We start from the raw sequence: 57671 nt of genomic DNA, 5'->3' as shown, positions 1-57671 counted from the left end.
CGGCGGCGGGGGAGTCGTTCTCCCGCGCCGAGTACGAGGCGGTGTGCCGTCTCGTCGGGCGGTTCGCGAACATCCTGATCACCGACTCCGGGACCGGGCTGGTGCACTCGGCGATGGAGGGGACGCTGGCGCTGGCCGACTCGCTGGTCGTGGTCGGCAGCCCCACCGTCGACGGGGCGAACCGGGCGTCGAAGACCCTGGACTGGCTGCACGGGCACGGCTTCGCCGCCCTGGCCGAGCAGTCCGTGGTCGTCCTGAGCTGCGACCGGTGGAGCCGCGACGTCGACCGCGACCTCGTCCGCCGGCACTTCGAGTCGCGGACACGGGCCGTGGTCGAGCTGCCCTTCGACCCGCACCTGGCCTACGGCGGCCGGGTGCACCTCGGCGCACTGCGCCCGGAGACGATCGACGCCGTGCTGCTGCTCGGGGCCCGGATCGCGGACGGTTTCGACGGATGAGCGCCGGGAACCGGGTATGGGTGTAGCAGGGTCACACCGGGTCGTCACCGGTGAGGATGGCGGCGGCCAGCTCGATGCGGGAGCGGTGACCGGTGCGGGCGAACAGCCGTCCCAGCCGTCCCTCGACGCTCTTGTCACTGGTCCGCAGCGTGACCGCGATCTGCTTGTTGCTCAGACCCTCGGCCACCAGGAGCGCGAGGAGTCGTTCGTTCTCCTCCACGGTGACCCGGCGGCCCGGGATCGGGACCTCCGTGGCCGTCATCAGGGTGCGGGTCCAGGCCCGGAACAACAGTGCGTCCAGGTCCCCGAACGTCGCGTACGCCTCGGAGAGCAGGACCGGGTCGGCGACGCCGTGCGCCACCAGGCGCAGCTGTGTGGTCGCCAGCTCGAACGGGATCCCGCGCTCGCGTCCGATCCGCAGACCCTCCCGGGCCAGGGCGGGGTCCCGGTCGACGGCCGCCCGGGTGATCGTCGCGTACATGGCGCTGCGGCTGGTGCCCATGCGGTCGGCGACGCCCTCCAGCTCGACGGCCCGGCGCCGCGCGACGTCGAGGTCGCCGCGGTCCAGCGCGAACCCGGCGAGCTGGGCCAGCGTCACGTCGCTGCCGACCAGGAGCCCGCGACGCTTGCCGGTGTCCAGCGCGTCGGTCAGCCGGGCCTCGGCCCGCGCGACGTCGCCGAGGATGACGTCGATCTCGGCCTCGGGATCCTCCAGCAGGTGTTCCAGGGCCGGGGCGCCGGCCCTGGCCGAGGCGAGCAGGTCACGGGCCCCGCTCAACCGGCCCTGCGCGATCAGCAGGAAGGCCATGATCTGGCTCATCGGGGCGTGCACGGTGCCGGAGCCGCGTCCGGCGCTGCGGGCGACCGTCCGCCGGGCGTCGTCGAGCGAGGCCCCGGTGCGTCCGCGCATCAGCGACACGAGCACCTGGCCGGCCGGGGCGAGCGTCTCCGGGGCCTGGCCCTCGGCGTCGAGCAGGCGTTCGGCGCGGCGCAGCTCCCCGACGGTCAGCAGGGCCGAGACGAGGCCCTCGATGTGGCTCTCCCGCTCCCAGCCGCTGGCGACGTGCCGGCCCTGCTCGGCGGCGGCGAGCATCTCCTCGAACGGTCCGGGCTCGCCCGTGTAGAGGGCGGTGAACGCGCCGAACATCCGCCCCGGTGCCCGGGTGGCGGGGCTGCGGGACCAGACGTCCTCGGTGCTGTCGAGCAGCTCCCGCGACTCGACCCACCGGTCCAGGTGCACCAGGGCGATCGCCTGGCCGATCCGTCGGAGGGGCTCGTCGCCGAGGGTCTCCCGGGTCCCGGCGGCGATCTCCTCGAGGCTCTCGACGTCGCCGACGTTGTGCAGGGAGAACACCAGCAGGATCGCGACGATCTGCCGGGCCGGGACCGGTAGCCGCTCGGCGTCGTAGTGCAGGATCTCCCGGGCGAGGGCGACGGCGGTCGGGTAGTCGCCGCCGTCGAAGCTCGTCCGCAGGTGCATCCGGAGGATCTCGACCCGTTCCGTGCGGTCGGAGGCGAGCTCGACCGCGGCGGACAGCCACCGCGAGGCGCGCTCCGGGTCGGCGGGGACGGCCGCGCGGGCCTGGGCGCAGAGCAGGTCCAGCGCCCAGCGGGCCGGGGCCAGCCGTCCGGCGTCGGCGACCCGGTCGGTGAGGTAGGCCTCGTCGACGCCGGTCGCGGTGCCGTCCCGGACGGCCTCGACGACGATCATGGCCAGACGCCGCCGCTCGTAGGGCCCGATCCCCGAGACGAGGGCCTCGGCCAGCAGCGGGACGACGAACCTCCACGACCGGCCGCCGTGGTGCAGCACTCCGGCGTCGCGCAGGGCCGCGAGCCGGTCCGTCGCCTCGTCGGCGGGGACCCCCAGCGCGGTGACGAGCAGGTCCGGGAGCGCCGGGCCGACCGGGTGCAGCACCGCCGCCGCGGTCGCCGCGTCCGCGAGGCCGGGGGCGAGGCCCCGGACGCCGCGCAGCAGGTGGTGGCCCTCCATCCCGGTCCGCCGCACCGGCGGCACCAGGTGCGCGTGCCGGTCGACGACGTGCACGGCCCCGTCGGCACGCAGGCCGGCGACGAGGTCGGCGACCGCGGCCGGGATCCCGCGGGTGAGCCCGCGGACCCGGTCGACGAGCTCGGTGGACGGGACGGCCGCGACGGCGGTCCGCAGCTCGCGGACGATCCGCGCCTCGTCGAACAGGGGCAGCCGGATCGACACGACCAGATCGTCGCGGCGCAGCCGGCGCATCGTCGCCGCGGCACCGGCGGCGACGAGGTCCGTCGCGGGTGTCCGGACGGCACAGACCACCCGGACCGCACCGGCGCGCAGGCGCCGGACGAGGGACTCGAGCACGGCGAGGGAGTCCCGGTCCATCCACTGCGCGTCGTCGACGAGGACGACGGTGTTCCCACCCGCCAGCATCGGTGCCGCCGCGGCGGCACCCGCCCGCGCGGCCACCGCCGGGTCGGCGTGCGCACCCTCCACCGGCCCGAACGGCAGCCACGCCGAGGGGTGGGCCGCCCCGTACCGGGCCCCGAGCGCGCCCCGGCCGTCGGTCGTCGCCGACGGGACGGCCGGGGCGGCGCCGCCACCGGGGGAGAACCGCATCGACGCGACGGTGACCCCGCGGGCGAGCAGGGTCGTGCGCAGCCCCGCGAGCGCGGAGGTCCGGCCGGACCCGGTCGGCCCGGTCACGACGACCAGTGGCGGGCCGGAGCCGGGCGACGCCGCGTCGAGCAGCGCGTCGGTCGGACTGTTCTCGCGGTCGTCGATCGTCGGGCTCCCCTCGGGTGTGGCCGTCCCCGGACGCGAGTTCGGTTCGTCACAAAACATACCAACAGTCGATCTTGCTGTGCCGCCGCGCGGGGCGGATCCGGTCGGTCCACGACGGGCGGTGGCGCGGTGATCGGCGGCCCGGTCCCGATCGGGGCCACCTGTGGCCGTGATCGGGACCCGGTCTCCGATCGTGCAGGCAGTACGCGGTCACGACCGCCGGACCTGTCGCGATGATCGGCAGTCCGGTCCCGATGGTGGCCACGGACGGCTCTGATCGGTACCCGGCCGCCGATCACGCGGCGGTGGCGTGGGCCAGGGCGGCGCGGACGGTCCGGACGATCTCACCGGGCTCCTCGGCGAGGTTCGCCCAGGTGAAGCGCAGCACCGTCCAGCCGGCGCCGACCAGGGCGTTGCCCTTGCGCCGGTCGGTCGCGAACCGCTCGGAGTCGACGTGCCACGCCCACCCGTCGACCTCGATCGCCACCCGCGAGGCCGGGAACGCGACGTCGACGGTGAAGGGGCCGAAGGGATGGGCCCGCTCGAAGCCGGAGAACCCGGCCCCGGTCAGCAGGCGCAGCATCAGGCGCTCGGCAGCTGAGTCGGCCCGGTCGGCGCAGGCCACCAGCATCACCCCGGCCGGGCCCATCCCCCGGGAGCCTGCCGCCCGGCAGTACGCCTCGTGCAGCTCGGTGAAGGAGATGTGCCGCTGCAACGCCCGGTCGAGGAACTGCGCGCCGTTCGCGACCACGGGTGCGGTCTCCAGCACCGAGAGGGCGCGTCCGGTCACGACGACCCCGCGCTCCTCCGGCTCGAGATCGCGACGGCGGAGGAACACCCCGGGTGGCCGTCGACGGTGCGACGCCCGGGGCATCGTGAGGTCGATCCGGAAGCCGCGCCGGCCGAGCACGCCGTGCCAGAACGCGGCGGACGGGCCGCTGACCGTCGAACGCCCGCCACCCCACAGCCAGGCCGCCCGGACCCGGGCCTCGTCGGTGAAGCGGTGCCCGCCGACCAGGTAGACGCCGGGATGGATCGACGACCACGCCCCGGACGACCCCCTTCGCGTGATCGTCCTGGCCGCGACCCCATGGGCCAGGGCCTGGGTCCGGGTCAGCACACCGGCCTGGGCGAGCAGCAGCTCCTCCAGCGACATCCGGTCAGGATCGGGTCCGAGGTGGCCGTCCGGATGCCGAACGGCTGCCACCGTTCGCGTCCGTGACCGGGCCGGGCCACCGGCCCGCCCCGCCGTGCCCACCCGACTGGATCGATCCGGAGACCGGTCTGGCGACATTCGGCTCTTGGGCGGGGCCGGTGTCCGGCCCACACTGACCGGATGCCCAGGCGACGGTCTGTCGCCATCTCGTATCCGACCCGCCGGAGGTACCGCGATGCCCAGGTTCGTCTACGACTTCGCCGAGGGTGACCGCGACCAGAAGGACCTGCTCGGCGGCAAGGGCGCGAACCTGGCCGAGATGACGAACCTGGGCCTGCCGGTGCCGCCCGGGTTCATCATCACCACCGAGGCCTGCCGGGCCTACCTGAGCGGGGGCGCCGAACCGGACGGGATGGCCGACGAGGTCACCGAGCACCTGTCCACGCTGGAGTCGGCGATGGGCCGTCGACTCGGGGACCCGGAGGACCCGCTGCTGGTCTCGGTCCGGTCCGGGGCGAAGTTCTCGATGCCCGGGATGATGGAGACCGTCCTCAACGTCGGCCTCAACGACGCCTCGGTGCACGCACTGGCCCGGCGGGCCGGGGACGACCGCTTCGCCTGGGACTCCTACCGCCGCCTGGTGCAGATGTTCGGCGCGACCGTCCTGGGCATCTCCTCCGAGCACTTCTCGCACGCCGTCGACGAGGCGAAGGCGGCCAAGGGCACCCGCAACGACCTCGACCTCGACGCCGGCGACTTCGAGACCCTGGTGGAGACGTTCAAGGGTCTCGTGCGCACCCACGCCGGGCGCGACTTCCCGCAGGACCCGCGCGAGCAGCTCGACCTCGCCGTCCGCGCGGTGTTCGACTCCTGGAACTCGCCGCGGGCGCACCTCTACCGGCGTCAGGAACGCATCCCGGCCGACCTCGGCACCGCGGTCAGCGTGGTGTCGATGGTGTTCGGCAACCTCGGCATGGACTCCGGCACCGGCGTCGCGTTCACCCGCGACCCCGCCTCCGGCGCGCGCGGCGTCTACGGCGACTACCTGCAGAACGCCCAGGGCGAGGACGTCGTCGCCGGCATCCGCAACACCCGTCCGCTCGCCGAGCTGGAGACCATCGACAAGGTCTCCTACGACCGGCTCATGGACATCATGACCACGCTGGAGAACCACTACCGCGACCTCTGCGACATCGAGTTCACGATCGAACGCGGGCAGCTGTGGATGCTGCAGACCCGGGTCGGCAAGCGCACCGCCGCGGCCGCGTTCACGATCGCCACCCAGCTCGTCGACGAGGGCGTGATCGACCTCGACGAGGCCCTCGGGCGCGTCACCGGGGCCCAGCTGGCGAACCTGATGTTCCCGCGCTTCGACCGGGACGCGGAGAAGAAGCTGCTCACGACCGGGATGAACGCCTCCCCGGGCGCCGCGGTCGGGGCGGCGGTGTTCGACTCGGCGACGGCCGTCGCGAAGACGAGGGCGGGGGAGAAGGTCGTGCTGGTCCGGCGCGAGACGAACCCGGACGACCTGGACGGCATGATCGCCGCCGAGGGCATCCTGACCAGCCGCGGCGGGCGGACGTCGCACGCCGCGGTCGTCGCGCGCGGGATGGGCAAGACCGCGGTGTGCGGGGCGGACGACCTGGAGGTCGACGTCGCGGCGAAGCGGTTCACCACCGCCGACGGGGTCGAGGTCGGCGAGGGCGAGACGATCTCGATCGACGGCACGAACGGCGAGGTCTACCTGGGTGAGGTCCCGGTCGTCGCGAGCCCGGTGGTCTCCTGGTTCGAGGGGAGCATGCAGGAGGGTCAGGGCGACGATCTCGTCGACGCCGTCGCCCGCCTGATGCGCCACGCCGACGAGCGCCGGCGGCTGCGCGTGCGGGTCAACGCCGACACCGCCGACGACGCCGCCCGGGCCCGGCGCTTCGGCGCCGAGGGGATCGGGCTCTGCCGCACCGAGCACATGTTCCTCGGCGACCGCCGCGAGATGGTCGAGAAGCTGGTGCTCGCCGAGACCCGGGACCAGCGCGAGGAGCAGCTCGCCGCCCTACTGCCGATGCAGATCGAGGACTTCACCGCGCTGTACCGGGCGATGGACGGCCTACCGGTGACGATCCGGCTGCTGGACCCGCCGCTGCACGAGTTCCTGCCCGACCTCACCGAGCTCACCGTCGAGAGCGCGCTGGCCCACGAGCGCGGCGAGACCGACCCGGTGCGCGAGGAGCTGCTGGTCGCCGTGCGCCGGCTGCACGAGCAGAACCCGATGCTGGGGCTGCGTGGCGTCCGACTCGGTATCGCCGTACCGGGCCTGTTCGCGATGCAGGTCCGCGCCATCACCCGGGCCGCGGCGACGCTCGTCGCCGAGGGGGTCGCGGTGCACCCGGAGATCATGGTGCCGCTGGTCGGGACGGTGCAGGAGCTGCAGGCCGTGTCCGCGGAGATCGCCGAGGTCGTCGCCGAGCCGGAGTCGCACGTGGACGGCGCCCCGGTGCCGCACCAGGTCGGGACCATGATCGAGCTGCCGCGCGCGGCGATCGTGGCCGCGCAGATCGCCGAGACCGCCGAGTTCTTCTCCTTCGGCACGAACGACCTCACCCAGACGACGTGGGGCTTCTCCCGCGACGACGTCGAGAGCTCGTTCTTCTCCGACTACCTGGAGCAGGGGATCTTCGGGGTGTCGCCGTTCGAGTCGCTCGACGTCGAGGGTGTCGGGCACCTGGTCGAGCTCGGCGCACGGGAGGGCCGGCGGACCCGCCCGGACCTCAAGCTGGGGATCTGCGGCGAGCACGGCGGCGACCCGGACTCGGTGCACTTCTTCCACCGCGCCGGGCTCGACTACGTGTCCTGCTCGCCCTACCGCGTGCCGGTGGCCCGTCTGGAGGCCGGGCGGGCGACGCTGGGCTGAGGCGGGCGCGGCGCCGGGCGGCGCCGCGCGCACAATCGGCCCATGACCCGGGTCGTGATCCAGCCGTCCTACGGCCTGCCACGGTTCCGCCGGCACTGGACGCAGACCCTGGACCGGACCGTCGCGTTCACCGGCCTCGCCGACGCCCTGGACGGCCGCGAGCTCGCCGACCTCCGTGCCCTGCACCCGGCCGGGGAGGCGCACTTCTGGGGCGCGTCGGCCGCGCACGACCGGCGGATGGCGCAGCTCGGCACCGGCGACGTCGTGCTGCTGACCGGACGCAAGCAGGTCCTGGCCGTCGGCGAGGTCGGCCTGGTGCTGCGCAACCCGGCGTTCGCCCGGGCGCTGTGGAACCCCGCACCCGACGTCTGCAACTGGGACAACGTCTACAGCCTGTTGGCGCTGACGCAGACCCGGATCCCGTACGAGAGGGTCTGGGAGCTCCCCGGCTTCAACCCCGGCGACAACTTCATGGGCCTGCGCCTGCTCGACGACACCAAGGCCGCCGCGGTCCTGTCCGGCCTCGGGATCACCACGGCCACGTCGGGGACCGGGTTCGCCGTCGGCTGAGCGCTACTGCCCGGCGGCCTCGAGCAGCAGGTCCACCACGGCGTCCGGAGCGGTGACCATGGCGTCGTGACCGGTCGCCAGCTCCCGGATCGTCCACCCCGGCTGCCGCGCCGCGCGGGCGGCCGAGGCGGCGACGGGGGGATAGGCGGGGGCGGTGCAGGCGATGTAGGTGCACGGCAGGCCGGCGCCCCACGGGCCCGTCGTCGGCAGCGGCTCGGTGTAGGAGCGCACCGGGTGCGGGGTGACCCGGCGCTCGACCCACGCCCGGTCGGCGGGGTCGGTGAAGCCGAAGCCGTCCAGGTGCAGCGGGGGCATGGTCGGGGTGCCGTCCACCGCCCCGGCGGCCGCCAGCCGTGCGGCGGCGATCTCGGGGCCGAGCCCGTCCAGGACGCTCGCGCCCGGATCGGCCAGCACCCCGTCGAGCAGGACCAGGGCGGAGAGCCGGTCGGTGACGCGCTCGGCGACCCCGCAGGCCACGGTCGCCCCGAAGCTGTGCCCGACCAGCACCGCGTCCCGGCACTCCTCGGTCTCGATCTCGGCGACCACGTCGTCGATCATCGTGCCGAGCCCGACCTCGGGCGTGAGGTGGTGGGCGCGCGAGCCCAGCCCGGTCAGGGTCGGGGTCAGCACCCGGTGGCCGGCGGCACGCAACGGCCCGGCCACCCGCGGCCAGCACCATCCGCCGTGCGCGGCACCGTGGACCAGGACGAACTCGGTCATGGACACTCCTCGGGGACGCGAACGGGATGCGGGCATTCTGCTCGACGGGCGGCGCGGGCGGTGCGGACCGCCGCCGGTTCGTAGGGTCCCTCCATGACCGTCGTACTCGCGCGCAGCGCCGACCTCACCCCGGACGTCGTGCGACGGGTGTCGTGGCACGGCGAACAGGTCGTGCTGGCGCCGGACGCCGTGTCGTCGATCGGGCGACGGCGGGCGGAGTTCGTCGCGTTCGTCGACGCCCATCGGGGCCGCCACCTCTACGGCATCACCACCCGCCATCACCACGGCGCCAAGCAGGTCCTCGACGCCGACGCCCGCGCCGAGTACGCCCGCCGCCTGCCGTCCACCCCGGCGAGCACCGGGCCCGGCCTCCCGGAGCGGGTCGTGCGGGCCGTCGTCCTGGCCCGGCTCGCCGACGTCCTCAACGGGACGGCGGCCGTGCGCCCCGAGACCGCGACAGCCCTGGCCGCGATGCTCGACGGCCCGATGCCCCACGTCCCCGGCCGGGGCCACGGCGAGCCCGGCAACGTCATCGCGCTGGGCCACCTGTTCCGGGCGCGGTTCGACGGCACGCTGGAGATCGGCGAGGGGATGGCGCTGATCAACGGCGCCCCGGTCTCCGCCGCGGTCCTCGCCGACGCCGTGCTGGCCGGGCAGGGCCGGATCACCGTGGCCGAGGACGTGGCCGCCCTGGCCGCGATCGCCGTCCGGGCACCGGGCGCGCACTACGACGAGGAGCTGGCCCGCGTCTGGGGCGATGAGCACCAGGCGGCGACCCTGGAACGGATGCGGAAGCTGATGGCCGGAGCCGAGGGGCCGACGCTGCCGTACCAGGCGCCGGTGTCGTTCCGCAGCGCCCCGCGGATGCTCGGCTGGACGCGGCGGGCCCTGGCCCAGGCCGCCGACGGTGCGCGGATCTCGCTGCGTGCCTCGTCGAACAACCCGATCTTCGTCGGCCCCGGCACCCGCCCCCCGCTGGGCGAGGTGCTCTCCAACGGCGGGTACCACGACCCGCTGGCCGCGCCCGGCCTCGACGCGCTGGCCCGGAGCTGGGCCGACCTCGCGCAGCTGGTCACCGCCCAGGTGAGCCGCCTGGTCGAGCGGCCCGACGGGATCGTCGCGTCCGAGCCGGAGGCGCAGGTCAGCCTGCTGGACATGACGTCGGCGGGCTGGGCGGAGGAGGCCCGCGCCGCGGCCGGGACGTCGTTGATCGGCCTCGGGCCGGGTGGGCAGACCGACACCGGCACCGCCGAGGTGCTCGCGTGGCGCCGTGCCGGCGACGCCGGTGCCGCGCTCGACGCCGGCCTCGCCGTCCTCGCGGTGGTGGCGGCACACACGATCGGCCACCGGGGCGAGGTGGCGCCGCCCGCCCTGCGGCCCCTGGCCGACGCGGTCCTGTCCGCGTTCCCGCTCGGCACCGGAGCGGTCGGCTTCGGCCCCGGCCTGGGCGGCGTCGCGCGACATCTCGCGGAGCGGGTCTTCCCCGGACCGGCTACTGCGCCCTCTGCCGGGCCCGGTGGGCGGCCACGTTGACGCGGTTGCCGCACAGCCCCGGCATGCAGTAGCGGCGGGCGCCGTTGCGGCTGGTGTCGATGAACACACCCGCGCAGTCGGGGGAGGCACAGCTGCGGAACCGCTCCACGCCCAGCGCGTGCGTGACGCCCAGGACACCGACCCCGGTCAGCAGGCCCAGCTGGTCGGCCAGCGGCGCCTCGGGGGCCGTGATCGCCTGCCAGCGGGTCACGTCGTCGTCGACGGCCAGGCTCAGCGTGCCGACCGAACCGGTCAGCTCCGTGGCCCGCCGCACGATCTCCTGTGCGTCACCGGAGTCGATGAGCGTGCGCAGGGCGTCGCGCAGACCGTGGGTCGCGGCGAGGTCGTCGTCGGTCGGGACCGCGGCGTCGAGACCGGGCGCCCAGGACGCCGGGACGTGCGTGGTGACGAACGTCTCCAGCTCCGCGACATCGGAAAGCTTGTCCGTGCCGTTCCATACACAGGGAGCGGTGTTGACGAGCTCGGTCGCCACCCCCGCTGCCTGCGCGTAGTCGTCGAAAGGGACTTGCACGGCGAACTGCCTTCCCTCTACGGTAAGCGTCAATTCATCATTTTAACCCTTAGAGGCTCGCCCGGCCGGGCGGGGACCTCAGCTCCGTTCGAAGGTTTCACATGGTCGTTCCCCGTCTCGCCGCCGTGCTCGCCCGCCTCCCGGGCCGTCGCACCCCCGTGGACGACACCTGGAACGGTGGCTCGTTCCTGCACTGGGTCCAGGGCCGTGACGGTCTCCGCCTCGCCGGTGAGTTCATCCCGGACGCCGAGCCGCGGACCACCGACGCGCAGGGCGCCGCCGAGTCGCAGCGCACGGGCCGTCGCCGGGGACCGCGCCGCTCGAGCTGACGGCCGTCCCGCGCCGCAGTGCCGGCCGTGTGGTCGGTGATCCCGCTCCGTCCGTCGATCCCCTGGTCGTAGGGGGTGGACCGGCATTAGGGTTCCCCTCGTGGGGCAGCTGCCGGGCGGAACCCTCTTCCGCGGCCGGGACACCGAGCTGGAGCACCTGCACGCCGCGTTGCGCGCGGCCCGCACGACCGGTGCGACGGCCGTCCTGCTGGGCGGCGAGGCGGGCGTCGGCAAGAGCCGCCTGATCGCCGAGTTCACGACGGCCGCCGCCGGACAGGGCACGACCGTGCTGGCCGGGCGCGCGCTGGACCTCGGCGACGGGCCGTCGTTCTGGCCGGTCGTCTCGGCGCTGCGCGAGCACGTCCGGTCCGCCTCCGGGGCCCGGGTCGACGCGCTGTCCGCGGGCCTGGAACGGCTCGAGGGCCCGGCCGCGGCCGGATCGCGGGTCGAGATGCTCGAGATGCTGCGCCGGCTGATCGCCGACACCGCCGCCGGGGGACCGGTTGTCCTGGTCGTCGACGACCTGCACTGGGCCGACCGCTCCACCCGTGACCTGTTCGTCTACCTGGTCGCGAGCCTGGCCGCCGAGCCGGTGCTGCTGGTCGGCTCCTACCGCGAGGACGCCCACGGCGGGGTGCCCGGCCGGCTCAGCGCGATGGTCGCCGAGCTGCGGCGTCACCGGCAGGTCTCGTTCCACCGCGTCGAGCCGCTGTCCCGGGAGGCGCTCGCGGTCCTGCTCGCGGGCTGGGCCCCGCACCGGCCGGACCTCGAGCCGCTGGTGTGGAGCCACTCCGAGGGCAACGTCTTCCTCGCCGAGGAGACCGTGCGCGCGGTGCTCGCCGGCGACCCGCGGGGTCTGCCCACCACCGTGCGCGACCTGGTGCGGGCCGGGGTGGACGCCCTGTCGCCGAACGCCCGGCGGGTGGTGCGGGCCGTGGCCGCCGGTGTCGGGGACGTGCCGCACGCCCTGCTCGCCGAGGTGCTGGCGCGGCTGGGCGACGACCTCCCGGACGCCGTGCGCGAGGCCGTCGAGGGCGGGTTCGTCGTCGTCGACGCCCGGGGTGACGGTTACCGGCTGCGGCACGGTCTGATGGTCGAGGCCGTCGTCGCGGACCTGCTGCCCGGCGAGCGGACGGAGCTGCACGGCCGGTACGCCCGCGCGTTGTCCACCGGTCCGGACAGGGACCGGCCGGGGTCCGCGGCCCGTCTGGCGCACCACTGGGAACGGGCCGGTGCCCCGGAGCAGGCCCTGCCGGCGACGCTGGCCGCGGCGACGCAGGCGGAGCTGCTGCACGGCTACGCCGAGGCCTACCGGCACTGGTTGCGTGCCGCCGCGCTGACGGCCCGGGTCCCGGCCGCGTCGGTGACGATCGCCCGCGGCGCCTGCCTGGAACGCGCCGCCGACTCCGCCGACCTGGCCGGCGACCACGACGAGGCCGTCGCGCTGCTGGCCCAGCGTCTGTCCGACCCGGACGGCCCGGCCGGCCTGCACGCCGCCGTCCTGCGTGGACGGCTGGGGCGGTGCCTGGTGTCGGCCGGTCGCGCGGGGGAGGCGGAGCAGGCCTACCGGCGCGCGGTGGAGTCCCTGCCGTCCCTCGACGGGCCGGCTCCCCACGAGCCCGGCCCGGACGCCGTGACGGCCGCGGCCGCCGAGGTCCTCGCCGGGCACGCCGCGGTGCTGCAGCACGTCGCCGAGTTCGCCGCGGCACGCACAGTGGCCCGGGAGGCGCTCGGGCCGGCACGCCGGGCGGGCGACCCCCGGGTGCTCGCCCGCGTGCTGGCCACCTACGGGTTCAGCGCCGCCTACCTCGACGACGCCGAGGACGGCCTCGCGGCGCTCGCCGAGGCCGTCGAGGTGGCCGAACGCGACGGCGACCCCGCGACGCTGGGCGTGTGCCTGCTCCGCCAGGCCGAGCTGCTCTGCGGTCCGCTGAACGCGTTCACCGAGGGCGTCGAGGCCGCGCTGCGCGGGAGCGGGCGCATGCGCGAGCGGGGACTCGAGCGGACGTCGGGGGTGGCGCTGCTGGTGCTGGCCGCGAACGCGCTGTTCCGCCTCGGTCGCTGGGACGAGGCCGAGGAGCTCGTGGCGCGGGCCTGGAGCCTGGCCCCGTCCGGTGCGCAGGCGATCGAGGTGCGGCTGTCCCGGGTCCGGCTGCTGATGGGGCGCGGCGACCTCGACGGCTGCGAGGACGACCTGGAGGCGGTCGAGCTCGTCGCCGGCTCCGCCGTCGGGCCGCGGCTGCGTCTGCCGCTGCTGATCCTGCGGGCGGGGCTGGAGATGTGGCGCGGGAACCCGGTCGTGGCGTTCCGGCACGTCATGACGGGTCTGGACGTCGTCGAGTCGGGGATCGACGACTTCTGGTCGGTCGCGCCGCTGATCTGGCACGGGGCCCGGGCGCACGCCCAGGCCGTCGAGGCCGGTACGCCGCCCCCGCAGCCGGACCTGCGGCGCCTGCGCGGCTACTACACCGAGCTCACCGACCGCGCCGGTCGCGCGGTGCCTGCCGTGCGCGCGGTGCTGGAGGCGTTCTCGGCGATGTGCGCGGCCGAGGACGCCCGGGCCCACGAGCGGCCCGACCCTCTCGCCTGGGCCGGGGTCGCGGACCGGTGGGAGGCGCTGCACCAGCCCTACCCGGCGGCCTACGCCCGGCTGCGCGCGGCCGAGGCGCACCTCGCCGCCCGGACGCGGTCCGCCGACGGCGCCGCCGCGCTGGTCCGCGCGGAGCGGGCGGCGCGGACGCTGGGGGCCGGTCCGCTGCTCGCCGAGATCGAGGACCTGGCCGGACGGGCGCGGGTGACGTTCGCGCGGCCGTCGCCGGAGGACCCCGGACCGGAGGGCGACGGGGAGCCGTCCCACGGCTCCGGAGGTGACGGCGCCACGGGACCGCTGGCGTCGCTGACCGCGCGGGAGCTCGAGGTGCTCGCGGAGGTGGCGACCGGGCTGACCAACAAGGAGATCGCGGGCCGGTTGTTCATCAGCGAGAAGACCGTCGGGGTGCACCTCACCCGGATCTTCGCCAAGCTCGGCGTCCGCACCCGCGTCCAGGCGAGCAACACGTTCTCCTCGCAGCTCCGCACCCCCCTACGCCGGAGTGCGTCGCACCAGGATTAGGAGGTCGGGGGAGGGCCGCGTAAGACGTTCTCCCGACGACGCCGTACCCCCGTAGGTCGATGCTGGTCACCGACATCGGATCGACCGGCGGAGGCAACGGTGACCATGGTCGGCCACGACAGGCGCACGGTACCCACCTACGCCGGCGGGGTGCTCGAATGCCTGGCCACACCGCCCGAGGACGTCCGCGGTGTGCTGGACCGCCTGGACCGGCTGCAGGAGCTGACGGAGTCGGGCCCGCGCGGTGCCGACGACGGGCTGGCCTGCTTCAACCACCTCTACCGGCAGGTGACCCGGGAGGTTCTGGACCGGCTCGACGGCCAGGAGCTGTTCCGGGAGCCGGAGTTCGTGGCCCTCCTCGACGTCGAGTTCGCACGCCGGTACTTCGCCGTCGTGCGGGCCGACGCCTCCGGGCTGCCGGTCCCGCGCTCGTGGTCGGTGCTGCTCGAGCGCCGCGGCGATCCGGGGACCGGGCCCATGGAGCTCGCCGTCGCCGGGGTGAACGCGCACGTCGGCTACGACCTGGCGCCGGCCGTCGTGCAGACCTGCACGCTGCTCGGTCGCGGCGCCCTCGGGCCGACCGAGCTCGCCGACCACCATGCCCTCACGGCGATCTTCGCGCGGCACATGGTGGCGCTGCGGGCGGACTTCGAGACCTGGCTGGGGCGCGATCTCGACCCGGCCGTCCTCGACAAGATCATGGACGGCGCGGACACGCTCGGCGTCGTCCTGGCCGGGGACGCGGCCTGGCGCCGCGCGGAGCACCTGTGGTCGCTGCGCACCCGCCCGGCCGCCTACGAGCGTGAGTGCGACTGCATCGACTGGGGAGCGGCGATGGTCGGGCGGGCGGTGCTGCAGGTGGGGAGCACACCGTGACCGTGGCGGTGGTGGGCGCGGTGGCAGGTGCAGGACATGTCTCGGGGCGGGGGCTTGAAGAGTGGGCGGAACCGGTGACGAACGAACGCAACACCCCGTTGGAGTCCTCGACGATCCTCATCGTCGACGACCATGAGCTGGTCGGGACCTCCCTGGCCCTGAGCCTGCGCGCAGAGGGGGAGGACGCCGTCTACCGGCCGGCCCCCTCGGCCGCGGCGGTGCTGGACGCGGCCGTGCGGGCCGGGACCGGTCTGGTCGTGCTCGACCTCGACCTCGGCCGTGACGCGTCCGGGACGGTGATCGACGGCGTGCAGCTGATCCCCGCTCTGCGCGGGGCCGGCTGGCGGGTGCTGGTCCTGTCCGGGAGCTCCAACGCCTCCCGGATCGGGTCCGCGCTGGCCGCGGGCGGCTTCGTCTGGGTCTCGAAGAACGCGCCGTTCGCGGTGCTGCTCACCGCCATCCGGGAGGCCCGCGCCGGACGGTCGGCCATGCCGCCCGGGCAGCGGGAGCATCTCATCGAGCTCTTCCGCCGTCACGAGGCGGAGCGGGCGGAGATCAGGGCGAAGCTGGGGCGTCTGACCCCGCGCGAGCGCGAGGTCCTCGGTGAGCTGGCGGCGGGCAAACGGGCCCAGGCCATCGCGAACCAGTTCGTGGTGTCCCTGCCGACGGTGCGGACCCAGGTCCGCGCGGTGCTCGGGAAGCTCGAGGTGGGCTCCCAGCTCGAGGCCGTCGCGCTCTACCGCAGGATCGGCTGAGCGGCGCGGGTCGTCGCGTCCGGCCGTGCCGACGACCACGTGCGGGCCTCGCGCAGCAGCGCGGTCCCGAGGCACGCCACGGCGACGGCGGAGACCGCCGCAGCCACGCCCACCCAGAACACCAGTCGCAGCAGCACCCGCTCGAGGAACGTCATGCCCACTACATCGCGTCGTGTGCCGCCGTGTTTCGCACCGACCGGGTGACGTCCCGGTGCGCAGCGTCACTGCAACAGGTGTTCGGGTGCGGAACGGTGCGCCCCCGCTCCGGCGGCTCCCGCACGTCAATCCTCAGAATTGTTGATGCGCCCGGCCGGGACGCGCGTCCCGGTGCGCCCGTCCCTCCCGACCGGCGGTCGGACCTGCGACGGCGTCCCGGTGTCGTCACACCCGCCCGTTGTCCGTCACAGTTCCGTCGCGAGGGCGGACGCAGTTCTTTACAGGCGTGGATAACTGTGCGCGAAGATCGCACCGAAATGGACCTGCAAGCGCCGATCGGGCGACAGTTGTGCAGCCGATGAGTGCGCGTCCGATCGGACCGAGAAAACGGATTCGGACGCATACTGTGACGGCCCTGAGATGCGGAAACATCCGACTGAGCGTTCGAGTCGCTGCTGATCGCCAGCGGTCCTGGGCGGACTCGATACCCATTGGTCTCGAAATTCTTCGTCTTTCCGGTGAACCATGCCGTATCCGGCATGCGAATACCGCGTTGATGACCGTGAGGCGAACCGCGGGAGATCACCGAGGGGTGATTGCACGATGATGACGACACCGATCCGCGACGGGCGGGTGCTCGTCGTGGACGACCACGAGCTCGTCGGCACGTCCCTGGTCCTCGCGATGCGGGCCGAGGGCGAGGACGCGACCTACCACCGGCCGTCGTCGGTGGCCGACGTCGTGGCGGCGACCTCCGGAGCCGGGCCGGGGATGGTCGTGCTCGACCTGGACCTCGGTCGTGACCGCAACGGCGAGCCGATCGACGGTGCGGCGGCGGTGCCGGGGCTCGTCGATCTCGGCTGGCGGGTGCTCGTGCTGTCCGGTACCTCGGACGGGTCCCGGGTCGGTGCCGCGCTGGCGGCGGGCGGCTTCGGCTGGATGCACAAGAACGCCCCGTTCGCGGCGCTGCTGGCGACGATCCGGGAGGCGCGCGCCGGACGGCCGGTGATGCCGCCGGGCCGTCGCGAGCGCTTGATCGAGCTGCACGAGCGACGGCTGGAGGAGAACCGGGAGCTCGCCGGGAGGCTGGCCTTGCTCAGCCCGCGTGAGCTGGAGGTCCTCGGTCATCTGGCCTCCGGCAAGCGGGTGCAGACGATCGCCGAGCACTACGTCGTCTCGGTCGCCACCGTGCGCACCCAGGTCCGGGCCGTGCTGACCAAGCTGGCGGTCGGGTCGCAGCTGGAAGCCGTCGCCCTGTTCCAGCGGGTCAGGGAACGGGGGCGCCGCTGAGGCCCGCCCGTCACGGCGCGGACCGGGGATCCGGGGGATGATCGCCTCGAATCGGACGCGGGGAGGCCAGGAGTGGCGGATCGGCTGGGCGGCGGGCAGGCGGATCCTGTACCGGTGGTGACCGGCAGCGACGACTGGAACGTCGAGCAGCGCGACGAGATGCCGCTACGGCGGGCCGACCGCAACTTCGCCGAGCTCCTGCAGGAGCTGCGTGTCGTGCTGACCGGGGTGCAGATCCTCTTCGGGTTCCTGCTCACCGCGTCGTTCAGCGAGCGCTTCACACGGCTGGACACCCTGCAGGTGACGGTGTTCCTCGTGACGCTGCTGTGCGCGGCGACGTCGTCGGCCCTGCTGGTGGCGCCGGTGGCCGCGCACCGGATCGTGTTCCAGCGTGGCCGCAAGCCGGAGCTGGTGCGGTGGGCGCACCTGTCCGCACTGACCGGGATGGGCTTCCTCGGACTGACGATGTCGTCCGGGCTGCTGCTGGTGTTCGACCTCGCCGTCGGGCGGGTCCCGGCCTTCGTCGTCGCGGGTGTGTTCCTGGCCGCGGTGGTGGCGGTGTGGGCGGTCGTCCCCCTCTCGGCGCTGCGCTGATCCCGGCCTTGACCGGGGACCCGGTGCGGGCGGCACAGTGGGTCCCTCGGATCGGTGGGGTGGACGGGGGAGCGGATGCAGACGGTGTCGCAGCTGGGGATGACCCCGGTGAAGTCCGGTCAGCTGCTCTCGCCCCGCGAGGTCCGTGTCGACCGCCGCGGGATCGTCGGCGACCGGCGCTTCGTGATCGTCGACGACGGCGACGCGCAGCTGGGGCGGCCGGGCAAGGGCCTGTTCGTCGGAGTCCGGTTCGACCACGACGACGCGCACGCGACGTTGCGCGTCCGCACGCCCGGGGGTGACGACGTCTCCGGTGACGCGACGGCCCACGGCGACCCGTTCCCGGTCGACCACCTCGGCATCCGCACGCTGCGGTGCCGGGAGGTCGGCGGGCCCTGGGACGCGGCCCTGTCCGCGCACGCGGGCCGGCCGGTGCGACTGGTGCGGATCGACGACGGGGGCAACGGTGTCGACGTCCTGCCGATCACGCTGCTCGGGACCGGGTCGGTCCGGCGCCTGGAGCGGGAGACCGGCGCCGCGGTGGACCCGCGCCGCTTCCGCGCCGGTGTGCTCGTCGAGGCCGAGGAGCACGCCGAGGACGGTTGGGACGGCCGGCTGGTGCAGGTCGGGGAGGTCCGTCTCCGGGTGCGCAGCGGGGTCCCGCGGTGCGTGGTGACCTCGTTCGACCCGGTCACCGGGGTCCGTGACCTCAACGTCCTGAAGAGCCTGGCGGCCTACCGGCCCACGGCCGGTCTGCCGGACGGCCTGATGCCCGGGTTCGCGGCGATGACACTGTCGGTCTACGCCCAGGTGGAGACCGCGGGCCGGATCCGCGTCGGGGACGAGGTCACGGTTCTCGACGAGCCGTGAACGACCGGCACCGGCCTACGGCAGCAGGACGACCTTGCCCCCGGCGTGGCCCTCCTGCACGAACCGGACCGCGTCGGCGGCCTCGGCCAGCGGGTAGGTGCGGGCGACGACCACCGTCAGCGTGCCCTCGGCGGCGAGGCGGGCCAGCTCCGGACGTGCCGCGGCACGGATCTCGGTGCCCGGGTCGGCACCCGGCCCGCCACCGAGGGCCTTGATGCCGGCCTCGGCGGCCCGTCCGAACGCGGCGATCGTGGCGATCCGGTCGCGGTCGGCGACCAGGTCCAGCGACACGTCCACGGCCTCGTCGGTGCCGACGGTGTCGATCGCGGCCGAGATGCCGTCCGGCGCGGCCGCGCGGACCCGGTCGGCGAGCCCCTCGCCGTAGGCGACCGGCTCGATGCCGTAGCCGCGCAGGGCGTCGTGCCGGGCCGGGGCGGCCGTACCGATCACGCGGGCGCCGCGGTGGATCGCGAGCTGCGCGGCGACGAGCCCGACCGAGCCGGCGACCCCGTGGACCAGCACCACGTCGCCCTCGCCGACACCGGTCGCGACGAGCGTGTGCTCGGCCGTGCCCCCGACCAGCAGCAGGCCCGCGGCCTCCTCCCAGCCGAGCTCCGCCGGCTTGGCCGTCAGCGCGGTGTCGGCGACGGTGACCTCGGAGGCGTAGAGCCCGCCGGCACCCGGGCCCGCGACGATCACCTCGTCCCCGACGGCCACCGACGCACCCTCGCCGACGGCGGTGACGACCCCGGCACCCTCCAGCCCGACCCGCAGCGGCAGCGACGACCCGTCGGCGCCGAACGCCCCGCTGAAGATCTTGTGGTCGACCGGGTTGATCGCGGCCGCGCGGACCGCGACGGTCGCCTCGCCCGGGCCGGGTACCGGCACCTCGACGTCGACGAGGGAGAGGACTTCCGGGCCACCGAACGCGGTGGCGACGATCGCAGCAGCCATGTCGCCGACAACGGATCGGGGCACCCCGGGATTCCCGTCAGCTCTCCACCCTCGGGGGCGGTTGCCGCGCCGCGGCGGCGTGGAGCAGACGCCCCCGGCGCCGGACAACGGCTAGGATTTCACCATGCGGAAGTCCGATACCGACGCCGACGTCCCGCCCGAGGGCGCGGTCGTCCGCTCGGCCACGGTGCAGTCCGTCGAGCGTGCGATCGACCTGCTCGAGGCGATGGCCGAGGCCGGCGGGACGGCGGGCCTGTCCCACCTGGCCGCGACCTCCGGCCTGCCGTTGCCGACGATCCACCGGCTGGTCCGCACGCTGGCCGGGCGCGGCTACGTCCGGCAGGAGTCCTCCCGGGAGTACGCGCTCGGCCCCCGTCTGGTGCGCCTCGGCGACACCGCCGGACGCCTGGTCGGGGTGTGGGCGCGCCCGCAGCTGGCCTCGCTGGTGGACACGCTGGGGGAGAGCGCGAACCTGGCCCTGATGGAGGGCTCGCAGGTCGTCTACGTCGCCCAGGCGCCGGGCCGGCACTCGATGCGGATGTTCACCGAGGTCGGGCGGCGGGTGTCACCGCACTGCACCGCCGTCGGCAAGGCTCTGCTGTCCCGGATGTCGCCGGACCGGGTCGCGGAGATCCTGCGGCACACCGACATGGTCAGTCACACCGAGAACACGATCACCGACCGGGCCGCCTACGAGCGCGAGCTCGACCGGGTCCGTGCGGCCGGTTTCGCGATCGACGAGGGTGAGCAGGAGATCGGCGTCCGCTGCGTGGCGGTGGCCCTGGACGGGCCGCTGCCGGCCGCGGTCTCGATCTCCGGCCCGACCACCCGGATGACCGACGCCCTGGTCGAGTCCGCCGTGCCGCAGCTGCGGGCGGCGGCCGACGCCCTGGTCGCCGAGCTCGCCCGGCAGGACACCACGGCCGGCGCCTGACGACGCGCGCACGAAGAACCCGCCGGACGCGACGTCCGGCGGGTTCGGATGGGGCTCAGCTGTTCTCGATCACCGTGTGCTCGCGGGCCTCGAGCTCGTCCGGACGGCTGCGGTAGCGGTTGACCTTCTCGACCTTGCGCGGCAGCCGGTCGTTGGCGATCAGGACCGCCATCCAGGGCAGCGGGACCGAGGCGAGCAGCAGCGTCACCGCGACCCACGGCACCGAGATGAACACGACCGCGGCGATCATCAGCGGGATGCGCATCCCCATCATGAGCGCGTAGCGGCGCTTGCGGACCGCCAGCTCCTCCTCGTACGACATCGGTGCGTCGGTGATGAGCACCGGTGCGGTCGAGGGGCGGTGGGACAGGTGTTCGGTCATGGAAACGTTCACACTTCCCCGAGATTCGCCGGGACCTCACCCACCCGCGTGGACCGCGGCGTCGCGGACCCGACACTGTTCTCAACGCCCGCGCGCGGTACGCCCTTCCCGGCCGTGCGGTGCGCAACGACTCCCCGATTCGAGTTGCGCACGACGGATGCCTTGATCGCTGCGAACCCCGCCGAGATGCGCCTCGTCGATCACCGGACGACCGTGCGACACATCGTGACGGTGCCGCGGACCCCGGCCGGACCGCGACGGGGCGGAGATGAGCGGGCGGTCGCGGCCGGTTCGCGGCTACGGTGGGCCGGTGACGGCCGGACCGGCGGACGAGCGCCCGCTCAGCGAGGACGAGCTGCGCGCCCTGCACGGCATCGAGGCGCACGTCCGCGACTCCGACCCGGAGTTCCCGCAACGGCTCGGTTCGGCCCCGGGCCTGCGCCACCCGGCCCTGCGCGGGATCGGACGACGACCGCGCGGGTCGGAGATCGCGGCCGTCGTCCTCCTCGCGTCGCTCTACATCGTCGTGCTCCTGCACGTTCCGGAGCACCTCGTGCTGGTGACCGTCGTCGTCACCCAGGTCGTGATCGTCCCGGCGTGCTGCGTGCTGTGGGCGGTCCGCCGGGGACGCGGGTAGGGCGGGCCCGGCCGGCGGACCGCCCCGTCTCCGACGTCCGGGCGCGCGTCCGGTGACCGGCGTAGCGTCGGTCCGATGCTCGCCTTCCTCGGTGTCCTCCTCGTCATCTGGCTCGTCCTGGCCGTCCTCGGCTTCGTGATCAAGGGCCTGTTCTGGCTCGCGATCATCGGGATCGTGCTGTTCCTCGCCACCGCCGCCTACGGCGCGGTCAAGGGCCGGGCGAAGGTCCGCTAGACCCGCCCCGTCGGACACGTGCCCGGCACCCGTCCGGAGGACGTCGCGCCTGCCGGCAGGCACCCGACCCGGCACACGGCGTACCGTTCCCGCGGTCGGCGGGTCGACCACCGTGTCCTCCGCGGCCGACGTCCCGGACCGGTCGGCGGTCCGGACGTGCGCGCGGTGCGGCACCGTGCGGAGCGGGGCCGGGCGCCCCGTCGCGAACCACTGGTGGTGCAGGTGACCCGGCGCGACACGATCGTCGTCGGTGCCTCGGCGGGAGGCGTCGAGGCACTCTCCGTGCTGGTCTCCGGCCTGCCCGCGGACCTTCCCGCGGCCGTGCTGGTCGTCCTGCACCTGCCCGAGGCAGGGCGCAGCGCGCTGGCGTCGGTCCTGGACCGCTTCGGTCCGCTGCCGGTACAGGAGGCACTTCCGTCGGCGCCCCTGCGGCCCGGCACGGTGATCGTCGCCCCGCCGGGCCGTCACCTGCTCGTCGCCGGCGGAGACACGGTGCTCTCGTCCGGGCCCGCCGAGAACGGGCACCGCCCCGCCGTCGACGCGCTGTTCCGCTCCGCCGCCCGCACCCGCGGCTCCGCCGTGATCGGCGTGCAGCTCTCCGGCACCCTCGACGACGGCGCGGCCGGCATGGTCTCGATCGCCGCGGCCGGCGGGACGGTCGTCGTCCAGGAGCCCGCCGACGCCGCGTCCGCGGGGATGCCGGAGGCGGTGATGGGCCTGCTGCGGCCCGACCACGTGCTGCCGGCGTCGGAGATCGGGCCGCTGCTCGCCGCTCTCGCCGGGGGCGACGCCGCGCCCGCGCCCGCCGGGCCGGGGACGCCGGACCGGATCGCGGATGCGTTGGAACACCTCGGGCGCGACGGCGGACCGTTCGTCCCCCGCCAGCGGGAGAGTCCCGGCGAGCGCTACGAGCGGGCGTTGTGGACGGCGCACCGCGTGCTGCGGGAGAGGTCGGGACTCGCCCTGCGACTGGAGGGCGTGGCGCGGGACTCCGATCTCGACGAGATGCGCCGGCGCCACTCCGGCATCGCGGCCGAGCACGCCGACGCCGCCGCCGTGCTGCGCGAGCTGCTGCTGTGCGGCGTGCCGCAGGACCGGGTCACCCCCTGGTCGCCGGCCGGGGACGGGACGCCGGGGGACGGGACACCGGAGGACGGGACGGCGGCGGACCGGACGGCGGGAGACGGGGCGCCGGAGCGATGAGCGCGATGGTGGTGACCCAGCACCGGCACGGCCGGGCCGTCGTGGTGCGCCCGCACGGCCTGCTCGACCTGTCCACGTACGCGGCGTTGCGCGACGCCCTGCTCAAGTGCGCCGCCGACGACCCGTCGGGGATCGTGGTGGACCTCTCCGAGCTCGCGGCGGACCGCGTCAGCTCGTTGTCGGTGTTCCCGACCGTCGCCCTGAGGATCTCGCCGTGGCCGGGTGTCCCGCTCGTGCTGGCCGCCCCGGGCGGTGACCTGGCCGGGCTGCTGGCCGGCAGTGCCGTGGCCCGCTTCGTACCGGTGCACGACCGCGTCGACGTCGCGCTGGAGGCACTGAGCGGTCCCTGCCCGCGACGTCTGGCCCGCACGCGTTTCGTGACCGGGGCGTCGGCTCCGGGCGCGGTCCGCAGCTGGGTCCGCGAGATCTGCCTCCGCTGGTCGGTGACGCCGCTCGACGGACCGGTCCTGGTGGCCTCCGAGCTGGCCACGAACGTGGTCACGCACACCACGTCGGAGGAGCTGGTGGTGCGCCTGGAGATGCGCCCCGCCGGGCTGTCGGTCGCGGTCGCCGACGCCGACCCCCGTCCCCCCGCGCTCGGTCCGGGCGGCGTCGTCCCGACGGTCAGCGGGCTCGTCCTCGTGGACATGCTGTCGCGGGTGTGGGGGCACAGCCCGCGCTGGGACGGTGGCAAGGTCGTGTGGGCCGTGCTGGCCCTCCCCGGTGGCCCGGAGGGGCCGCTGATGCCGGCCGGACCCGAGAGCGCGCAGCTGCCGGCGCGCGAGCCGTTCGCCCGCGAGCCGTTCGACGGCCCGGGCGACCTGGGGCGGTAGCGTCGCGGGGTGGCCGAGAACCCGCCAGCCGACCCCGAGAACGACCCCGTCACCGACCCCGGGATCGACGACGGGTTCGAGGCGCTGCTGACCCACCTGCGCGAGACCCGCGGCTTCGATTTCACCGGCTACAAGCGCACCAGCCTGCGACGCCGGATCCAGCACCGGATGGACCAGGTCGGGATCGAGGGGTTCGCCGCCTACGTCGACCACCTCGAGGTCACCCCGGACGAGTTCGCGGCGCTGTTCAACACGATCCTGATCAACGTCACCGGGTTCTTCCGGGACCCCGACACCTGGTCCTACCTGCGCACCGACGTCCTGCCCGGGCTGCTGGAGGCCCGCCCCGCGGACACGGTGATCCGCGTCTGGTGCGCGGGTTGCGCGTCCGGTGAGGAGGCGTACACGATCGCGATCCTGCTCGCCGAGCTGCTCGGGCCCGAGGAGTTCGGGCGCCGGGTGAAGATCTACGCCACCGACGTCGACGAGGACGCGCTGGCCTACGCGCGCGCCGCCACCTACACCGAGCGCGAGCTGCAGGGGGTGCCCGCAGACCTGCGGGAACGGTGGTTCGAGCCGGTCGGGTCGCGCCACGCGTTCCGCAAGGACCTGCGCCGCAGCGTCATCTTCGGCCGCAACGACCTCGTCCAGGACGCGCCGATCTCCCGGATCGACCTGCTCTCCTGCCGCAACACGCTGATGTACTTCACCCCGCAGACCCAGGCCGGGATGATGTCGCGGTTCCGGTTCGCGCTCGCCCCGCACGGTGTGCTGGTCCTCGGGCGGGCGGAGATGCTGCTCAGCCACGGTCGGCTGTTCGAACCGATCGACCTCAAGTCCCGGGTGTTCCGCAAGAACCGGTCCGTGGCCGCCGGTGTGACGCCGATGTCGCCCGAGTTCGTCGCCGACCGCCGCGGTGCGGGCACCATGGACCGCCTGCGCGAGCACGCACTGGCAGCGGGACCGGTCCCGCAGATCGTGCTCACCGGGGACGACGTCGTGGCCCTGGCCAACCAGCGCGCGGAGGAGCTGCTCGGCGTCGGTGCCCGCGACGTCGGCCGTCCGCTGCGGGACCTGGAGGTCTCCTACCGGCCGGTCGAGCTGCGCTCGGTCGTCGAGCGGGTACGGATGAACCGCACCGCCGAACGGATCACCGAGGTCCGGCTCGAACGGGCGGGGGAGACGCGCTGGTTCGCCGTCGACGTCGCCCCGCTGGTCGCGGCCGACGGCGGCCGGCTCGGGGTGTCGGTCGCGTTCCACGACGTCAGCGCGGCGCACCGCCTGCAGGGCGAGCTGGAGCGGGCGAACGCCCAGCTGGAGTCGCTCTACGAGGAGCTGCAGTCGACCAGCGAGGAGCTGGAGACGACGAACGAGGAGCTGCAGTCCACCGTCGAGGAGCTGGAGACGACCAACGAGGAGCTCCAGTCCACGAACGAGGAGCTGGAGACCATGAACGAGGAGCTCCGGTCCTCCAACGACGAGCTCCAGAGCACCAACGACGAGGTCCGCGTCCGCAGCGGGCAGCTCGACGGCGTCAACGAGTTCCTGGAGTCGATCCTGTCCTCGCTGCGCTCCGGCGTGATCGTGCTGGACCGGCAGCTGCAGGTCACGGTCTGGAACGCCGTCGCCGAGGAGATGTGGGGCCTGCGCCGCGAGGAGGTCCTCGGCCAGCACGTGTTCAACCTGGACATGGGCCTGCCGACCGACGGCCTGCGGACCGCGGCGCGCAAGGTCCTCGCCGACCGCGACCACACCGACGTCCTCGAGGTCGACGCCGTGAACCGCCGCGGGCGCACCGTGACCGTCCGGATCGCGGTGAACCCGCTGCTCGGCACGGACGGCGCGGTGAGCGGCTGCGTGCTCCTGATGGACTGAGCCCGTCCAGGAACCCGGAGCGTCGTTGACCCTCCCGGAGGGGCCCTGGGAAGGTCGGCCGGTCAGCCGTCCCGACGCGGAGAGGGAGCGACATGGGCAGCTCGTTGCGCGAGAAGGTCGTCGTCGTGACCGGGGCCGGGGGCGGCCTCGGCCGGGCGGTGGCGCTGCGGATGGCGGCGGAGGGCGCGAGTGTCGTCGTCAACGACGTCGGTGCCGCGCTGGACGGGTCCGGATCCGACGCCGGGCCGGCGCAGAGCGTGGTCACCGAGATCGAGGCCGCCGGCGGGACGGCCGTCGCGAACACCGACAGCGTCGCCGGGTGGGACTCCGCGCGGTCGATCGTCGCCACCGCCGTCGACACGTTCGGCCGGATCGACGCCGTGGTCAACAACGCCGGGATCGTGCGCGACCGGATGTTCTTCACCATGACCGAGCAGGAGTGGCGCTCGGTGATCGACGTCCACCTGCACGGCTCGTTCTTCGTCTCCCGCGCGGCGTCGGAGCACTTCAAGGCCCAGCGCTCCGGGGCCTACGTGCACATGACGTCGACGTCCGGGCTGATCGGCAACATCGGGCAGGCCAACTACGCCGCGGCCAAGCTCGGCATCGTCGGCCTGTCGCGGATCATCGCCGGGGACATGGAGCGCTACGGCGTGCGCTCGAACTGCATCGCGCCGTTCGCGTGGAGCCGGATGACCGCGTCGATCCCGACCGACACCCCGGAACAGAAGGACCGGGTGGAGAAGCTCAAGCGGATGGAGCCGGAGAAGGTGGCGCCGCTGGCCGCCTACCTCGTCTCGCCGGTCTCGGACGTGACCGGGCAGATCTTCTCGGTGCGCGCCAACGAGGTCTACCTGATGAGCCAGCACCGGCCCGTCCGGACGATGCACCGCGACGGCGGCTGGGACGTCGAGGCGATCGCCGACGACCTCATCCCGGCCCTGCGCCCCAGCTTCACCCCGCTGCAGGTCACGACGGACGTGGTGTCCTGGGACCCGGTGTGAGCACCGCGGCGGGGCCGCGCGGCGATACCGCGGCGGAGCCGCGCGGCGATACCGCGCCGGTCGACGCGGCGCTGACCGATCTCGCGGCGGTCGTGGACCGGGTCGGCGCCGAGGGGACCGCCCGCACCCGTGCCGTGCGCGAGGCCGGTGGCCGGGTGGACCGCGCGATGTGGCGGCGCTTCGGTGATCTGGGGTGGCTCGGGCTCGGAGTGCCCGAGGAGCTCGGCGGGGCCGGCGCGGGGGAGCGGGCCGTGGCCGCGGTCGCGGAGCGTCTGGGCGCGGGTGCGTTCCCGGAGCCCTACGCGGCCTGCGGGGTCCGGGTCGCGACGCTACTGGCCGGTCCGGCGGTTGAGCCGGGGTCCGGGGCACCCGCGCTGCTCGACGACGTCGTCGCCGGCACGCGGGTCGTCACGCTCGCCCACGACCCCGGCGCCGCCCCACCCACGCTGACCGATGACGGCGACGGGTACGTCCTGAGCGGCAGGGTGCGCTGGGTCCCGGTACCCGCTGCCGACACCGTCCTGGTCGCGGCCGTGGTGGACGGGACGGACGTGGCCGGCCCGGACGTGCTCGTCGCCCTGCCGCGGGACGTCCCCGGACTGACCGTCACCACCATCCCGCTGGCCGACGGCGGGCACCTGGCCGACCTGCACCTCGACGGCGTCGCCGTCCCGGCCGGGGCCGTGCTCGGGCGCGGCCCGGCGGTGGCCCGGTCACTCGGCGAGGCGACCGACGCCGCACTCGTCGCGGTGGCGGCGGAGCTCACCGGCATCGCCGGTCACGTCCTCGGCATGACGTGCGACCACCTGCGCACCCGCGAGCAGTTCGGCCGCCCGATCGGGGCGTTCCAGACCCTCGCGCACCGCGCCGTCGACATGTGGGTCCAGGTCCGGCTGGCCCGCGCCGCCCTCGACGGTGCCCTCGACCGGCGCGAATTCCCCGGCGCGACCGCCGACGAGCGCTCGGCCGCCGCGAGCGGCACCCACGCCCGCGCCTGCGAGGCGGCGACCTGGGTGTGCCGGCAGGCGGTGCAGCTGCACGGTGCGCTCGGCTTCTCCGACGAGCACGACCTGGGCCTGTACCTCAACCGCGCGATCGTCCTCGCGAGCTCGCTCGGCGGCGCGGAGGCGCACCGGCGTCGCCACGACGCCCTGTCGCCCCGCGTAGCGGGAGCTCCGCTCGCACGTCCGGCTGCCGACCCGGCGGCCGTACGCGAGGTCCCCACGGCTGCGCCGCGGCGCGGACGGTCGGTGGCCCCCGAGTTCGGTGTGGCGCAGGAGCAGGACTGGAACGCCCTGTCCGACGAGGAGTTCCGCGCGATCGTCCGCGCCGAGTTCGAGGCCCACCACCCGACCGCGATCCGGTACCCGTCACGACGGCTGTACTGGTCCGAGCAGTCGGCCTGGTTCGAGCGGATGTCGGCCAAGGGCTGGATCGCGCCGAACTGGCCCACTCGCTACGGCGGGATGGGGCTGGGACCGTCGAAGCTGCTCGTCTTCGGAGAGGAGCAGGAGCGCTGGGGGATCGCCCGGTTCCAGGACCAGGGCGTGCGCATGATCGGCCCGGCGCTGTTCGAGCACGGCACGCCCGAGCAGCTGGCCCGCTTCCTGCCCGGCATCCTGAGCTGCGCCGACCGCTACTGCCAGGGCTACTCCGAACCCGGGGCAGGCTCCGACCTGGCGAGCCTGCGCACCCGGGCCCGCCTCGACGAGACCGGCGGGCACTACGTCGTCGACGGCAGCAAGATCTGGACGACGATGGCGCACGACGTCACGCACATGCTGCTGCTGGCCCGCACCGACCCCGACGCCCAGCGCCAGCGCGGGATCAGCTTCTTCCTGCTGGAGTTGAACGTCCCGGGCGTGACCGTGCGCCCGATCCGCGACATCGCCGGGCACTCCGAACTGTGCGAGGTGTTCTTCGACGGCGTCCGGATCCCGGCCGGGAACCGGATCGGTCCGGAGAACCAGGGCTGGACCGTCGGCAAGTCCGTGCTCTCCGCGGAGCGGATCCACATCGGCAGCCCGCAGATGCCCGCCTACGCGCTCGACCGGCTCGCCCGCGTCGCGCGGGCCCGCGGCGTGCAGGACGACCCGGTGTTCCGCAGCCGCGTCGCCGCACTCGCCCTCGACGTCGCCCACCTCTCCGACGCCTACGCCGGGTTCGCCGCGACGTTCGTGCGTGGGGAGCCGCTCGGCCCCGACGTGTCGCTGCTCAAGATCTGGGCGACGGAGACCACCCAGCGGATCGGGGAGCTGATCCGCGACACCGCGGGGCCGGCCGGCGCCGTCGTCGGTCCGGTCGGCCCGGGGCAGGACGGTGACGGCGACATCGACGTGCTGGACGTGTTCTACAAGGCCCTGCCGTCGACGATCTACGGCGGCAGCAACGAGATCCAGCGCTCGATCATCGCGAAGCAGGTGCTGGGGCTCCCGACGTAGTGGCTGTCGTCGGGGCCGTCAGGTACTTCTCCGCCACGGCGCCGTTGTAGCGGGTGAACATCTCGCCGAGCGTGCGCAGGTCGGCCTCGCTCCAGCCGTCGAGCAGCTCGGCGGTGTCGTGGCGGCGCCGGTCGCGCTCGGCCCGCATCCGCTCCAGACCCTCCTCGGTCGGAGAGATCACGCTGCGCCGCCGGTCGGACTCCGCCGGGGTGCGCCGGACCAGGTCCTTGCCGGCCAGCACCGTCACCTGGCGCCCCGCCGTCGACGGGTCCAGGCCCAGCGCGGCCGCGAGTGAGCAGATGTCCGACGGGCCCGCGGCGTCGAGGGTCCGCAGCAGCAGGTACTCCGAGCGGTCCAGGTCGCGGTCGCCGGTGCGCCGGCGCAGCAGCTCGAAGTTGCGCACGAGGACGGCCGAGGCCACCTCGATCACGTCGAGGGGTGCAGTCGCGCCGGTGTCCACCGGACGATCCTGTGATCCCATCGGCTCCTCCTGAACACCGGTACGATACCTGTTATCGTCGGTATCATACCGATAATCGGACACGACAGCTCGGAGCGGTGGCGGTGCCAGGTCGATGGCGTGAACTCTGGGATCGGTTGGTCGCCTCCGACCCCGGCCTCGGACGGCTGCGGATGGCGGTTTCCGGGGCGGTGGCGATGGCCACCGCGCTCGGCGTCGAGTACGGGTTCGCGACCCTGCTCGGGGCGGACGCGCAGGGTGTCCTGATCTCGATGCTGCTCGGCGCGATCGTCGCCATGATGGGCTCGCTGGCACTCACCGGCAGCGACGTGGGGGAGAAGGTCCGCACGGCCGTCTGGTTCCCGGTCGCGATCGGCGGCGGAATGGTCGCCGGGATCGCGGTGGCGGGCAGCACCGGGCTGATGCTGTCGGTGTTCGTCGTCGTGATGTTCCTGGCCGTGTTCGTGCGGCGCTGGGGCCCGGCGTTCTTCAACTACGGGTTCATGGCGTGGATGGGCTACTTCTTCGCCTCGTTCCTGCACCCGAGCTGGTCGATGATGCCGATGATCGTCGGGGCGACGGTCGTCGGGACGGCGTGGGTCCTGCTGCTGTCGATCACGCTGCTCAACACCCACGCCCCACGGACACTGCGCCGGGTCGTGCGGGCCTTCGACGCCCGGGCCCGCGCCGTCGCCCGCGCAGGGTCCGACCTGCTCACCCACGCCGACCGCCCGGACGTCGACGGCGGGCGGGCCCGCCGTCGCGCCCGGCGCGCTCTGGGCCGCCGGCAGACCCGTCTGGCCGAGGTCGCGCTGATGGTCGAGGCCTGGTCCGCCGAGCGCGGAGCACTGCCGGAGGGCTGGTCGGGACCGGCCCTGCGCCGTCGCCTGATCGACGCCCAGCAGGCCGTCGACGGGATCGTGGCCGGAGCCGACAGCCTCGCCGCCGGTGGTTCGCCGCTCGCCGGTCGAGCCGCCGTCCTGCTCGACCGGATGGCCCGTCGCGACGACGCCGGGGCCGAGCGCGCGGCACGGGAGCTGGCGGACGCGACCGGCGACGACACCGGTACCCCGCCCCCGGGCCGGCTCGCCGCCCGGCACCTGGCCGCGGCGGCGTCGGAGTTCGTCGCGCTGGCCCGCATCGCCGAGGCGCCGCCCGGGACCGCGGAGGTCGACGACTTCGAGCCCGCCGTCGGGCTCGCCATGGGCCATCTGCCCGGCTCGCCCGCCGTCGCACTCGACGTCCCCGTCCACGTGCGCTGGTGGAACCCGCTGGCGAAGCTGGACATGACGACCCGGCAGGCGATCCAGGTCGCTGTCGCCGGCACGCTGGCGATCCTCGTCGGCCGCGAGCTGTCCGACACCCGCTACTACTGGGCCGTGATCGCGGTGTTCGTGATGTTCACCGGCACCGGGACCCGGTCGGAGACGTTCCTCAAGGGCGTCAACCGCCTGGTCGGGACGTTGCTGGGGCTCTTCGCCTCGATCTGGCTCGCGGGGGTGACCGCGGGCAGCACGACGGCGGTCCTGGTCACGATCGTCGCCTGCATGTTCGTCGGCTTCTACATGTTCCGGATCTCCTACGGCTTCATGATCTTCTGCATCACGATCATGGTCGGGCAGCTCTACAGCGCCCTGCACGAGTTCTCGAACGCGCTGCTGGTGCTGCGCCTGGAGGAGACCGCGGTCGGCGCCCTGATCGGGTTCGCGGTGGCGGTGCTGGTGCTCCCGCTGGGGACCCGGCACACCGTCCGGACCGTGCGCGGCGCGCTGTTCACGGCGTTGTCGGAGCTGCTCGTGGCCGTCGCGCAGCGGCTGGAGACGGGGCGGATCGAGCCCGCCGAGGACGGCACTCCGCGGGACCTCGACGGTCTCGCGCGCGGCCTCGACGACCGGTTCCGACGCCTCGCCCTGGTCGCCCGCCCGCTGACGCGTCCGCTGGTGTGGGGGCACAGCCCGTCGCAGACCCGGCACCGGCTCGCGCTCCTCGCCGCCGCCGTCACGCACGCCCGCGCGCTGACCGTGGGCGTGCGGGGCGACCGTGAGGAGAACGACGCCGACGTCGCGACGGCGTGCCGCGCGCTCGCCGTCGCGTCCGACCGGCTCGCCGGGACGACGCCCGGCTACGCCCGCCCGGACGCCGCCGAGCCGCTGACGCGAGCCGATGTCGCGCTGTTCGGCGGTCGCGGCGACCCGCCCGGGACGTGGGTCACCGACCCGGTCCGGTCACCGCTGATCCACCTGCACGACCTGCTGGCCGAGCTCGCGCAGGTCGACGGACGGGCACGGGGCGAGGCGGGGGGTCCCGACGACCCGCGCACCCCGGACGTGGCCGCCGCGCTCGCCGTCGCGGCCGGTGCGCCGCGCCCGGACGGGGACCCGCAGCGGGCGTTCGCCGTCGCCTCGCTCACCCGTGCCCTGCGACGGCAGCTCGACGAGGTGACCGCGTCCGGGGGACCGGCACCCGACGGCTGGTGGTTCGCCGACGGGACGGCGGCGCAGCGGGCCGCCGTGCCGCCCGGCCGACACGCCGCCCGTGTCGCCCCGCGAGGCGACTGACGAGTCGGCCGAGATCCTGCCGAGCGCCCCGTCGTCGCAACTGGTTAGCTGGGGTCAACTACCACGCGGCGTCACGGAACGGAGCCCCAGGCGATGACAGCGCCCGAGCAGGACGTCGACCGGCTGGTCACCGACTTCGTCGAGCGGGTGCCGGGTGTCGCGCACGCGGTCGTCGTCGCGGCGGACGGCCTGCCCGCGGCCCGGTCCGCGGAGGTGCCGGACGGACGGGCGGAACAGATCGCGGCGATCACTTCGGGGCTGAGCGCCCTGACCGCCGGTGCGTCACGGGTGTTCCACGGCGGACAGGTCGGGCGGACCGTGGTGGAGATGCACCACGGCACCGTCATCGTGACCGCGATCGGCCACGGCGCGGCGCTGGCCGTGCTGACCGCGCCGCAGTACGACCGTGAGCTGGTGCGTGAGGAGTCCGCACGCCTCGGCGGGCGGGTCGGCCGGGGCATCACGGCGACCTCGCGACCGGCGGGGCCGGGCTCCCGGCGCACCGGCGTCGCCCTGACCGGCGTGCTCGCCCGCGCGCTGTCCGCCGAGGTCGAGAAGGGGGCCCGGCCCGGGGACGAGGCCCGGTGCTGGTTCGCCCGCCCCGGGCGTGCGGACGTCTACGGTCGGGACTCCGACACCGTGGAGGGCGACGTATGAACCACCCGCTGCAGCAGGAGTCCGACCTCCGGCGCGACCTGCGCGACACCGTCGACCGGATCTGCAAGGACTTCCCGGACGAGTACTGGCGCGACCTCGACCGCGACCGCCGGTACCCGGAGGAGTTCGTCGCCGCCCTGACCACGACCGGTTGCCTCGGCGCGCTGATCCCGGAGGAGTACGGCGGGCTGGGCCTCGGGCTCGGCGACGCGTCGGTGCTGCTGGAGCAGATGCACGCCAACGGCGCGAACGCCGCCCCGGTGCACGCGCAGCTCTACACGATGGGCGCGGTGCTGCGGCACGGCAGCGAGAGGCAGAAGCAGACCTGGCTGCCCGGCATCGCCTCCGGCGAGGTCCGGCTGCAGGCCTTCGCGGTGACCGAGCCGGGAGCCGGGACCGACACCACCAGCCTGTCGACGACGGCCGTGCGCGACGGCGAGGACTACGTCGTCAACGGGCAGAAGATCTGGACCTCGCGCGTCCAGCACTCCGACCTGATGCTGCTCCTGGCCCGCACCACGCCGAAGGATCGGGTCGAGAAGCGCTCGCAGGGCCTGTCGGTGTTCCTGATCGACCTGCGCGGCCTCGAGGGGATCACGGTCAAGCCGATCCGCACGATGGTCAACCACGAGACGAACGAGGTCTTCTTCGACGACGTCCGCATCCCCGCCGACTCGCTCGTCGGTACCGAGGGCGAGGGCCTGAAATACATCCTCGACGGGATGAACGCCGAGCGGGCCCTGATCGCCGCGGAGTGCATCGGCGACGGGAGGTGGTTCGTGAACCGGACGACGCGCTACGTCACCGAGCGCGAGGTGTTCGGCCGCCCGATCGGCTCCAACCAGGGCGTGCAGTTCCCGATCGCCCGCGCGCACGTGAACATCGAGGCCGCCGACCTGATGCGGTGGAAGGCCTGCGACCTGTTCGACGCCGGCCTGCCCTGCGGCGCCGAGGCGAACATGGCGAAACTGCTGGCGTCCGAGGCGTCCTGGGAGGCGGCGAACGCGGCCATCCAGTTCCACGGCGGCTACGGCATGGCCGAGGAGTACGACATCGAGCGCAAGTTCCGCGAGACCCGGCTCTATCAGATCGCCCCGATCTCGACGAACCTCATCCTGTCCTACGTCGGCCAGCACGTCCTGAAGATGCCGCGCTCCTTCTGATGAGGCGCGCGGGCGCCTCGGTGATTCCGTCGGCCGTGGACACGGCGGACCACGAGGTCGAGCGTCACGAAACAGCGGAGCGGACCGCCACATCGTGACTTCCGATCCGGCGTGGCCGAGCGAGCGTCACGATGTGGCGTTCCGGTCGGTCGGAACGTGACGCCCGATCGTCCGCGGGGGCGTCTCGACGGTCGCGTCTGCCCGGTGACCGGGGCGTCGTCGGGGGATCGGGCGGGCGATCGCGGTGCTGTTCGCGGCCGAGGGTGCGGTGGCGGTCTGCGCGGACCGGAGGACGACCCGCGGCGCAGTGCCTACGCCGGCGGTCGGACCCCGTTCCCGCGCCTCGGTGTCCCGGACGACATCGCGCACGCCGCCGGCGTTCCTCGCCTCGGACGAGGCGCGGTTCATCAGCGGCGAGAACCTGATGGTCGACGGCGGGTGGACCGCATCCTGAGCCCCGCGGGCCCGGCGGGGACGGCATACGGTGCCGGGATGAGTGATCGCCTCGTCGACGACGCCGCACTGCGCCCCGAAGGGACCGGCCTCCCGCACGGCGGCCCGGAGGAGCTGTTCGCGATCTCCACCGCGCCGGTCGAGGACGGGCTGACCGCGGGCTCGTTGCGGACCGGGTCCTGGCTGTGCGGCGACGACGGCCACCCGCTGTCCGGGGCGCTGGCCGTGCTGCTCGACGACGTGGTCGGCCAGGCCGCGTTCGCCTTCCGCCCGGCCGGCCACTGGGCGGTGACGACCGAGCTCTCGATCGACTTCCTGGCGCCGCTGCCGACCGACGGCACGCCGGTCACCGCGCGCGGCCGTCACCTGCTCGGCGACGACGCGGGTGGGGCGGCCGACGGCGACGTGACCGACGCGCACGGCGTCCGCTACGCCGTCGCGACCACCCGTACCTGCTACGTCCCCGGGGTCCCGCACGACGCGATCGACCCGCCACCGGTGCCGCCGATCGCCGACCGCGACCGGCCCCTGCCCGAGCTGCTGGGTCTCCCCGCCGACCCCGAGCCGGTCGTGCTGCGGCCGACGCAGCTCGTCGCGAACGTCAACGGCGTCGTCCACGGGGGCGTCGTCGCCTGCGTCGGGGAGATCGTGGCGCGCCGGGCGCTCGGCACCCCGTGGCTGCGAACGGCCTCGCTGCGCACCCTCTACCTGCGCCCCGCCGCCGGTGCGATCACGTTCGAGCCCGAGGTCGTGCACGCGGGCCGCTCGCTCGCCGTCGTCGTGGTGACGGCCCGCAACGAAGCGGGCAAACCGGTCGCGACGATCACCGTCGCCTGCCGGTCGACCGGCGCCGCCCCCGGTCGCGGCTGAGCGGTCACATGTGGTCTTGACCACACAACTTCCGGGATCGTACGGTCTTCCGCAAATGGTCAGACCACACCCGGAGGCCTCGATGGTCAGCGCCGAGATCAGCGGAGATCTCACCGTCTCCAGCCGCTACGACGACGAGTCGGTCCGCCGTTTCCGGGAGCTCGGGTACTGGCGTGACGGCTCGGCCGCGGCCCTGCTCGACCACTGGGCCGACACCACCCCGGACCGGCCCTACGTCTCCGACGGTGTCGCGGACCTGACCTACGGCGACACCCGCGACCGCGCCTACCGGCTCGGGGCCCGGCTGCTGGAGCTCGGGGTGCGCCCCGGTGACCGGGTCGTGGTGCAGCTGCCGAACTGGAGCGAGTTCATCGTCTCCTACCTGGCGTTGGGCCGGATCGGCGCCGTGATGGTGCCGATCATGATGGTCTACCGCGACGCCGAGGTGGAGCACGTCCTGGCCAACTCCGACGCCGTCGCCGCGATCACCACCGGCACGTTCCGCAGCTTCGACCACGCCGCGATGTTCCGTGGGCTGCAGAGCTCCTCGCCGTCGCTGCGGCACCTGGTGATCGCGCGGGCCGACCCGGCGCCGGGCGAGACGTCCTTCGACGAGGCGAGCGGCGCCGGTGCGGCGATCCCCGGCGCCGATGTCCTGGGCCCGTACCCGGACCCGGACCTCCCGCACGTGATCGTCTACACCTCGGGCACCGAGTCGACGGCCAAGGGCTGCGTGCACACCTGGAACACCCTGGACTTCAGCGGCCGCGGCCTGGCGACCGACGTGTTCGCGATGACCGACCGCGACGTCATGTTCATGCCGTCGCCGGTCGCGCACGCCACCGGCCTGGTCGTCGGTGTGCTCGTGCCGCTGACCGTCGGTGCGCCGACGCACCTGCTCGACGTGTGGGAGCCGACCGAGGCGCTGCGCCGTATCGAGCGCTACGGCTGCACCACCAGCGCGTCGGCGACGCCGTTCGTGCGGATGGCCCTGGACGCCGCCAGGTCCTCGTCGAGCGACATCTCGTCGATGCGGTTCTGGCTCTGCGCCGGAGCCCCGATCCCGCCGGCACTGGGCGCGGAGTTCTCCACGGCGTTCTCCGGTGGTCTGCTGATGCCGCTCTACGGGTGCTCGGAGATCATGGCCGGGACGTCGTGCCACCTGGAGGACCCGCCGGAGAAGCGGTCGACCTCGGACGGGTCCCCGGCGCTGGCCGGGGTCGAGATCACGCTGATGGGCCCGGACGGCGAGGACGCGGCCCCCGGCGAGGAGGGCGAGATCTGCTACTGGGGCCCGGGCGCGATCCTCGGCTACTGGCGCGAGCCCGAGCGCACCGCGGCGACGATCGACTCCCGCGGCCGGCACCACACCGGCGACCTCGGCCGCGCCGACGCCGACGGCTTCGTCCGCGTCACCGGGCGGCTCAAGGACATCATCATCCGCGGCGGCACCAACATCAGCGCCGGCGAGGTGGAGGGGCATCTGTCCGCGCACCCGTCGGTGGCCGGGGTCGCCGTCGTCGCCTACCCGGACGAGCGGATGGGCGAGCGCGCCTGCGCCGTCGTCGTCCCGGCCGACGGTGCGACGCCGACGCTGGAGGAGCTGACCGGGTTCCTGCGCACCGAGCGGAGGATCTCGCCGCAGAAGCTGCCGGAGAAGCTCGTGCTGGTCGATCAGATGCCGATGACCGCGACGGGCAAGGTGCAGAAGTTCCGCCTCCGCGAGCTGGCCGCCGGAGCGTGAGCGGCCCGGTCGTCCTCACCATCCGCGACGGCGTCGGACACGTCACGCTGGACCGCCCGGACCGCGGCAACCCGTTCGACGTGGAGTTCTGCACGGAGCTGAGCCGGGTCGCGACCACCTGCGACGAGAGCCGTGACGTCCGCGCGGTCCTGATCGACGCGGCCGGACCGTACTTCACCGTCGGCGCCGACCTGAAGACGATGACCCGCGACCGCGACGACCTGCCGGTGTTCATCAAGAACGCCACGGTCGGGTTGCACTCGGCGATCTCGCGGTTCGCGCGGATGGACGCGCCGGTGATCGTCGCGGTGCACGCGCTGGCCGTCGGCGGGGGAGTGGCGCTGAGTGCGGCGGCGGACTTCTGCCTGGCCGCGCGGTCGGCACGGTTCTACGCCGCCTACACCGGGATCGGCCTGCTCTGCGACGGCGGCGGGTCGACGTTCCTGCCCCGGCGGATCGGCGCGCGACGCACCGCGGAGTTCCTGATGCGCAACCAGACCTGGACGGCGGCGCAGGCCCACGAGCGCGGCCTGGTGTCCGACGTCGTCGACGACGGGGAGCTGCCCGGCGCGGCCCTGGCTCTGGCCGCCGAGCTCGCGCAGGGGCCGACGAGGTCGTTCGGCGAGATCAAGAACCTGCTGCTGTCCACCTGGGAGCAACCGATCGAGGCGCAGATGGAGCTGGAGGCCCGCGCGATGGCGCGGGCGTGCCGCACCGAGGACGCCTGGGCCGGTGTCACCGAGGTCGCCGCGCGCCGGGTGCCCCGGTTCCAGGGCAGATGAGGCCTGCTCGCTCGACATGATCGACGTCCGAGGTCACCCTCGGGCCACCGGTGGCTCGGACCCGACCACAGGTGTCGATCACGGTCGCTGCCCATGAGCGGCGCTGCCCGTGAGCGGCGCCGCCGGCGCTCAGGCTCGGTCTGCGGCGATCGCGGCGGAGTAGATGTCGAGGAGATGGCGCTCGGCCCGTCGCAGGTAGGCGTCCAGCTCGTCCGCCGCCTCGGTGAGCCGGCCCGACACGACCTGCTCGCCGAGCGCGAGGTTCGCCTCGACGTAGGGCTCGTGCAGCGCCCGGGGGTCGGACACCACGAGGAACGCCAGTCGCATCTCCGCGACCAGGGCGCGCATCGTCTCGTCGACGCGGGTGTTGCCGGCCAGTGCGGCGAGCGCGAGGTGGGTCTGGGCGTTCGCCGTGCCCGCGGCGCCCCAGTCGCCGGCGTCCGCGGCCCGTCGTCCCGACTCGGCGGCGGCCCGCACCGCGGCGGCGAGCTCGGGGTCGACCGCGTGAGCGGCGGCGTCGCGCACCGCGCCCACCTCGACGGCGCGTCGCAGCCCACACAGGTCGGACAGGTCGTCGCGGCCGAGGCGACGGACGAAGACCCCGCGGTGACGGTGGTGCTCGACGAGACGTTCCTGCGACAGCTTCTGCAGCGCCTCACGGACCGTGTTGCGCGACACGGCGAGTGCCTCCACCAGAGGCTCCTCTGCGAGCTGCATCCCGGGCCGGAGCTCGCCCTCGAGGACCTGTCCGCGGAGAAGGTCGGCCACCCGTTCCGCCGTCGATCCCACCTGGATCCTGCCGCGCTGCTGCGCGAGCGACGCCGTCCAGGTCGTCGTCAATGCCGTCACGCCGCCAGCATACGACAGGCCTCTTGTTGGATTGTTCAACGAAAAGTAGGTTCTGGTGGGGGAGAGGTGATCACCGATGACCGATCGTCCGACGCCGTGAGCCGGACGCTGCGCCCGTGTGGGGACCTGGGCCTGCTGGCCGAGGTCGACGACACCGCCGCCGTGACCGCGCTGCACGCCGCCCTGCGCGAGGAGATGACGGCCGGGCGGCTCGCCGGGGTGGCCGACCTGATCCGCGGCGCGCGCACCGTGCTGGTGCGGATGACTCCGAGAGCCGACGTGCGGGCGGTCGCGGCGGTCGTCGGCGAGATCGAGCCGGCGCCGCAGGCCGCTTCCGGGCCGGACCGGGTCCTCGACATCGGGGTGGTCTACGACGGGGACGACCTCGACGAAGTCGCCGCGCACACCGGGCTCACCGTGCCCGAGGTCGTCGCCGCCCACACCGGGCAGGTCTGGACGGTCGCCTTCGCCGGATTCGCCCCGGGCTTCGGGTACCTGCAGGGGACCGACGACCGCCTCGTCGTGCCCCGCCGCGACGAGTCCCGGATCAGCGTCCCGGCCGGTGCGGTCGCCCTCGCCGCACGGTTCAGCGGCGTGTACCCGCGACCGTCCCCGGGCGGCTGGCAGCTGATCGGGCAGACCGGCGAACGCATGTGGGACCTCGACCGCGACCCGCCGGCGCTGCTCACGCCCGGCACGCGGGTCCGCTTCCACGAGGAGGGCTGATCCGGCGTGCCGAATGACAGGACCGCTCTCGTGGTCGAGGCGACGGGACCGCAGGCCACCGTGCAGGACGCCGGACGGCCGGGGTACAGCGATCTCGGCGTGGGTGTGTCGGGCGCCGCGGACCGGGCTGCCGCCCGGCTCGGGAACCGGCTCGTCGGCAACCCCGAGGACGCCGCCGTCCTGGAGGCGACGTTCGGTGGCCTCGCCGTCCGGGTCCGCGGAGGGGCCACCGTCGCCGTCACCGGGGCGCCCTGCGAGGTGGTCGTCGACGGCCGTCCGGTCGGTCACCACTGCCGGGTGCGGGTGCCCGCCGGGGCCCGTCTGCGACTGGACGCCCCCGCGGCCGGGGTGCGGTCGTACCTGGCGGTGCGCGGCTCGATCGCGGTCGATCCGGTGCTCGGGAGCCGCTCGACCGACGTCCTGGCCGGGCTGGGGCCCGCGGCCCTGAGCGTCGGCGACGTCCTGCCCGTCGGCGCGGCGCGTGGCGTCCCCCCGGCCACGGATCTCGCGCCGGTCGCGTCGCCGCCCGCGGGGGACGTGTCGGTGCGGGTCGTGCTGGGCCCGCGTCACGACTGGTTCACCGCGGACGCGGTACAGGCGCTCCTGCGCACACCGTGGACGGTGAGCCGGGACAGCAACCGGGTCGGGATGCGGCTCGACGGCCCGGCCATGGAGCGCGCGGCCGGGTTCGCCGACGCGGAGCTGCCCAGTGAGGGCGTCGTCCGCGGGAGCCTGCAGATCGCCGCGTCCGGGCGTCCGACGGTGTTCCTCGCCGACCACCCGGTGACCGGCGGTTACCCGGTGGCCGCGGTCGTCCTGGACGCCGACACCGATCTCCTGGCCCAGGTCCGCGCCGGACAGCGACTCCGCTTCCGCGCGGTCGGGGTCTAACGGAAGATCGTCGGGAGCTGGGCCAGCGACAGCACCCCGGCCACGACGGTGAACAGCCATGCGGCGACGCCGATCCCGAGGAACCACGCCGGGCTGCGGAAGCCGCCGAGCAGGTCACGGCGGCGCCAGGCGATCCAGAGCATGAGGCCGAGCCCGAACGGTAGGATCAGCCCGTTGAACGCCCCCGCGAAGACCAGCAGTGCGGCCGGCGTCTGCCCCAGCACCAGGTAGAGGATCGTCGAGACGGCGATGAAGACGCTGACCGAGAGGTTGAACCGCTTCGCCACGAACGGCGAGAGCGTCTTGAGGAACGTTCCGGAGGTGAACGACGCACCGATCGTGCTCGTCATCCCGGCGGTCCAGAACACCAGCCCGAACAGGGCGATGCCGACGGGCCCGGCTGCGAACCCGAACGCCGAGCCGACCGGGTCGGACTTCGACATCTGCGCGCCGGCCGTGACCGCGCCGAGGATCCCCAGGAACAGCGCGACCCGCAGCACCAGCGTGACCAGGATGCCGTTGACCGACCCGCGGGTGATCGACGTCAGGTTCTCCCGTCCGGTGGTGCCCGCCTCCAGGAAGCGGTGCGCCCCGGCGTAGGTGATGTAGCCACCGACCGTGCCGCCGATCAGCGTCAGGACCGGCAGGAAGTCGAGCCCGACCGGGGCGACCGTGCGCAGCGCGGCCTCGCCGACCGGCGGGTTCGTCACGATCGCGAGGTAGAGGATGAGACCGATCTTGATCGCGCCGAGGACCAGCACGGCACGGTCGAGCGTCCCGTCCAGGGCCTTGTAGGTGAAGATCAGGATGCACAGGACGGCGCTGATCGACGCCCCGATGCGTGGGTCGAGGCCGAACAGGTTCTTCAGGCCCGCACCGGTGGCACTGATGTTGCCGATGCAGAACACGACGCCGCCGACGACGATCAGGCCGGCCAGCACGTAGCCCGAGCCCGGGATGACCTTGTTGGCCAAGTCCTGGGCGCGGAGCCCGGACACCCCGATCACCCGCCAGACGTTGAGCTGCACGGCGATGTCGATCAGCACGCTGGCCACGATCGCGGCGGCGAACGACGCCCCGTACTGGACCGTGAACGTGCCGGTCTGGGAGATGAAGCCGGGGCCGGCCGCGGACATGGCCATCAGGAACATGGCCCCGACCACCGCCAGGCTCCGCTTTGGGTTCACCGTGGGGCGGTCCGGACTCGCCGGTGCGGGCACCGGGTTCGAGGAACGGTCGTCGTCGGGCTGGGTCATCAGGGTCTCCTGACGTAGAGTCCATCGAACGTAAGGATTGTTCAACAATCCGTCAATACGACGACCGGATAGCTGTGATGTCGCCACCCCCGCTGCGTGCGCACCGAAGAGGTCGGCGCCGCCGCCGCTACGGGACGAGAGCCCCGCTCGCGCGAAGGAGGTGGTGGCCACGCTCCTCCGCCGCCGCTGGACGACAGCCCCTCTCGCGCGCCCGAGGTGGACGACAGCTCCGCTCGCGCACCCGGGTCTTGGGCGCAGAACACCCTGCGACTACGCGAGAGCTGCCGTCGTACACCCCAGTTGGACGAGAGCAGCTCTCGTCGGCCAGACGCTGGGTGAGAGCACCGCTCGTGCGCCACGGTTCATCAGGGCAATGCCTGCGCCGGCCGAGCGAGCGCTGCTGTCGTCCAGCCGCGTTGGACGAGAGCAGCTCTCGTCGGTCACGGGTTGGGCGAGGCGCACCCCTGGGGCGCGGGGCACCCTGCGGCTGAGCGAGAGCTGCTTCTGTACGCCCCTGTTGGACGAGAGCAGCTCTCGTCGGGCGGGGCGGGTGCTACTCCTCGTCGGGGAGGGCGATGGCGGTGCGGTCCTCGACGGCCAGGACGGCTTCGGCGTAGGCGTGGACGTGCCGGCCCATCCGGCGGACGGCGGCGTCCGGGTCGCGGTCGCGTACGGCGCGGGTGATGGAGCGGTGCGCGCGGACGGTGATGCCGCGGACCTCGTCGTCGACGAAGCCCTTCGTGGCGGTGGCGGCGAAGATCGCGCGCGAGAGCGCGGTCATCATCCCGGTGAGGATCTCGTTGTGCCCGGCCGCCGCGACCCCGACGTGCCAGTCCACGTTGGCCTGCAGGAACTCCTCCAGGCCGTCGGCGGCCACGATCGCGTCGTTGGCCGCATCCAGGACGGCGAGGTCGGCGTCGGTCCGGTGCAGTGCGGCGAGGCGGGCGCAGAACGGCTCGATCGCCTCGCGCGTCTCGTGGATCGAGGCCAGGCGCATCTGACGGCCGCGGATCAGCAGCTCGACGGTACTGGCCACCGACTCCTCGCCGGGGTGCTGGACGAACGCGCCGCCGTTGCGCCCGGCACGGATCCGGACCAGGCCCTGGACCTCCAGGATCCGCAGCGCCTCCCGCACGGTGGTGCGGCCCATCCGGGTCTGCACGACGAGCTCGCGCTCCGGTGGCAGCGGGGTGCCCTCGGCGTACTCACCGGACAGGATCCGCTCGCGCAGCTCGTTGGCCAGGACGTCGGAGGCCTTGGGGACCTCCATCGGGGAGAGCCGGATCGCCGGGGGAGCGTCCTCTGCGGTCATCGGTGCCCCCGGTGCTGGTACTGGCCTGGATCAAAGGTCTGACCTAATGTAGCAAGCGTGCTGGCACGCAGGGTGACGTCGAGACCGGCGGCGCGTCGATGATCGACCTGGCGCCGTACGTCCCGGCCGGCTCCGGTCTCTGGTGGGGCCAGGCCGCCGCCGAGTCCGGGCCCCTGGTGGACGCTCTGCTCGACCAGGTCACCGCGATCGGCCCGTGCCGGGCGTTCTGCGGGCTCACCTGGAACCGCCGCGTCACCCATGAGCTGCCGGAGGCGTTGTCGCTGACGTCCTACGGCGCGCTCGGGGACCTGCGGGCGTTGTCCCGCGAGGGCCGCCTCGACGTCGTCCCGGTCCACTACTCGGGCCTGCCGCGCCTGTTCGCCGAAGGACTGTTGCCGAGCGACGTCGGGCTGCTGCAGGTCTCTCCGCCCGGCCCGGACGGCCTGTGCTCGGTCGGCATCGGCGCCGACTACGCCGCCGACGCGCTGCTGCACACCCCGACGCTGATCGCGGAGGTCAACCACCGGATGCCGGTCACCCGCGGCACGCCCGGCATCCCGGTCGAGCGCTTCGCGGCGACGATCGAGACCGACCGTCCGCTCGTCGCCGCGCCCGAACGCGAACCGGACGCCGTCGACGAGGCCATCGCCGGGCACGTCGTCGACCTGGTGGCCGACGGCGACACGGTCCAGATGGGGGTCGGTCCGCTGCCGACCGCGATCCTCGACGGCCTCGCCGGGCACCGCGACCTCGGCTTCCACGCCGGGATGGCGACCGACGCCGTGCTGCGCCTGGTCGAGAAGGGCGCGCTCACCGGGGCCCGCAAGGAGATCGACCCCGGTGTCGTCGTCACCGGGACCGTGATCGGCAGTATCGAGCTCTACGAGGGGCTGGACCGGATGCCGGTCGAGTTCCGCCCGGCCAGCTACACCCACAGCCCGCGGGTGCTCTCGCAGCTGCGGAGCCTGGTGTCGATCAACTCGGCGATCGAGGTCGACCTGACCGGCCAGGTCGGCGCGGAGGTGCGGCGCGGGCGCTACATCGGCGGAATCGGCGGGCAGGCCGACTTCTCCGGCGCGGCCGCGCGCACCGGGTCCCGGTCGATCATCGCGCTGCGCAGCCGTTCCGGCGACGAGCCGACGATCGTCCCGGTGCTGCGCGGCGGCGTGGTGACGACCGCGCGCGCCGACGTCGACGTCGTCGTCACCGAGTACGGCGCCGCCCACCTGCGCGGCGCCACCCCGGACCAGGCCGCGCGACGTCTGATCGCGATCGCCGCCCCGGAGACCCGCGACGAGCTCGCCCGCTCCCTCACCACCTGACCCGCCGACCGGAAGGAACCCCGATGTCCGACAACCCCGCCGTGACCTGGGAGAAGGCCGGCGACGGCATCCTGGTCGTCACCCTCGTGCAGCCCCCGGCCAACCCTCTCGGTCCGCCGATCATCGACGGGCTCGCCGCGGCGCTGGACGAGGCCGACCGGACCGGCGGGATCCGGACGGTCGTGGTCACGTCGGGCCTGCCGCGGTTCTTCGTCGCCGGCGCGGACATCAAGTACATGGCCGGCATCGACGCGGCCGGCTTCTCCGCCTACGGCGACCACCTGCGCGGTGTCCTGGACCGCCTCGCCGGGTCCGAGCGGGTCACGATCGCGGCCGTCGAGGGGCTGGCGCTCGGCGGTGGGCTGGAGCTGGCGATGGCCTGCACGCTCCGCGTCGCCGGCGCGGACGCGCGGTTCGGGCTGCCCGAGGTCGGGCTCGGCCTGATCCCCGGCGCCGGCGGCACGCAGCGGCTGCCCCACCTGGTCGGGCGCGGGCGGGCGCTGGACGTCATGCTCACCGCGCGCCAGGTCCCGGCCGACGAGGCGAAGGCGATCGGCCTCGTCGACCGGCTCGTCGACGCCGGGGCGGCCCTCGACGCGGCACTGGAGCTGGCCGGTGTGCTCGGGACGAAGTCCGCGGCCGCGCTGGGTGCGGTCGTGCGCTCCGTCGACGCGGCGTTCGACCGCCCGGCCGAGGGCATGCGCGTCGAGGCCGACGAGGTCGAGGCGCTGTTCGCCTCCGGCGAGGCCGCGGAGGGACTGGCCGCGTTCGTCGAGAAGCGCGCACCCCGGTTCGCCTGACCGTGCGGACGCGAAGGTGGCCACCACCGAGAAGAACGGACCGGCGATGACGCTGCCCGACCTCCGGACCCTCCGGCTCGCCCGGCCGCGCGAGGGCGTCGCCGTCCTGACGCTGTCGCGCCCGGACCGGCTCAACGCGATGACGAACGAGATGTTCCGCGAGCTCGAGGCCGTCGCGCTGCACCTGGGACGCGACGACGCGCTGCGCGTCCTGGTCGTCACCGGCGCCGGGCGGGGGTTCTGCGCCGGCTACGACCTCGACGAGGCCGAGCACCTCGCGGGCCTGACCCCGATGGGCATGATCGACCAGCAGGAGCTGGCCGTCCGCGCCGTCACCGCGCTGCGGGGGATCCGGGTCCCGGTGATCGCGGCGGTGAACGGCGCCGCGGCCGGGGGAGGGCTCGCGCTGGCGCTGGCCGCGGACTTCCGGTTCGCCGCCCCGTCGGCGACGTTCACGATCGCGTTCGTCCGGATCGGGCTCTCCGCCGGTGACCTCGGCACCTCCTGGCTGCTGCCCCGCCTGATCGGCCCCGCCGCCGCGGCCGAGTTCATCTACACCGGACGGACGATGGACGCGACCGAGGCCGAACGCCTCGGGCTGGTCAACCGCATCGTCCCGGACGACGGCCTGCTCGAGGCGTGCCTGTCCACCGCGGAGGCGATCGCGGCCAACTCGCCCGGTGGCATCCAGCTCACCAAACGCGCGTTGCAGGCGAACATGGAGAACGGCTCCTACGCCGCGGCGCTGGAGCTGGAGAACCGCGGTCAGGCACTGCTCACCCGCACCGAGGACATGACCGAGGCGCTCACCGCCCTGCGCGAGAAGCGCCCGGCCCGGTTCACCGGCCGATGACGACCTTCACCCCGCCGGCGCTGGACACGCTGACGCTGGAGATGCGGGACGACGGCGTCGCCGTCCTGACCCTGAACCGGCCGGACCGGGCGAACTCCCAGACCGTGGCGATGTTCACCGAGTACGAGACCGCCGGGTACGCGCTGCGCGACTCCGGGGCGCGGGCGCTGGTGATCCGCGGCGCCGGGGAGAAGGCGTTCTGCGCCGGGTTCGACCTCGCCGAGATCGAGGTCATCACACGGATGGGCGTGCGGGAGTTCCTGGCGTTCCAGGAGCTGGCTGCCGGCGGGTTCACCGCGCTGCGGAACCTGCCGTTCCCGGTGGTCGCAGCCGTGCACGGGCCCGCGGCCGGCGGCGGCATGTCGCTCGCGCTGGCCGCCGACATCCGTCTCGCCGCGCCCACGGCGAAGTTCGCGTGCTCGTTCGTCAAGGTCGGGCTCTCGGCGGGGGAGCTGGGCACGTCGTGGAACCTGAGCCGTCTCGTCGGACCGGGGCGGGCCGCGGAGATCGCGTTCACCGGACGGACCGTCGGCGCGGACGAGGCGGAGCGGATCGGGCTCGTCCACCGCGTGGTCCCGTCCGAGACGCTGTTCGACGAGGTGTTCGCGCTGGCCACGGCGATCGCGGCGAACTCGCCCGCCGGGGTCCGGATGTCGAAGCGGGCCCTGCAGAGCAACCAGGAGGTCGGCTCCTACGCCGCGGCGCTGGAGCTGGAGAACCGAGGCCAGGCGCTGATGACCAGGGGAGCGGACATGCCGGAGGCGCTCGCAGCCTTCCGTGGGCGTCGACCGCCACACGTCACCGGGAGATGAGATGGCCTTCTCGCCGAAGGACGACCTGCGCCACCGCCCGGTGCCGGGGAAGAAGATGCGCGACAGCCTCTTCTGGGAAATGATCATGCCGGACGAGCAGCTCGGCCTGCAGATCTACGTCTACCTCACCGACCGTGGCCGGACCGGCTACAACGTCGCCGTCTGGGGTCCCGGCGAGGAGCCGCTGGCGCTGGAGCTGGGCGGCGGCACGGTGGAGGACTCCGCCGATCTCGACGACTTCACGTTCGAGGGTCTGCACGTGCGCCAGCCGGAGTTCCAGCGCACCGCCGAGGTGCGCTACTCCCGCGGCGACGTCGAGGTCGAGTACTCCTTCGAGGGCATCCACGACGCGTTCAGCTTCCGCTCCAACCCGGACGGGCTGCCGTCCTGGTTCGCGGAGAACCGGATGGAGCAGACCGGTCGCGTCAGCGGGTTCCTGCAGGTCGGGGACCGTCGCGTCGAGTGGGACCGGCGGATCGCGCACCGCGACCACTCGTGGGGCGCGCGGAACTGGGCGGTCCCGCACCACTGGAAGTGGATCGTCGCCTACACCGACTCCGGGCGGGCCGTGAACGCCTGGATCTGGATCGCCAAGGGAGAGTGGGGCTTCGCCGGCTACGTCCTCACCGACGGCGTCACCGTCCCGATCTCGCACGTCGAGAGCAGGGCCACCTACGACGACGACATGACCCAGCGGCATCTCGACGCGGACGTGGTCACCGTCGACGGCGCCCGCACCCGCCTGGTCCTTGACCGCTACGCGCTGGTCAAGCTGCCGACCAACGCGCGCTCGGAGACCGAGATCTGGGAGGCCGCCTGCCACGCCACGATCGACGGCGAACCCGGCGCCGCGCAGTTCGAGACGCACTGGCCGTCGAGCTACCTGCAGCATCTGATCGAGGCGGGAGGGTGACCGCGGCCGTCGACCGCGACCGGCTCGGCGCCTTCCTGCGCACGCGCGGACTCGTCGACGGTCCGGTGACGGCGCGTCCGATCGGCGACGGGCACTCCAACCTCACCTACCTCGTCTCGGACGGGACGCGCGCCGTCGTCGTCCGGCGTCCACCCCCGCCGCCGACCCCTCCGGGCGCACACGACGTCCTGCGCGAGGCGATGTTCGTCCACGCACTGGCCGGCAGCGGCGTCCCCGTGCCCCGTGTCCTCGCCACCGCGGAGGCCGGTGATCTGTTCGACGTTCCCTGCTACGTCATGACGTTCGTCGACGGGCCGGTCGTCACCACCGCCACGCCGGAGGCGTTGGCGTCGTCGTCGGTGCGCCGCGGGATCGGCGAGTCGATGGTCGACACCCTGGCCGCGCTGCACGCGGTCGACCGGGCGGGGGTGGGCCTCGGGGAAGCCGGACGTCCGGAGGGCTTCAACGCGCGGCACCTGAAGCGGATGCGACGTCTCGTCGCCGGGCCCGACGGCGCGCTGCCGGACGGGTTCGCCGACGTCGACGCCTGGCTGGAACGCCACGTCCCGTCCGAGTCCGGCGCGGCGATCGTGCACAACGACTTCCGGCTCGGCAACCTAGTGATCGCCCCGTCCGCGCCCGGCCGGGTGGCCGCCGTCCTGGACTGGGAGCTGGCCACCGTCGGTGACCCGCTCCTCGACGTGGCCTACCTGCTCGCGTCGTACCCGCAGCCGGGGGAGCCGCTCGTCCCGACCGCGGAGATGGCCACCGCGGTGCTGGAGGACGGCTGGCCCGCCCGCGACGAGCTCGCGGCCCGCTACGCCGCCGCGACGGGCCGGGACCTGTCCGGGCTGGGCTGGTACACGACGATGGTGCTGTTCAAGCTCGCCGTCCTCTACGAGTACAGCCGCCGTCAGGGAACCGACCCCTACTACGCCGACCCGTCGCTGGTCCGGTCCTTCCTCGACGCCGCCCACAGGGCGACCTGACCTCCGGCTCGCGGCGCCGATCCGCACCCCTGCCCGCGATCCGCACCTCCTGCAGCCGGTGCGGATCGACGGAGGGGGTGCGGATCGGGTCGGGCCGGTAGGTGGCCCGGCCGGGGCCGGTGCCGGACTGTCGGGGGCGCGCACTACCGTCGGAGCCCGACGACGGTGAGGAGCAGTACATGGCGGACCAGGAGCCGGTCGGGCTCGTCGCCGGCACCGAGGACTCCACACCGCTGTTGTTCTCCGTCGGTCTCGCGCCGGGGCAGTACCTGCAGCTCGACGACGTCGTCGTCACCCGGCGCCCGGTCCCCGGCGTCGGTGAGGTGACCACGTCCGGCGTCGTCACCGAGATCCGCGCACGGCACGAGGGCGCCACCTACGGCTCCGACGTCTTCCTCATCGCCGACGGGGTGCTGCCCGCGCAGGTCCAGGAGATCGCCGAGATCACCACGACCCGGGTCGAGCCGGAGTGCTACGTGCCCCCGACGCCCGGGTCCCCGGCCCGGCGCGCCACCGGCGACGAGCGTTCCTCGGCGCTGTACTTCGACCAGATGGAGTCGACGGTCGCGGTCGGGCTGGGCCGCGACGGCGAGCCGATCCTGGTGAACCTGGAGTTCCTGGACGGCACCCGCGGCGGGCACGTGTCGATCAGTGGCATCTCCGGCGTCGCGACCAAGACCAGCTTCGCGCTGTTCCTGCTCTACTCGATCTTCCACAGCGGCGTGCTCGGACGGCGGTCGGTGAACGCGAAGGCGCTGGTGTTCAGCGTCAAGGGCGAGGACCTGCTGTTCCTCGACCGCGCCAACACCCGTCTCGACGACAAGCAGCGCGAGAAGTACCGGACGTTGGGCCTGCCCGCGGAGCCGTTCTCGTCGGCCGGGTTCTTCGCGCCGCCGATGCCCGACGACCCGTCCGGGCGCCCGCACGTCACGGGCCGCACCAGCGGCGTCACCCCGTTCTGGTGGACCCTCGCGGAGTTCTGCCGCGGCGAGCTGCTGCCGTACGCGTTCGCCGACGCCGAGGACGAGCGCAACCAGTACACGATGGTCATCCACCAGGTCGCCGCGCAGCTCAAGCGCGAGGCCGTCGAGGTCGACCAGGGCGCGGTCCAGCTCGGCGGGCGCACGATCCGGACCTACGCCCAGCTCGTCGAGTTCGTCTCCGACAAGCTCAACGACGAGGACGAGCGCCGCGACTGGGCGGGCCCCGTGACCGGCACCGGGACGATCAACGCGTTCCTGCGCCGCCTGCGGTCGAGCCTCAAGCCCCTGCGGACGCTGCTGCGCGGCGACCTCGCCGAGGTGGCGGGCCGCAAGGTCGGCACCGAGGGACAGCAGGTCACCGTCGTCGACCTGCACAACCTCCCGGAGCGGGCGCAACGCTTCGTCGTCGGTGTCGTGCTGGCCGCGGAGACCGCGCGCAAGGAGACGGCCGGCACCGGCGGCCTGCTGTTCACGATGATCGACGAGCTGAACAAGTACGCGCCGCGGGAGGGATCCAGCCCGATCAAGGAGGTGCTGCTCGACATCGCCGAACGCGGCCGGTCGCTGGGGATCATCCTGATCGGCGCCCAGCAGACGGCGAGCGAGGTGGAACGCCGGATCGTGTCGAACTCGTCGATCAAGGTCGTCGGGCGGCTGGACCCGGCCGAGGCCGGACGCCCGGAGTACGGGTTCCTGCCGCCGTCGCAGCGGGCGCGGGCGGTGCTGGCCAAGCCCGGCGCCATGTTCGTCTCGCAGCCGGAGATCCCGGTGCCACTGGCCGTGGAGTTCCCGTTCCCGGCGTGGGCGACGCGGCTGTCCGAGGCCGGTGACGAGCCCGTCGTCGCCTCCACGAACGGCCGGGGGAGCGCGACAGCCCGCCGCGACCCGTTCGCCCACCTGCCCACCACGACCGAGGACGACGACGCACCCTTCTGATGAGGATCCTGCACACCGCCGACTGGCACGTCGGCAAGACGCTGAAGGGCCGCAGCCGGCTCGAGGAGCAGGAACAGGTCCTGCGCGAGATCGTCGCGGTCGCGCGCGAGCAGGAGGTCGACGCCGTCCTCGTCGCCGGGGACCTCTACGACACGGCGGCCCCGTCGGCGGCGGCGCAGACCCTGGTCATGCGCACCCTGCTCGGGCTGGCGCGGGGCGGCACACCGGTCGTCGCGATCGCCGGCAACCACGACCACGGCCCGACCCTGGACGCCTACCGGCCGCTGGCGAACGCCGCGGACATCACGCTCGTCGGCTCCGCCCGTCCGGCCGAGAAGGGCGGGCTGGTCGAGATCACGGCACGCTCGACCGGGGAGCGGGCCCGGGTCGCGGTGCTGCCGTTCCTGTCTCAGCGCTACGCGGTGAAGGCCGCGGACCTGGTGACCCGCACGCCGGGGGAGAACACCAGTAGCTACGACCAGCAGCTGCGCGACATCCTGGGCGCGCTGACCGCGGGGTTCGGCGACGACACCGTCAACCTCGTGATGGCCCATCTGACCGTCCTGGACGGGGCGTTCGGCGGCGGGGAGCGGGCCGCGCAGTCGATCTTCGAGTACGCCGTCCCGGCGACGATCTTCCCGGTCGAGGCGCACTACGTCGCGCTCGGGCACCTGCACCGCCGCCAGCAGATGCCGGCCGCCTGCCCGGTGCACTACAGCGGAGCCCCGCTGGCCGTGGACTTCGGCGAGCAGGAGAACACGCCGGTGGTGTGCATCGTCGACGCGAGACCCGGGGTCCCGGCCAAGGTCACCGACGTGCCGATCACGTCCGGGCGGCGGCTGCGTACCGTGCGCGGCTCGGTCGCCGAGCTGGCGGCGATGGCCGGCGAGGTCGGTGACGACTACCTGCGCGTCCTCGTGTGCGAGCAGGCCCGGGCCGGGCTGCGCGAGGAGGTGAGCGGGCTGCTGCCGAACGCCCTCGAAGTGCGGATCGACCCGGAGTTCGCGGCGCCGGTGACGGTGTCGCGCCCGGCGTCGGGGCCGGAGCGGCACCCGTCGGAGCTGTTCGGCGAGTACCTGCGCAGCCGCAGCATCGCCGACCCCCGGGTGGAGAAGCTCTTCGCCCGCCTGCACGACGACGTGACGGGCGGCGCCTGATGCGCCCGGTCCTGCTGCGGATGGACGGCTTCGCCTCGTTCCGCGAGCCCACCGTCGTCGACTTCCGGGGCGCCGACTACTTCGTGCTCGTCGGGCCGACCGGCTCCGGCAAGTCCACGGTGATCGACGCGATGACGTTCGCGCTCTACGGCTCGGTGCCCCGCTGGGACGACCGGCGCACGGTCGGCCTCGCGCTGGCCCCGACGGCCGGGCGCGGCACCGTCAGCCTGGTCTTCGACCTCGCCGGCACCCGCTACGTCGTGGCCCGGGAGCTGCGCCGCACCGCCTCCACCGGCAACGTCACGGTCAAGGGTGCGCGGCTGGAGCGGCTCGTCAACCCTGAGAGCGACGGCGGCCCGGAGTCGGCGACCGAGCCGGTCGCGGACGGTGCGGCGACCGTGTCCAAGCAGGTGGAGGCCCTGCTCGGGCTCCCGTTCGAGGACTTCTGCACCTGCGTGGTGCTGCCCCAGGGCGACTTCGCCGACTTCCTGCACGCGGCGCCGAACGACCGTCAGAAGAAGCTCGAACGCATCCTCGGCCTCGACGTCTACGAACAGATCATGCGCCGCGCCAACGAGGACTCGAAGATCGCCGGGCAGCGGGCGGACCTGCTCGGCGAGCAGCTCGAGCGCTACGCCGACGCCACCGACGACGCCGAGCAGGCCGCGACCGTCCGCGTGACCGCGCTGGAGGACCTGGCGTCCCGTGTCGAGAAGGCCCTTCCCGAGCTGAGCGCTGCGGACACCGACCTCGCCGCGGCCGAGACGACCGTGACCCGGCTGCGCGGCGAACGCGACCTCCTGGCCGCGCTGCAGGTGCCCGACGGTCTCGCGGCGCTGGGCCTGCGCCGTCACTCCTCGGCCCGGGCGGCGGCGACGGCGCGCGAGCAGGCCGACGCGGCCGAGCGGGACGACCTCGCCGCCCGCGAGGCCCGCGACGCCGCGGCGCCGGAGCGCGGACGCCTGGAGCGGGTCCGCCGCGACCACGCCGAGCTGGCCGTCTTCGACGCGAAGCTACCGGCGCTGGTGACACGTCACGACGAGGCCGGTACCGGGGCCGCGCGGGCGGCCACCGACGCCGAGGCCGCCCGCACGGCCGTGGACACCGCGCGCACCGCCCGCGACGCCGCCGGCGACGCCCTCACCACGGCGCAGGAGACCCTCCGCCGCCTCACCACCGAGATCCGGGCACTGCGCACACCGTCCGCCCCCGGCGGCCTGGACGAGCTCGACCGCCGGAGGACCGCCGCCACCGTGGGGCTCGACGAGGCCACCCGGGCGGTGACCGCCGCCGAGGAGGCGGAGACCGCGGCGCGCGACGCCGCCGCGGCCGCACCGGACCGCGCCCCGCTGGAGCAGGCCCGCCGCGACCACCACGAGCTGGCCGCCGCCCGCACCGAGCGCGACGCCGCCGACGCCCGCCTGACCGCCGCCGAACGGGAGGCCGCGGTCGCCGGCGGAGCGCTGGCCGACGCCCGCGACCACCTCGACGCGGCGCGGGCCGAGCAGTCCGGCATCGAACGCACCAACCAGGCCGCGGTGCTGCGCCCGGCCCTGGCGGTCGGGGAGGACTGCCCGGTCTGCGCGCAGACCGTCGCCACGCTCCCGCCGCCGCTGCCCGGCGCCGACCTCGACGGAGCCCGGCACGCCGTCGACGCGGCCGACGAGGTGTACGAGCGGGCCCGGTCGGCGAAGACCGCCGCCGACACCGCCCGCGCCACCGCCGTCGCCGAGGTCGAGCGGGCCACCGCCGCGGTGGCGCGCCTGGAGGCCGCACTGGCCGGGCTGCCGGACCCCGACGGCGTCGAGGAGACGCTGGCCGGGATCGACCGGCTCGCCCGCGACGTGGACGACGCCGCCACCGCGGCCCGCACCGCACGGAGGGAACGGGACGCCGCCGCCGGCGTCGTGGAGTCGGTCCGCACCGACACCGCAGCCGCGGCCGCGCAGCTCGGAACGGCACGTGACCCGCTGGTCCCGTTCGGCGCCCCCGGTGTCGACACCGACGACGTCGCGGCCGGATGGCGGGCCCTCGTCGCCTGGGCGAAGTCGGAGGCCGCTCGCCGGGAGAAGGAGGCCGGCCCGGCGCAAGCCGCCACCGAGGCCGCGGAACGCGACCGCGCCGCGGCCGAGCAGGCGTTCGCCGACGCCGACCACGCCGCCACCGCACGCCGGCGCGACGAGACCGCCGCCGCCCGCGCCGAGCAGGAGGCGGCCGGTGCGCTCGCGACGGCGCAACGCCGCGCCGGCGAGCTGCGGACCTCGCTCGACGGCGAGCCCACCGACACCCAGGCCGCCGCCGAGCTGGCCCGGATCGACGCGCTGGACGCCTCCGCCCGGGAAGCCGACGTGGCGCTGCGTGCCGCCCGCACCGCGCTGCGGACGGCCGAGGAGGACGCGCGGGCGGGAGAACGGGAGGTCCAGCAGGCCTGGGACGCGCTGCGCGCCACCCGCGACCCGCTCGTGGCGCTCGGCGCGCCGGCGCTGGACGGCGACGAGCCGGCCGCCGCCGGAAAGGCCCTGACGACCTGGGCGACGCGCGAGACGACGGCCCGGGAGCGGTCGCTGGCCGACGCCCACGACGCCACCGACCACGCCCGCACGCACCGGGACTCGTTGCAGGAGCGGCTGGTCGAGGACCTGCGCACCCACGACGTGAGCGCCGGACCGGAACCGGCCCGCACCGCGCCCGCGGCGGTCGCCACGGCGCTGGAGAGCGCCCGCGCCGCCCGCGCCCGCGTCGTCGAACGCCGGGAGGCCGCCGCCGGACTGGTCGCCGACCGGGCGCAGGCCCAGGAGTCCCGCGAGGTCGCGAAGCTGCTCGGGGACCAGCTGCGTTCCAACAACTTCCCACGCTGGCTGGTCGCCTCCGCGCTGGACGCGCTCGTCGTCGACGCCTCGGCGAGCCTGGCGGACCTGTCCGGCGGGCAGTTCGAGCTGACCCACGACAAGGGCGAATTCCTCGTCGTCGACCACGCCGACGCCGACGCCCGCCGCCCGGTGAAGACGCTGTCCGGCGGGGAGACGTTCCAGGCGTCCCTGGCGCTCGCGCTCGCCCTGTCGGCGCAGCTGTCCGGGCTGGCCGCCCACGGCGCCCCGACGCTGGAGTCGATCTTCCTCGACGAGGGCTTCGGCACGCTCGACGAGGCGAACCTGGAGATCGTCGCGAGCGCGCTGGAGAACCTGGCCGTGCGCGGCGACCGGATGGTCGGGGTGATCACGCACGTGCCCGCGCTGGCCGAGCGGATCCCGGTCCGGTTCTCGCTGAGCCGCGACCAGCGCACGTCGAGCGTGGTCCGGGAGGGCGCGTGAGGTTCGCCGTCGACCCGTGGGACCCGACCTACGGCACCAGCCTGGACGTCGAACCCGGCACGGAGACCGGCGCCGAGCCGTCGAGTGCCGAGATCGACGTCGCGGTGGAGGTCCCGGAGGCGGCGTGGGCCCCGGTCGGCCACGGTTCCGGCGTCGTGCTGCCGGAGACGGTGCTGTTCGTCGACGGGGTCCGGCGGGTGGACGCCCAGATCTGGGTAGACGAGCCGGACGGCGTCGCCTCGCCGGCGTTGTGCGCCTCGTACGCGGCGGGAGTCGTGTGCTGCCGCGCGGGCGAGGTCGCACACCTGAGCACGTCGCTCGTCCGCCGGGCGCTGGTCACCACCCGGGCCGACGCCGAGGACGTGGTCACCACGGCCGGGCGGTACCGCGCGAGCGTCACCGCCGAGCGGGCCGACACCGCCCCGATGCAGGTGCTCTCGCTGGCCCTGCAGCGTGAGCTGGCCGAGGTGGAGCTGGTCGCGGCGGGCACCGCGCGTGACGCGCTGCCCGGCGGGTCCGACCTGCTGGTGGTCGACGGGCCGCTGCGCGGGCGCCAGCACCTGCCCCGGGTGCTGGGGTTCGTGAAGAGCCACCGCAGCGAGTACCTGCCCGCGCCTCTCGGCGCCGTGGTGTCGCGGCTGCGGGCGGGGGAGCGGACGCCGGTGTTCCGCGTCGGGACGTCCTGGTCGCGCTACACCTGGTACCTGCGCCTGCCCTGCGCGCCGGGCGCCCCGTGGGCCGGGGTGGTCCGCGTCGAGTGCGGGGCCGAGCTGCCCGCGGCGGACGCGATCACGATGGCGACGCTGTCGCAGGCGGTCCTGCCGCGCTACGCCTCCGTCGAGTACAAGGACTCCCGCGCCCCGCAGAACCTCTACCCGATCGCCGGGCTGGAACGTGCCCTGCGGAGGAGGCTCGGCGAGGTCCCGGTCCTCTACCGGGCCCTGCGCCGTGCCGCCGCGGGCCCGGCCGTCCCCGTCAGCGCAGGGCGACCGGCAGGCTCGCCAGGCCTCGGAGGGTGATGTTCTCCTTCCACACCGGGTCACCGGCGGCGCGCAGGTCGGGTGCCCGGCGGGCCAGCTCGCGCAGGGCGGTGCGGCCCTCGGCCCGGGCCAGCGGCGCCCAGGCAGAAGTGGATGCCCTGGCCGAACGCCAGGTGACGCGACGGCGGGCGGGTCACATCGAGGCGGTCCGGGTCCTCGTGCGCGGACGGGTCCCGGTTCGCCGCCCCCACCAGGAGCAGGGCGACCGTGCCGCGTGCGGCGGGGACGTCGCCGATCGTGGTGTCCTCCAGCGCCTGGCGGACGGTGAGCTGGACCGGGGAGTCGTAACGCAGCAGCTCCTCCACGGCCGGCTCGGCGACGTCCGCGTCGTCGCGCAGAGCCGCGAGCTGCTCCGGGTTGCGCAGCAGGGCCAGGGTGCCGTTGCCGATCAGGTTGACCGTCGTCTCGTGGCCCGCGGTGAGCAACAGGATGCAGGTCACCAGCAGCTCGTTCTCGGTGAGCGTGTCCCCGGCGTCGGAGACCCCGACCAGGGCGGAGAGCAGGTCGTCCCCGGGATCCGCGCGGCGCCGGGCGGCGAGATCGCGGAAGTACTCGCTGTACTCCTCGCGGGCGGTCGAGACGGCGGCCAGGGTCTCGTCGGAGAGCAGGAACGCCGGGTCGGTGCCGCGGGCCATGGCGTGCGACCAGGCGGCGAAGCGGGCGTGGTCGGACGCCGGAACGCCGAGCATCTCGCTGATCACCCGCACCGGCAGCGGCTCGGCCAGGGCGCCGAGCAGGTCGACCTCGCCGGCGTCGAGCGCGGCGTCGAGCAGCTCGGCGGTGATCTCCTCCACGCGCGGGACCAGCCCGGCGACGGTGCGCGCGGTGAACGCCTTGGACACCAGCCGTCGCAGCCGGGTGTGGTCCGGCGGGTTCAGGCCCAGGAACGAGATGACGGGACGGCCCTGGTCGTCGAGCAGCGAGGTGTCGCCCCCGCGGGGACGGCCGCCGCCCAGCGGGCCCGGGACGTCGTCCCCGGGCTCGGCGTGGCCGAACGCCGGGTTGCGCAGCACCTCCGAGCAGGCCTCGTGCGAGCTGAGCACGAGGAACCCGGGCGCGAGCTCGGCGATCGGGGTGTTCTCCCGCCACCGGCGGTAGGCGGGGTAGGGGTCGGCGCGGTGCTCGGGGGAGAACAGCGTGGCGAGATCGGGTGCGTCGGTGGTGGTCACAGGGGCTCCTCGGATCGGGAGAGGCCGTCGAACAGCCAGGTCAGGGCGCGTCCGTACAGGTCGTCGGGGACGCTGGCGGGGTCGAGGCGGCGCTGGCGCACCAGACCGCCGAACAGGGCGAGCACCACGGTGGCGATCTCGTCGTCGCCCGCCGCCCAGCGCTCGTCGTCGCGGGCGCGCTGCTCGCCGAGCAGGGCGGACACGGCGTCGTGCGGGCCGCGCAGCTGCGCGGCGATCCGGTCGCGGACGTCGGGATTGCGCACGGCGTAGGCCCACAGCTCCGACTGCAGCAGGGTCAGGTCCTCGGAGTCGGCCACGCGGGCGAGCCGGCGGTTCAGTGCCGGCATCCGGTCGGCGTCCGCGCCGTCGGCGAGCACCTCGGCCGTGTCGGTGACGTGGTCGTTCGCCCGGTCCGCGACGAGGGCGACCAGCAGCTCCTCCTTGTTACGGAAGTTCGAGTAGAGCGCGCCGACCGAGTAGCCCGCCTCGGCGGCGATCTCGTCGACCCCGGCGCCGGCGTAGCCCTTGCGCGCGACGATCCG

51 protein-coding genes (2 of these 51 only partly in view) are annotated in these 57671 nt (G+C 74.2%); 38 read left to right on the top strand and 13 right to left on the bottom strand.

What is annotated here, in order from left to right; translation table 11 throughout:
* Positions 1–458: the 3' portion of a MinD/ParA family ATP-binding protein gene (locus EV383_RS18075; protein WP_242623175.1), read on the top strand. The gene continues 553 nt to the left of window position 1, outside the view; the window shows 458 of its 1011 coding nt (coding positions 554–1011); its start codon lies beyond the left edge, outside the window; the stop codon is at positions 456–458.
* Between the two features lie 31 nt (positions 459–489).
* On the opposite strand, the gene EV383_RS18070 is transcribed toward EV383_RS18075, so the two are convergent.
* Entirely contained in the window at positions 490–3285 is a 2796-nt protein-coding gene (locus EV383_RS18070) for an ATP-binding protein (RefSeq protein ID WP_130291001.1), read from the bottom strand.
* Positions 3286–3520: 235 nt separating this feature from the next.
* Positions 3521–4381, bottom strand: a complete 861-nt coding sequence (locus tag EV383_RS18065) for a type IV toxin-antitoxin system AbiEi family antitoxin domain-containing protein (RefSeq protein WP_165438391.1) — start codon at positions 4379–4381, stop codon at positions 3521–3523.
* A gap of 235 nt (positions 4382–4616) precedes the next feature.
* Between EV383_RS18065 and ppdK the strand changes: the two genes are divergently transcribed.
* Both ppdK and EV383_RS18055 read left to right on the top strand, forming a co-directional pair.
* Entirely contained in the window at positions 4617–7289 is a 2673-nt protein-coding gene (ppdK, locus tag EV383_RS18060) for a pyruvate, phosphate dikinase (protein ID WP_130290999.1), read from the top strand.
* Positions 7290–7331: 42 nt separating this feature from the next.
* On the top strand, positions 7332–7859 hold the full coding sequence (locus tag EV383_RS18055; RefSeq protein WP_130290998.1) for a hypothetical protein: 528 nt from the start codon (positions 7332–7334) through the stop codon (positions 7857–7859).
* A 3-nt stretch (positions 7860–7862) separates the two neighbouring features.
* On the opposite strand, the gene EV383_RS18050 is transcribed toward EV383_RS18055, so the two are convergent.
* Entirely contained in the window at positions 7863–8579 is a 717-nt protein-coding gene (locus EV383_RS18050; protein WP_130290997.1) for an alpha/beta fold hydrolase, read from the bottom strand.
* Between the two features lie 93 nt (positions 8580–8672).
* Between EV383_RS18050 and EV383_RS18045 the strand changes: the two genes are divergently transcribed.
* The gene (locus tag EV383_RS18045) at positions 8673–10112 is read left to right on the top strand and encodes an aromatic amino acid lyase (protein ID WP_130290996.1); all 1440 of its coding nucleotides are present in this window, start codon (positions 8673–8675) and stop codon (positions 10110–10112) included.
* On the opposite strand, the gene EV383_RS18040 is transcribed toward EV383_RS18045, so the two are convergent.
* Positions 10072–10644 carry a CGNR zinc finger domain-containing protein gene (locus EV383_RS18040; RefSeq protein ID WP_130290995.1) on the bottom strand — a complete coding sequence of 191 codons (573 nt, stop codon included), beginning with the start codon at positions 10642–10644 and terminating at the stop codon, positions 10072–10074. The two genes, EV383_RS18045 and EV383_RS18040, sit on opposite strands and share 41 nt — an antisense overlap.
* Positions 10645–10745: 101 nt before the next feature.
* On the opposite strand from EV383_RS18040, the gene EV383_RS18035 reads away from it, so the two are divergent.
* From EV383_RS18035 to EV383_RS18020, 4 genes are all read left to right on the top strand, one after another.
* Positions 10746–10973 (top strand): hypothetical protein, encoded by a 228-nt coding sequence (locus EV383_RS18035; RefSeq protein WP_130290994.1) that lies wholly within the window; start codon positions 10746–10748, stop codon positions 10971–10973.
* A gap of 100 nt (positions 10974–11073) precedes the next feature.
* Entirely contained in the window at positions 11074–14085 is a 3012-nt protein-coding gene (locus EV383_RS32675; protein ID WP_130290993.1) for a helix-turn-helix transcriptional regulator, read from the top strand.
* 105 nt (positions 14086–14190) lie between these two features.
* Positions 14191–14961: a DUF5995 family protein gene (locus EV383_RS18025; RefSeq protein WP_242623484.1), complete on the top strand. Its 771-nt coding sequence runs from the start codon at positions 14191–14193 to the stop codon at positions 14959–14961.
* Positions 14962–15035: 74 nt separating this feature from the next.
* Complete coding sequence (locus EV383_RS18020) at positions 15036–15716, top strand: response regulator transcription factor (RefSeq protein ID WP_242623174.1); 681 nt, start codon at positions 15036–15038, stop codon at positions 15714–15716.
* Here EV383_RS18020 and EV383_RS31245 read toward each other — a convergent pair.
* Entirely contained in the window at positions 15698–15871 is a 174-nt protein-coding gene (locus EV383_RS31245) for a hypothetical protein (protein WP_165438390.1), read from the bottom strand. The genes EV383_RS18020 and EV383_RS31245 overlap by 19 nt on opposite strands.
* A 607-nt stretch (positions 15872–16478) precedes the next feature.
* On the opposite strand from EV383_RS31245, the gene EV383_RS18015 reads away from it, so the two are divergent.
* The 3 genes from EV383_RS18015 to EV383_RS18005 all read left to right on the top strand — a co-directional run bounded on the left by EV383_RS18015 (position 16479) and on the right by EV383_RS18005 (position 18626).
* A complete protein-coding gene (locus tag EV383_RS18015) occupies positions 16479–17162 on the top strand; it encodes a response regulator transcription factor (RefSeq protein WP_130290991.1) in 684 nt (227 codons plus the stop codon).
* A gap of 114 nt (positions 17163–17276) precedes the next feature.
* Complete coding sequence (locus EV383_RS18010) at positions 17277–17756, top strand: DUF6328 family protein (RefSeq protein ID WP_130290990.1); 480 nt, start codon at positions 17277–17279, stop codon at positions 17754–17756.
* Between the two features lie 75 nt (positions 17757–17831).
* The gene (locus tag EV383_RS18005) at positions 17832–18626 is read left to right on the top strand and encodes an MOSC domain-containing protein (RefSeq protein WP_130290989.1); all 795 of its coding nucleotides are present in this window, start codon (positions 17832–17834) and stop codon (positions 18624–18626) included.
* Between the two features lie 15 nt (positions 18627–18641).
* On the opposite strand, the gene EV383_RS18000 is transcribed toward EV383_RS18005, so the two are convergent.
* Entirely contained in the window at positions 18642–19580 is a 939-nt protein-coding gene (locus EV383_RS18000; protein WP_130290988.1) for an NADP-dependent oxidoreductase, read from the bottom strand.
* Positions 19581–19704: 124 nt separating this feature from the next.
* Here EV383_RS18000 and EV383_RS17995 point away from each other — a divergent pair, with 124 nt between their 5' ends.
* The gene (locus EV383_RS17995; RefSeq protein ID WP_130290987.1) at positions 19705–20514 is read left to right on the top strand and encodes an IclR family transcriptional regulator; all 810 of its coding nucleotides are present in this window, start codon (positions 19705–19707) and stop codon (positions 20512–20514) included.
* Between the two features lie 55 nt (positions 20515–20569).
* Here the strand turns inward: EV383_RS17995 and EV383_RS17990 are convergent, their stop codons facing one another.
* Positions 20570–20896 (bottom strand): DUF3099 domain-containing protein, encoded by a 327-nt coding sequence (locus tag EV383_RS17990; protein ID WP_130290986.1) that lies wholly within the window; start codon positions 20894–20896, stop codon positions 20570–20572.
* Between the two features lie 310 nt (positions 20897–21206).
* Here EV383_RS17990 and EV383_RS17985 point away from each other — a divergent pair, with 310 nt between their 5' ends.
* The 7 genes from EV383_RS17985 (at position 21207) to EV383_RS17960 (ending at position 29123) form a co-directional block, all read left to right on the top strand.
* On the top strand, positions 21207–21533 hold the full coding sequence (locus EV383_RS17985) for a DUF3040 domain-containing protein (RefSeq protein ID WP_165438389.1): 327 nt from the start codon (positions 21207–21209) through the stop codon (positions 21531–21533).
* Between the two features lie 75 nt (positions 21534–21608).
* Positions 21609–21767, top strand: coding sequence for a hypothetical protein (locus EV383_RS31240; RefSeq protein ID WP_165438388.1), 159 nt, complete (start codon positions 21609–21611; stop codon positions 21765–21767).
* Between the two features lie 222 nt (positions 21768–21989).
* On the top strand, positions 21990–22970 hold the full coding sequence (locus EV383_RS17980; RefSeq protein ID WP_130290984.1) for a chemotaxis protein CheB: 981 nt from the start codon (positions 21990–21992) through the stop codon (positions 22968–22970).
* The gene (locus tag EV383_RS17975) at positions 22967–23803 is read left to right on the top strand and encodes an STAS domain-containing protein (RefSeq protein ID WP_130290983.1); all 837 of its coding nucleotides are present in this window, start codon (positions 22967–22969) and stop codon (positions 23801–23803) included. The genes EV383_RS17980 and EV383_RS17975 overlap by 4 nt, the downstream gene beginning before the upstream one ends.
* Positions 23804–23812: 9 nt before the next feature.
* Positions 23813–25678, top strand: a complete 1866-nt coding sequence (locus tag EV383_RS17970) for a CheR family methyltransferase (protein ID WP_130290982.1) — start codon at positions 23813–23815, stop codon at positions 25676–25678.
* A gap of 92 nt (positions 25679–25770) precedes the next feature.
* The gene (locus tag EV383_RS17965; protein ID WP_130290981.1) at positions 25771–26682 is read left to right on the top strand and encodes an SDR family NAD(P)-dependent oxidoreductase; all 912 of its coding nucleotides are present in this window, start codon (positions 25771–25773) and stop codon (positions 26680–26682) included.
* Positions 26679–29123 carry an acyl-CoA dehydrogenase family protein gene (locus EV383_RS17960; protein WP_130290980.1) on the top strand — a complete coding sequence of 815 codons (2445 nt, stop codon included), beginning with the start codon at positions 26679–26681 and terminating at the stop codon, positions 29121–29123. The genes EV383_RS17965 and EV383_RS17960 overlap by 4 nt, the downstream gene beginning before the upstream one ends.
* On the opposite strand, the gene EV383_RS17955 is transcribed toward EV383_RS17960, so the two are convergent.
* Positions 29089–29604, bottom strand: a complete 516-nt coding sequence (locus EV383_RS17955) for a MarR family winged helix-turn-helix transcriptional regulator (RefSeq protein WP_130290979.1) — start codon at positions 29602–29604, stop codon at positions 29089–29091. The genes EV383_RS17960 and EV383_RS17955 overlap by 35 nt on opposite strands.
* A 116-nt stretch (positions 29605–29720) precedes the next feature.
* Here EV383_RS17955 and EV383_RS17950 point away from each other — a divergent pair, with 116 nt between their 5' ends.
* The 7 genes from EV383_RS17950 (at position 29721) to EV383_RS17920 (ending at position 37810) form a co-directional block, all read left to right on the top strand.
* Positions 29721–32141 (top strand): FUSC family protein, encoded by a 2421-nt coding sequence (locus EV383_RS17950; RefSeq protein WP_130290978.1) that lies wholly within the window; start codon positions 29721–29723, stop codon positions 32139–32141.
* Between the two features lie 93 nt (positions 32142–32234).
* Positions 32235–32798 carry a roadblock/LC7 domain-containing protein gene (locus tag EV383_RS17945; protein WP_130290977.1) on the top strand — a complete coding sequence of 188 codons (564 nt, stop codon included), beginning with the start codon at positions 32235–32237 and terminating at the stop codon, positions 32796–32798.
* A complete protein-coding gene (locus tag EV383_RS17940; RefSeq protein ID WP_130290976.1) occupies positions 32795–33961 on the top strand; it encodes an acyl-CoA dehydrogenase family protein in 1167 nt (388 codons plus the stop codon). The genes EV383_RS17945 and EV383_RS17940 overlap by 4 nt, the downstream gene beginning before the upstream one ends.
* Positions 33962–34307: 346 nt before the next feature.
* The gene (locus EV383_RS17935) at positions 34308–34415 is read left to right on the top strand and encodes an SDR family oxidoreductase (RefSeq protein ID WP_207223570.1); all 108 of its coding nucleotides are present in this window, start codon (positions 34308–34310) and stop codon (positions 34413–34415) included.
* Positions 34416–34453: 38 nt separating this feature from the next.
* Positions 34454–35284 carry a hotdog domain-containing protein gene (locus EV383_RS17930; protein WP_130290975.1) on the top strand — a complete coding sequence of 277 codons (831 nt, stop codon included), beginning with the start codon at positions 34454–34456 and terminating at the stop codon, positions 35282–35284.
* Between the two features lie 55 nt (positions 35285–35339).
* Positions 35340–37028, top strand: a complete 1689-nt coding sequence (locus tag EV383_RS17925; RefSeq protein WP_242623173.1) for an AMP-binding protein — start codon at positions 35340–35342, stop codon at positions 37026–37028.
* On the top strand, positions 37025–37810 hold the full coding sequence (locus EV383_RS17920; RefSeq protein WP_130290974.1) for an enoyl-CoA hydratase/isomerase family protein: 786 nt from the start codon (positions 37025–37027) through the stop codon (positions 37808–37810). The genes EV383_RS17925 and EV383_RS17920 overlap by 4 nt, the downstream gene beginning before the upstream one ends.
* A gap of 129 nt (positions 37811–37939) precedes the next feature.
* Here EV383_RS17920 and EV383_RS17915 read toward each other — a convergent pair whose 3' ends face one another.
* Positions 37940–38659, bottom strand: a complete 720-nt coding sequence (locus EV383_RS17915) for a GntR family transcriptional regulator (protein ID WP_207223569.1) — start codon at positions 38657–38659, stop codon at positions 37940–37942.
* A gap of 96 nt (positions 38660–38755) precedes the next feature.
* Here EV383_RS17915 and EV383_RS17910 point away from each other — a divergent pair, with 96 nt between their 5' ends.
* A complete protein-coding gene (locus tag EV383_RS17910) occupies positions 38756–39385 on the top strand; it encodes a 5-oxoprolinase subunit B family protein (RefSeq protein ID WP_130290973.1) in 630 nt (209 codons plus the stop codon).
* A 30-nt stretch (positions 39386–39415) separates the two neighbouring features.
* A complete protein-coding gene (locus EV383_RS17905) occupies positions 39416–40276 on the top strand; it encodes a 5-oxoprolinase subunit C family protein (RefSeq protein ID WP_242623172.1) in 861 nt (286 codons plus the stop codon).
* Here EV383_RS17905 and EV383_RS17900 read toward each other — a convergent pair.
* Both EV383_RS17900 and EV383_RS17895 read right to left on the bottom strand, forming a co-directional pair.
* Entirely contained in the window at positions 40273–41532 is a 1260-nt protein-coding gene (locus tag EV383_RS17900) for an NRAMP family divalent metal transporter (RefSeq protein WP_130290971.1), read from the bottom strand. The genes EV383_RS17905 and EV383_RS17900 overlap by 4 nt on opposite strands.
* A 553-nt stretch (positions 41533–42085) precedes the next feature.
* Positions 42086–42844, bottom strand: a complete 759-nt coding sequence (locus EV383_RS17895) for a FadR/GntR family transcriptional regulator (RefSeq protein WP_207223568.1) — start codon at positions 42842–42844, stop codon at positions 42086–42088.
* Between the two features lie 98 nt (positions 42845–42942).
* Between EV383_RS17895 and EV383_RS17890 the strand changes: the two genes are divergently transcribed.
* The 10 genes from EV383_RS17890 to EV383_RS17845 all read left to right on the top strand — a co-directional run bounded on the left by EV383_RS17890 (position 42943) and on the right by EV383_RS17845 (position 55939).
* The gene (locus EV383_RS17890) at positions 42943–44166 is read left to right on the top strand and encodes an acetyl-CoA hydrolase/transferase family protein (RefSeq protein ID WP_130290970.1); all 1224 of its coding nucleotides are present in this window, start codon (positions 42943–42945) and stop codon (positions 44164–44166) included.
* Positions 44167–44189: 23 nt separating this feature from the next.
* Positions 44190–44966 (top strand): enoyl-CoA hydratase/isomerase family protein, encoded by a 777-nt coding sequence (locus EV383_RS17885; RefSeq protein ID WP_130290969.1) that lies wholly within the window; start codon positions 44190–44192, stop codon positions 44964–44966.
* A 16-nt stretch (positions 44967–44982) separates the two neighbouring features.
* The gene (locus EV383_RS17880) at positions 44983–45819 is read left to right on the top strand and encodes an enoyl-CoA hydratase/isomerase family protein (RefSeq protein WP_242623171.1); all 837 of its coding nucleotides are present in this window, start codon (positions 44983–44985) and stop codon (positions 45817–45819) included.
* On the top strand, positions 45816–46631 hold the full coding sequence (locus tag EV383_RS17875; RefSeq protein ID WP_130290968.1) for an enoyl-CoA hydratase/isomerase family protein: 816 nt from the start codon (positions 45816–45818) through the stop codon (positions 46629–46631). The genes EV383_RS17880 and EV383_RS17875 overlap by 4 nt, the downstream gene beginning before the upstream one ends.
* Before the next feature lies 1 nt (position 46632).
* The gene (locus tag EV383_RS17870) at positions 46633–47544 is read left to right on the top strand and encodes a DUF7064 domain-containing protein (RefSeq protein WP_130290967.1); all 912 of its coding nucleotides are present in this window, start codon (positions 46633–46635) and stop codon (positions 47542–47544) included.
* Positions 47541–48533 carry a phosphotransferase family protein gene (locus EV383_RS17865; protein ID WP_130290966.1) on the top strand — a complete coding sequence of 331 codons (993 nt, stop codon included), beginning with the start codon at positions 47541–47543 and terminating at the stop codon, positions 48531–48533. Before EV383_RS17870 ends, EV383_RS17865 begins: the two co-directional genes overlap by 4 nt.
* Positions 48534–48712: 179 nt before the next feature.
* Entirely contained in the window at positions 48713–50452 is a 1740-nt protein-coding gene (locus EV383_RS17860; RefSeq protein ID WP_130290965.1) for an ATP-binding protein, read from the top strand.
* On the top strand, positions 50452–51609 hold the full coding sequence (locus tag EV383_RS17855) for a metallophosphoesterase family protein (protein ID WP_130290964.1): 1158 nt from the start codon (positions 50452–50454) through the stop codon (positions 51607–51609). Before EV383_RS17860 ends, EV383_RS17855 begins: the two co-directional genes overlap by 1 nt.
* A complete protein-coding gene (locus EV383_RS17850) occupies positions 51609–54920 on the top strand; it encodes an AAA family ATPase (protein WP_130290963.1) in 3312 nt (1103 codons plus the stop codon). Before EV383_RS17855 ends, EV383_RS17850 begins: the two co-directional genes overlap by 1 nt.
* Positions 54917–55939, top strand: coding sequence for a hypothetical protein (locus tag EV383_RS17845; protein ID WP_130290962.1), 1023 nt, complete (start codon positions 54917–54919; stop codon positions 55937–55939). The genes EV383_RS17850 and EV383_RS17845 overlap by 4 nt, the downstream gene beginning before the upstream one ends.
* A gap of 20 nt (positions 55940–55959) precedes the next feature.
* On the opposite strand, the gene EV383_RS17840 is transcribed toward EV383_RS17845, so the two are convergent.
* Together EV383_RS17840 and EV383_RS17835 are read right to left on the bottom strand one after the other, a co-directional pair.
* Positions 55960–57129 carry a cytochrome P450 gene (locus EV383_RS17840; protein WP_242623170.1) on the bottom strand — a complete coding sequence of 390 codons (1170 nt, stop codon included), beginning with the start codon at positions 57127–57129 and terminating at the stop codon, positions 55960–55962.
* Positions 57126–57671, bottom strand: the 3' portion of a protein-coding gene (locus EV383_RS17835; protein ID WP_130294646.1) for a TetR/AcrR family transcriptional regulator. It continues 57 nt past the right edge of the window; only the last 546 of its 603 coding nucleotides appear in the window; its start codon lies off the right edge, out of view; its stop codon occupies positions 57126–57128. The genes EV383_RS17840 and EV383_RS17835 overlap by 4 nt, the downstream gene beginning before the upstream one ends.

The organism is Pseudonocardia sediminis (assembly GCF_004217185.1).
Lineage (GTDB): Bacteria > Actinomycetota > Actinomycetes > Mycobacteriales > Pseudonocardiaceae > Pseudonocardia > Pseudonocardia sediminis.
The sequence above is the reverse complement of the archived record's forward strand: the minus strand, read 5'-3'. Positions and strand labels throughout refer to the sequence as shown.

Coding starts and splice junctions, on each gene's coding strand:
- EV383_RS18070 (WP_130291001.1), bottom strand. CDS start 3,285: ATGTTTTGTGACGAACCGAACTCGCGTCCGGGGACGGCCACACCCGAG.
- EV383_RS18065 (WP_165438391.1), bottom strand. CDS start 4,381: ATGTCGCTGGAGGAGCTGCTGCTCGCCCAGGCCGGTGTGCTGACCCGG.
- ppdK (WP_130290999.1), top strand. CDS start 4,617: ATGCCCAGGTTCGTCTACGACTTCGCCGAGGGTGACCGCGACCAGAAG.
- EV383_RS18055 (WP_130290998.1), top strand. CDS start 7,332: ATGACCCGGGTCGTGATCCAGCCGTCCTACGGCCTGCCACGGTTCCGC.
- EV383_RS18050 (WP_130290997.1), bottom strand. CDS start 8,579: ATGACCGAGTTCGTCCTGGTCCACGGTGCCGCGCACGGCGGATGGTGC.
- EV383_RS18045 (WP_130290996.1), top strand. CDS start 8,673: ATGACCGTCGTACTCGCGCGCAGCGCCGACCTCACCCCGGACGTCGTG.
- EV383_RS18035 (WP_130290994.1), top strand. CDS start 10,746: ATGGTCGTTCCCCGTCTCGCCGCCGTGCTCGCCCGCCTCCCGGGCCGT.
- EV383_RS18025 (WP_242623484.1), top strand. CDS start 14,191: ATGGTCGGCCACGACAGGCGCACGGTACCCACCTACGCCGGCGGGGTG.
- EV383_RS31245 (WP_165438390.1), bottom strand. CDS start 15,871: ATGACGTTCCTCGAGCGGGTGCTGCTGCGACTGGTGTTCTGGGTGGGC.
- EV383_RS18015 (WP_130290991.1), top strand. CDS start 16,479: ATGACGACACCGATCCGCGACGGGCGGGTGCTCGTCGTGGACGACCAC.
- EV383_RS18005 (WP_130290989.1), top strand. CDS start 17,832: ATGCAGACGGTGTCGCAGCTGGGGATGACCCCGGTGAAGTCCGGTCAG.
- EV383_RS18000 (WP_130290988.1), bottom strand. CDS start 19,580: ATGGCTGCTGCGATCGTCGCCACCGCGTTCGGTGGCCCGGAAGTCCTC.
- EV383_RS17995 (WP_130290987.1), top strand. CDS start 19,705: ATGCGGAAGTCCGATACCGACGCCGACGTCCCGCCCGAGGGCGCGGTC.
- EV383_RS17990 (WP_130290986.1), bottom strand. CDS start 20,896: ATGACCGAACACCTGTCCCACCGCCCCTCGACCGCACCGGTGCTCATC.
- EV383_RS31240 (WP_165438388.1), top strand. CDS start 21,609: ATGCTCGCCTTCCTCGGTGTCCTCCTCGTCATCTGGCTCGTCCTGGCC.
- EV383_RS17975 (WP_130290983.1), top strand. CDS start 22,967: ATGAGCGCGATGGTGGTGACCCAGCACCGGCACGGCCGGGCCGTCGTG.
- EV383_RS17965 (WP_130290981.1), top strand. CDS start 25,771: ATGGGCAGCTCGTTGCGCGAGAAGGTCGTCGTCGTGACCGGGGCCGGG.
- EV383_RS17955 (WP_130290979.1), bottom strand. CDS start 29,604: ATGGGATCACAGGATCGTCCGGTGGACACCGGCGCGACTGCACCCCTC.
- EV383_RS17945 (WP_130290977.1), top strand. CDS start 32,235: ATGACAGCGCCCGAGCAGGACGTCGACCGGCTGGTCACCGACTTCGTC.
- EV383_RS17940 (WP_130290976.1), top strand. CDS start 32,795: ATGAACCACCCGCTGCAGCAGGAGTCCGACCTCCGGCGCGACCTGCGC.
- EV383_RS17930 (WP_130290975.1), top strand. CDS start 34,454: ATGAGTGATCGCCTCGTCGACGACGCCGCACTGCGCCCCGAAGGGACC.
- EV383_RS17925 (WP_242623173.1), top strand. CDS start 35,340: ATGGTCAGACCACACCCGGAGGCCTCGATGGTCAGCGCCGAGATCAGC.
- EV383_RS17900 (WP_130290971.1), bottom strand. CDS start 41,532: ATGACCCAGCCCGACGACGACCGTTCCTCGAACCCGGTGCCCGCACCG.
- EV383_RS17895 (WP_207223568.1), bottom strand. CDS start 42,844: ATGACCGCAGAGGACGCTCCCCCGGCGATCCGGCTCTCCCCGATGGAG.
- EV383_RS17890 (WP_130290970.1), top strand. CDS start 42,943: ATGATCGACCTGGCGCCGTACGTCCCGGCCGGCTCCGGTCTCTGGTGG.
- EV383_RS17885 (WP_130290969.1), top strand. CDS start 44,190: ATGTCCGACAACCCCGCCGTGACCTGGGAGAAGGCCGGCGACGGCATC.
- EV383_RS17875 (WP_130290968.1), top strand. CDS start 45,816: ATGACGACCTTCACCCCGCCGGCGCTGGACACGCTGACGCTGGAGATG.
- EV383_RS17870 (WP_130290967.1), top strand. CDS start 46,633: ATGGCCTTCTCGCCGAAGGACGACCTGCGCCACCGCCCGGTGCCGGGG.
- EV383_RS17860 (WP_130290965.1), top strand. CDS start 48,713: ATGGCGGACCAGGAGCCGGTCGGGCTCGTCGCCGGCACCGAGGACTCC.
- EV383_RS17855 (WP_130290964.1), top strand. CDS start 50,452: ATGAGGATCCTGCACACCGCCGACTGGCACGTCGGCAAGACGCTGAAG.
- EV383_RS17850 (WP_130290963.1), top strand. CDS start 51,609: ATGCGCCCGGTCCTGCTGCGGATGGACGGCTTCGCCTCGTTCCGCGAG.